General features: G+C 73.1%; 48 protein-coding genes and 1 tRNA gene (2 of these 49 only partly in view). 19 read left to right on the top strand and 30 right to left on the bottom strand.

Going from position 1 to position 56,645, the window contains the following annotated elements; translation table 11 throughout:
• Together KSED_RS02195 and KSED_RS02190 are read left to right on the top strand one after the other, a co-directional pair.
• Positions 1-14 carry the 3' portion of an alpha-ketoacid dehydrogenase subunit beta gene (locus tag KSED_RS02195; protein WP_012801944.1) on the top strand. It extends 1,021 nt beyond the left edge of the window, so the window shows 14 of its 1,035 coding nt (coding positions 1,022-1,035); its start codon lies off the left edge, out of view; its stop codon occupies positions 12-14.
• Positions 11-1,630, top strand: coding sequence for a dihydrolipoamide acetyltransferase family protein (locus KSED_RS02190; RefSeq protein WP_012801943.1), 1,620 nt, complete (start codon positions 11-13; stop codon positions 1,628-1,630). The genes KSED_RS02195 and KSED_RS02190 overlap by 4 nt, the downstream gene beginning before the upstream one ends.
• 195 nt (positions 1,631-1,825) lie before the next feature.
• On the opposite strand, the gene KSED_RS02185 is transcribed toward KSED_RS02190, so the two are convergent.
• The 3 genes from KSED_RS02185 to KSED_RS13380 all read right to left on the bottom strand — a co-directional run bounded on the left by KSED_RS02185 (position 1,826) and on the right by KSED_RS13380 (position 4,248).
• Entirely contained in the window at positions 1,826-2,038 is a 213-nt protein-coding gene (locus KSED_RS02185; RefSeq protein WP_012801942.1) for a hypothetical protein, read from the bottom strand.
• A 72-nt stretch (positions 2,039-2,110) separates the two neighbouring features.
• On the bottom strand, positions 2,111-2,845 hold the full coding sequence (locus KSED_RS02180) for a response regulator transcription factor (RefSeq protein ID WP_012801941.1): 735 nt from the start codon (positions 2,843-2,845) through the stop codon (positions 2,111-2,113).
• Positions 2,842-4,248 (bottom strand): sensor histidine kinase, encoded by a 1,407-nt coding sequence (locus KSED_RS13380; protein WP_143827326.1) that lies wholly within the window; start codon positions 4,246-4,248, stop codon positions 2,842-2,844. The genes KSED_RS02180 and KSED_RS13380 overlap by 4 nt, the downstream gene beginning before the upstream one ends.
• Positions 4,249-4,368: 120 nt before the next feature.
• Between KSED_RS13380 and KSED_RS13375 the strand changes: the two genes are divergently transcribed.
• Entirely contained in the window at positions 4,369-5,637 is a 1,269-nt protein-coding gene (locus KSED_RS13375; RefSeq protein WP_012801939.1) for a peptidoglycan-binding protein, read from the top strand.
• 31 nt (positions 5,638-5,668) lie between these two features.
• On the opposite strand, the gene KSED_RS02165 is transcribed toward KSED_RS13375, so the two are convergent.
• From KSED_RS02165 to KSED_RS02145, 5 genes are all read right to left on the bottom strand, one after another.
• Positions 5,669-6,868: a M20 metallopeptidase family protein gene (locus KSED_RS02165; RefSeq protein WP_012801938.1), complete on the bottom strand. Its 1,200-nt coding sequence runs from the start codon at positions 6,866-6,868 to the stop codon at positions 5,669-5,671.
• A 105-nt stretch (positions 6,869-6,973) separates the two neighbouring features.
• Positions 6,974-7,369: a hypothetical protein gene (locus KSED_RS02160; RefSeq protein WP_012801937.1), complete on the bottom strand. Its 396-nt coding sequence runs from the start codon at positions 7,367-7,369 to the stop codon at positions 6,974-6,976.
• A 296-nt stretch (positions 7,370-7,665) separates the two neighbouring features.
• Entirely contained in the window at positions 7,666-7,911 is a 246-nt protein-coding gene (locus KSED_RS14820; protein WP_012801936.1) for a hypothetical protein, read from the bottom strand.
• Between the two features lie 2 nt (positions 7,912-7,913).
• Positions 7,914-9,164, bottom strand: a complete 1,251-nt coding sequence (gene hutI / locus KSED_RS02150) for an imidazolonepropionase (protein ID WP_012801935.1) — start codon at positions 9,162-9,164, stop codon at positions 7,914-7,916.
• A 13-nt stretch (positions 9,165-9,177) separates the two neighbouring features.
• A complete protein-coding gene (locus tag KSED_RS02145) occupies positions 9,178-10,314 on the bottom strand; it encodes a hypothetical protein (protein WP_012801934.1) in 1,137 nt (378 codons plus the stop codon).
• Between the two features lie 145 nt (positions 10,315-10,459).
• Between KSED_RS02145 and KSED_RS02140 the strand changes: the two genes are divergently transcribed.
• On the top strand, positions 10,460-11,320 hold the full coding sequence (locus KSED_RS02140) for a DUF1028 domain-containing protein (protein ID WP_041291108.1): 861 nt from the start codon (positions 10,460-10,462) through the stop codon (positions 11,318-11,320).
• Between the two features lie 51 nt (positions 11,321-11,371).
• On the opposite strand, the gene KSED_RS02135 is transcribed toward KSED_RS02140, so the two are convergent.
• Together KSED_RS02135 and KSED_RS02130 are read right to left on the bottom strand one after the other, a co-directional pair.
• Positions 11,372-12,397 carry a Rossmann-fold NAD(P)-binding domain-containing protein gene (locus KSED_RS02135; protein WP_012801932.1) on the bottom strand — a complete coding sequence of 342 codons (1,026 nt, stop codon included), beginning with the start codon at positions 12,395-12,397 and terminating at the stop codon, positions 11,372-11,374.
• 110 nt (positions 12,398-12,507) lie between these two features.
• Positions 12,508-13,374, bottom strand: a complete 867-nt coding sequence (locus KSED_RS02130; RefSeq protein ID WP_012801931.1) for a LysR family transcriptional regulator — start codon at positions 13,372-13,374, stop codon at positions 12,508-12,510.
• Positions 13,375-13,553: 179 nt separating this feature from the next.
• Here KSED_RS02130 and hglS point away from each other — a divergent pair, with 179 nt between their 5' ends.
• The 5 genes from hglS to KSED_RS02105 all read left to right on the top strand — a co-directional run bounded on the left by hglS (position 13,554) and on the right by KSED_RS02105 (position 20,462).
• A complete protein-coding gene (hglS, locus tag KSED_RS02125) occupies positions 13,554-14,933 on the top strand; it encodes a 2-oxoadipate dioxygenase/decarboxylase (RefSeq protein WP_012801930.1) in 1,380 nt (459 codons plus the stop codon).
• A 77-nt stretch (positions 14,934-15,010) separates the two neighbouring features.
• Entirely contained in the window at positions 15,011-16,519 is a 1,509-nt protein-coding gene (amaB, locus tag KSED_RS02120; protein ID WP_012801929.1) for an L-piperidine-6-carboxylate dehydrogenase, read from the top strand.
• Positions 16,520-16,547: 28 nt separating this feature from the next.
• On the top strand, positions 16,548-17,693 hold the full coding sequence (locus tag KSED_RS02115; protein ID WP_012801928.1) for a Glu/Leu/Phe/Val family dehydrogenase: 1,146 nt from the start codon (positions 16,548-16,550) through the stop codon (positions 17,691-17,693).
• Positions 17,693-19,234: an alanine/glycine:cation symporter family protein gene (locus KSED_RS02110; RefSeq protein ID WP_012801927.1), complete on the top strand. Its 1,542-nt coding sequence runs from the start codon at positions 17,693-17,695 to the stop codon at positions 19,232-19,234. Before KSED_RS02115 ends, KSED_RS02110 begins: the two co-directional genes overlap by 1 nt.
• A gap of 67 nt (positions 19,235-19,301) precedes the next feature.
• Positions 19,302-20,462 (top strand): NAD(P)/FAD-dependent oxidoreductase, encoded by a 1,161-nt coding sequence (locus KSED_RS02105; protein ID WP_012801926.1) that lies wholly within the window; start codon positions 19,302-19,304, stop codon positions 20,460-20,462.
• A gap of 20 nt (positions 20,463-20,482) precedes the next feature.
• On the opposite strand, the gene KSED_RS02100 is transcribed toward KSED_RS02105, so the two are convergent.
• Positions 20,483-21,469 (bottom strand): ornithine cyclodeaminase family protein, encoded by a 987-nt coding sequence (locus tag KSED_RS02100; RefSeq protein WP_012801925.1) that lies wholly within the window; start codon positions 21,467-21,469, stop codon positions 20,483-20,485.
• The gene (locus tag KSED_RS02095) at positions 21,466-24,435 is read right to left on the bottom strand and encodes an FAD-binding and (Fe-S)-binding domain-containing protein (protein ID WP_012801924.1); all 2,970 of its coding nucleotides are present in this window, start codon (positions 24,433-24,435) and stop codon (positions 21,466-21,468) included. Before KSED_RS02095 ends, KSED_RS02100 begins: the two co-directional genes overlap by 4 nt.
• Before the next feature lie 283 nt (positions 24,436-24,718).
• On the opposite strand from KSED_RS02095, the gene KSED_RS02090 reads away from it, so the two are divergent.
• Genes KSED_RS02090 through KSED_RS02080 form a run of 3 tightly spaced genes read left to right on the top strand, consistent with a single transcriptional unit; the run spans position 24,719 to position 26,712 of the window.
• Positions 24,719-25,444, top strand: a complete 726-nt coding sequence (locus tag KSED_RS02090) for a hypothetical protein (RefSeq protein ID WP_012801923.1) — start codon at positions 24,719-24,721, stop codon at positions 25,442-25,444.
• 35 nt (positions 25,445-25,479) lie between these two features.
• Positions 25,480-26,022: a hypothetical protein gene (locus tag KSED_RS02085; RefSeq protein ID WP_115306680.1), complete on the top strand. Its 543-nt coding sequence runs from the start codon at positions 25,480-25,482 to the stop codon at positions 26,020-26,022.
• A 24-nt stretch (positions 26,023-26,046) separates the two neighbouring features.
• Complete coding sequence (locus KSED_RS02080) at positions 26,047-26,712, top strand: hypothetical protein (RefSeq protein WP_012801921.1); 666 nt, start codon at positions 26,047-26,049, stop codon at positions 26,710-26,712.
• Between the two features lie 74 nt (positions 26,713-26,786).
• Here KSED_RS02080 and hutU read toward each other — a convergent pair whose 3' ends face one another.
• Positions 26,787-28,499, bottom strand: coding sequence for a urocanate hydratase (gene hutU / locus KSED_RS02075; protein WP_012801920.1), 1,713 nt, complete (start codon positions 28,497-28,499; stop codon positions 26,787-26,789).
• 197 nt (positions 28,500-28,696) lie between these two features.
• Here hutU and KSED_RS02070 point away from each other — a divergent pair, with 197 nt between their 5' ends.
• Positions 28,697-29,842: a threonine aldolase family protein gene (locus KSED_RS02070; protein ID WP_012801919.1), complete on the top strand. Its 1,146-nt coding sequence runs from the start codon at positions 28,697-28,699 to the stop codon at positions 29,840-29,842.
• A 7-nt stretch (positions 29,843-29,849) separates the two neighbouring features.
• On the opposite strand, the gene KSED_RS02065 is transcribed toward KSED_RS02070, so the two are convergent.
• The 3 genes from KSED_RS02065 to KSED_RS02055 form a co-directional block, all read right to left on the bottom strand.
• Positions 29,850-31,742 (bottom strand): SelB domain-containing protein, encoded by a 1,893-nt coding sequence (locus tag KSED_RS02065; RefSeq protein WP_012801918.1) that lies wholly within the window; start codon positions 31,740-31,742, stop codon positions 29,850-29,852.
• Complete coding sequence (gene selA / locus KSED_RS02060) at positions 31,739-33,115, bottom strand: L-seryl-tRNA(Sec) selenium transferase (RefSeq protein ID WP_012801917.1); 1,377 nt, start codon at positions 33,113-33,115, stop codon at positions 31,739-31,741. Before selA ends, KSED_RS02065 begins: the two co-directional genes overlap by 4 nt.
• A 130-nt stretch (positions 33,116-33,245) precedes the next feature.
• A tRNA-Sec gene (locus tag KSED_RS02055) sits at positions 33,246-33,341 on the bottom strand.
• 99 nt (positions 33,342-33,440) lie between these two features.
• Here KSED_RS02055 and selD point away from each other — a divergent pair.
• Positions 33,441-34,448 (top strand): selenide, water dikinase SelD, encoded by a 1,008-nt coding sequence (gene selD, locus KSED_RS02050; RefSeq protein ID WP_041291101.1) that lies wholly within the window; start codon positions 33,441-33,443, stop codon positions 34,446-34,448.
• A gap of 40 nt (positions 34,449-34,488) precedes the next feature.
• Here selD and nrfD read toward each other — a convergent pair whose 3' ends face one another.
• The 5 genes from nrfD to putP all read right to left on the bottom strand — a co-directional run bounded on the left by nrfD (position 34,489) and on the right by putP (position 43,676).
• The gene (nrfD, locus tag KSED_RS02045) at positions 34,489-35,727 is read right to left on the bottom strand and encodes an NrfD/PsrC family molybdoenzyme membrane anchor subunit (RefSeq protein ID WP_012801915.1); all 1,239 of its coding nucleotides are present in this window, start codon (positions 35,725-35,727) and stop codon (positions 34,489-34,491) included.
• Positions 35,724-36,899 (bottom strand): 4Fe-4S dicluster domain-containing protein, encoded by a 1,176-nt coding sequence (locus KSED_RS02040; protein WP_012801914.1) that lies wholly within the window; start codon positions 36,897-36,899, stop codon positions 35,724-35,726. Before KSED_RS02040 ends, nrfD begins: the two co-directional genes overlap by 4 nt.
• On the bottom strand, positions 36,896-40,291 hold the full coding sequence (fdh, locus tag KSED_RS02035) for a formate dehydrogenase (protein WP_172465369.1): 3,396 nt from the start codon (positions 40,289-40,291) through the stop codon (positions 36,896-36,898). The genes KSED_RS02040 and fdh overlap by 4 nt, the downstream gene beginning before the upstream one ends.
• Positions 40,292-40,438: 147 nt before the next feature.
• A complete protein-coding gene (gene hutH, locus KSED_RS02025; RefSeq protein WP_012801911.1) occupies positions 40,439-42,073 on the bottom strand; it encodes a histidine ammonia-lyase in 1,635 nt (544 codons plus the stop codon).
• Between the two features lie 103 nt (positions 42,074-42,176).
• The gene (putP, locus tag KSED_RS02020; RefSeq protein WP_012801910.1) at positions 42,177-43,676 is read right to left on the bottom strand and encodes a sodium/proline symporter PutP; all 1,500 of its coding nucleotides are present in this window, start codon (positions 43,674-43,676) and stop codon (positions 42,177-42,179) included.
• A gap of 68 nt (positions 43,677-43,744) precedes the next feature.
• Between putP and KSED_RS02015 the strand changes: the two genes are divergently transcribed.
• The gene (locus KSED_RS02015) at positions 43,745-44,494 is read left to right on the top strand and encodes an IclR family transcriptional regulator (RefSeq protein ID WP_012801909.1); all 750 of its coding nucleotides are present in this window, start codon (positions 43,745-43,747) and stop codon (positions 44,492-44,494) included.
• Positions 44,495-44,592: 98 nt separating this feature from the next.
• Here the strand turns inward: KSED_RS02015 and KSED_RS02010 are convergent, their stop codons facing one another.
• From KSED_RS02010 to KSED_RS02000, 3 genes are all read right to left on the bottom strand, one after another.
• Positions 44,593-45,771, bottom strand: a complete 1,179-nt coding sequence (locus KSED_RS02010) for a S1 family peptidase (protein WP_012801908.1) — start codon at positions 45,769-45,771, stop codon at positions 44,593-44,595.
• Between the two features lie 246 nt (positions 45,772-46,017).
• Positions 46,018-47,331: a Dyp-type peroxidase gene (locus tag KSED_RS02005; RefSeq protein WP_198479775.1), complete on the bottom strand. Its 1,314-nt coding sequence runs from the start codon at positions 47,329-47,331 to the stop codon at positions 46,018-46,020.
• A gap of 8 nt (positions 47,332-47,339) precedes the next feature.
• Positions 47,340-47,921 carry a copper chaperone PCu(A)C gene (locus tag KSED_RS02000; RefSeq protein WP_012801906.1) on the bottom strand — a complete coding sequence of 194 codons (582 nt, stop codon included), beginning with the start codon at positions 47,919-47,921 and terminating at the stop codon, positions 47,340-47,342.
• A 159-nt stretch (positions 47,922-48,080) separates the two neighbouring features.
• On the opposite strand from KSED_RS02000, the gene KSED_RS01995 reads away from it, so the two are divergent.
• Positions 48,081-49,061 (top strand): NAD(P)H-quinone oxidoreductase, encoded by a 981-nt coding sequence (locus tag KSED_RS01995; protein ID WP_012801905.1) that lies wholly within the window; start codon positions 48,081-48,083, stop codon positions 49,059-49,061.
• Positions 49,062-49,101: 40 nt separating this feature from the next.
• On the opposite strand, the gene KSED_RS01990 is transcribed toward KSED_RS01995, so the two are convergent.
• Positions 49,102-49,305 carry a hypothetical protein gene (locus tag KSED_RS01990; protein WP_012801904.1) on the bottom strand — a complete coding sequence of 68 codons (204 nt, stop codon included), beginning with the start codon at positions 49,303-49,305 and terminating at the stop codon, positions 49,102-49,104.
• Positions 49,306-49,435: 130 nt separating this feature from the next.
• On the opposite strand from KSED_RS01990, the gene KSED_RS01985 reads away from it, so the two are divergent.
• Positions 49,436-50,419, top strand: a complete 984-nt coding sequence (locus KSED_RS01985) for a P1 family peptidase (RefSeq protein ID WP_041291097.1) — start codon at positions 49,436-49,438, stop codon at positions 50,417-50,419.
• Positions 50,420-50,421: 2 nt separating this feature from the next.
• On the opposite strand, the gene KSED_RS01980 is transcribed toward KSED_RS01985, so the two are convergent.
• From KSED_RS01980 to KSED_RS01960, 5 genes are all read right to left on the bottom strand, one after another.
• Complete coding sequence (locus tag KSED_RS01980; protein ID WP_012801902.1) at positions 50,422-51,081, bottom strand: LutC/YkgG family protein; 660 nt, start codon at positions 51,079-51,081, stop codon at positions 50,422-50,424.
• On the bottom strand, positions 51,078-52,559 hold the full coding sequence (locus KSED_RS01975) for a lactate utilization protein B (RefSeq protein ID WP_012801901.1): 1,482 nt from the start codon (positions 52,557-52,559) through the stop codon (positions 51,078-51,080). Before KSED_RS01975 ends, KSED_RS01980 begins: the two co-directional genes overlap by 4 nt.
• Positions 52,556-53,362, bottom strand: a complete 807-nt coding sequence (locus KSED_RS01970; RefSeq protein ID WP_081439734.1) for a (Fe-S)-binding protein — start codon at positions 53,360-53,362, stop codon at positions 52,556-52,558. Before KSED_RS01970 ends, KSED_RS01975 begins: the two co-directional genes overlap by 4 nt.
• Before the next feature lie 144 nt (positions 53,363-53,506).
• Positions 53,507-54,286, bottom strand: coding sequence for an ABC transporter ATP-binding protein (locus KSED_RS01965; protein WP_012801899.1), 780 nt, complete (start codon positions 54,284-54,286; stop codon positions 53,507-53,509).
• Positions 54,283-55,263, bottom strand: a complete 981-nt coding sequence (locus tag KSED_RS01960; protein ID WP_198479774.1) for an FtsX-like permease family protein — start codon at positions 55,261-55,263, stop codon at positions 54,283-54,285. The genes KSED_RS01965 and KSED_RS01960 overlap by 4 nt, the downstream gene beginning before the upstream one ends.
• Positions 55,264-55,442: 179 nt before the next feature.
• Here KSED_RS01960 and KSED_RS01955 point away from each other — a divergent pair, with 179 nt between their 5' ends.
• Entirely contained in the window at positions 55,443-56,642 is a 1,200-nt protein-coding gene (locus tag KSED_RS01955) for a sensor histidine kinase (RefSeq protein WP_169307767.1), read from the top strand.
• Positions 56,639-56,645, top strand: partial view of a response regulator gene (locus KSED_RS01950; protein ID WP_012801896.1) — the beginning only. It continues 665 nt past the right edge of the window; only the first 7 of its 672 coding nucleotides appear in the window; its start codon is at positions 56,639-56,641; its stop codon lies beyond the right edge, outside the window. Before KSED_RS01955 ends, KSED_RS01950 begins: the two co-directional genes overlap by 4 nt.

Below are 56,645 nucleotides of genomic sequence, written 5' to 3'. Positions count from 1 at the left end.
GGGGTGCCCGATGAGCGAGAACCAGCAGGTGTTCATGCTGCCGGACCTCGGCGAGGGGCTCACCGAGGCCGAGGTGGTCGAGTGGCTCGTCGCCGAGGGGGACGAGGTGGTGATCGACCAGAACGTGGTCACCGTCGAGACCGCCAAGGCCACCGTGGAGGTGCCGATCCCGTTCGCGGGCACCGTCTCGGTGCTGCACGGCCAGGTGGGTGACGTGATGGAGGTCGGCCGCCCGCTGATCTCGGTCGGCGGGGCGTCCGGTGGGGCAGCAGGCTCCGGCGCGGCCTCTGGGGCGGATGGCGGGGCCTCCGGCACCCAGGGCGCGGACGCCGACCCGGGCCACTCCGCATCGGACCCCCGCGCGGAGCACGAGCAGTACCGCCGCGAGGAGCGTGCCGGCGCCGAGGTGCCGCAGGGTGACGGCGAGACCACCGACGAGGGCTCCGGCGCCGTGCTCATCGGCTTCGGCACCGGACACGGGGGCGGCTCCCGCCGCCGTCGGACCCCCCGCGGGGCGGCCCGGAGCACCGGTGCGCCCGCGGGAACGCCGCAGGGCACGTCCGACAGCGCACCCTCGCGCTCCCCCGAGGCCACGTCCCCGCAGGCCGGGGCGAGTGCGACGACGGCCCACGGCACGGGGCAGCCCACCATCGCCCCCCGGGTCATCTCCCCGCTGGTGCGCCGGCTGGCCGCCGAGCGCGGCGTCGACCTGGCGTCGCTCACTCCCTCGCAGTCCGATGGGGTGATCCGTCGCGCCGACGTCGAGGCGGCCTCGCCTTCGACCCCGGGAGCCGGCGAGTCGTCGCAGCAGGGTGCGGACTCCCCCGAGACGGGCACGTCCCGGGCCCACACCGCCACGGGCGCGGGCACGGGCGCGGGCACCGGCGCAGGCGCATCTGGCACATCCGTGGCCGAGCAGCCGCAGCTCACCGACGAGCGCATCCCGCTCACCGGCCTGATGCGGATGATGTCCGAGCGCCTCACCACCTCCCGCAGCGAGATCCCCGACGCCACCACCTGGGTGGACGTCGACGCAACCGAGCTGCTGCGCACCAAGGACGCCCTCAAGGCCGCCCGCCCCGATGCGGGGATCGGCGTGCTCCCGCTCATGGCGCGCATCGTCGTGGCCGGTCTGACCCGCTTCCCGGCCCTCAACGCCGGCATCGAGATGCAGGACGGCACGGCCGTGGCCATCCAGCGCCACGCACGGGTCAACCTGGGTTTCGCGGCGCAGTCCCCGCGCGGCCTGGTGGTGCCGGTGGTCCACGACGCGCAGGACCTCTCCACCGCCGAGCTGGCGCTGGCCCTGCGCGAGCTCACCGCCCTGGCGCGCGACGGGCGCCTCACCCCCGCCCAGCTCACCGGCGGCACGTTCACGCTGAACAACTACGGCGTGTTCGGGGTGGACGGCTCGACGCCGATCATCAACCACCCCGAGGCCGCGATGCTGGGGGTCGGCCGCATCATCGACCGCCCCTGGGCCGTTGACGGGAAGGTGAAGGTCCGCAAGGTGACCCAGCTGGGCCTGACCTTCGACCACCGGGTCTGCGACGGCGGGACCGCCGGCGGGCTGCTGCGTTTCGTCGCCGACTGCGTGGAGAACCCGGCGGTGCTGCTCAGCGAGCTCTGAGCACCCTCCGGGCATGACAAGGGCCTTCCACGCGACCCCTCACAGATGCGCGGAAGGCCCTTGCGGTTCCCTCACTCCTGCATCAGGTTACGCAGCGCGAGCGGCCCTTCCCATCCCCCTCGGGCAGGGCCACTCGGCTGTCATCGGCCTGTCACTCCACCCGTGGGCGGAGACCGGTCGCAGGACCGGGAGCGGTCAGCGGCGGGCGTCCTCGCTCGTGCCCGAGCCACGCAGCATCCCGCGCAGCGCCTGGCGGCCCGGGATGAGGATGATCAGGCCCAGCACCAGGGACACCCAGCGGGCGATGTCCGGGTCCATGGTGAAGAACTCGATGAGGGCGTAGCGCAGGCCGGTGAAGACGAGCACTGCCAGCACGATGCTGATGATCCAGGACAGGACGGACTGCATGGGAGGTCGCTCTCGTTCGGAGGTGTGGTCGGACCCCGCAGCGGGGGGTCGGTCGCCCACCGTACCCGCAGGTCAGGCGCGGGACGCGCCTCCGCCGCTGGGGCGCTGCCCGCCGGCGGCACCGGCGATGCCGGCCTCGTAGGCGGTGATGACCAGCTGCACCCGGTCGCGGCAGCCCAGCTTGAACAGCAGGCGCCCGATGTGCGTCTTGATGGTGGCCTCGGCCACGAACAGCTCCTTGGCGATCTCGGTGTTGCTCAGGCCCGCGGCCACGGCCTCGAACACCTCGTACTCACGCTCGGTGAGCACCTCACGCAGGTACTCCTGCTGCTCGGCCGGGCTGGCGACGTCCGCGACCTCCGGGGTCAGGGTGGGCACGAAGCGCTCCAGCAGGCGCTTGGTGGTGGACGGCGCGACCACGGCGTCGCCAGAGGCCACGGCGCGGATGGCGGCCAGCAACTCCTCCGGCCCGGCGTCCTTGAGCAGGAAACCCGACGCACCGGCCTCCAGGGCGGCGTAGGCGTACTCGTCCATGTCGAAGGTGGTCAGCACCACCACCTTCGGCTCGGCCCCGCCGGGGTGCTTGTCGCGGCCCAGCAGCACGCGGGTGGCCTCGATGCCGTCCAGCCGCGGCATGCGGATGTCCATGAGCACCACGTCGGCGGCGATGGTCTTGAGCTGGTCCACGGCCGACTGCCCGTCGGGTGCCTCCCCCACCACGCTCATGTCGGGCTGGGCGTCCAGCACCATGCGGAAGCCGGCGCGCACGAGCGACTGGTCGTCGACCAGGAAGATGCGAGAGGTCATGGGATCTCCAACGGTTGGTGGGTGCTTGCGGGCCCGCCCGGTCCGCGCCGCGGGGGCGGGCCGGGGGTCGTGGCCTCAGTCTGCCTGCTACGTCGTCGCCGCGGGTCACCCGCCGCCAGCGGGAAGCGCGCCCGCACCAGGAACCCGCCCCCGCTGCGCATGCCGGTGAGCAGCTCGCCGTCTAGGGCGGCGACGCGCTCGTGCATGCCGAGGATGCCGTGCCCCCCGGCCGCCTGGCGGGAGGTGGGGCCCGCCCCGTCGTCGGCGACGCTGACCGACAGGTACCCGCCCTCCAGCCGCACCCGGATGCGCAGCACGGTGATCGGGCCGGCGTGCTTGATGACGTTGGTCGTCGCCTCCTGCACCACCCGGTAGGCCGCGGCCGACAGGCTGGGGTTCACCTGCACCTGGGGCACCCCGTCCTCGTGGGCCATGCCCATCGCCTCGGCCAGGCCGGGGTCGAGGATCGCCTGCACCGGTAGGTGGGAGTCCTCGAGCCGCGAGAGCAGCGCCGGCAGGTCCCCCAGGCCCTGGCCCGGCGTGTACTCGGCGCCCTTCCCGGGGTCGCGCAGCACGCCCACCAGGCGGCGGGTCTCCCCGAGGGCCTCGCGGGCGGTGGTGGCGATCTGCTCCAGTGCGTCCTGGGCCCCCTTGAGCGCTCCCTCCTGGGCGCGCTGCAGGTCCTCCCCCTCCAGGCCGTGGTCCGCGGCCGTGGTGCCGGCTCGCGCGGCGTAGCGCCCCCCATCGGCCTGGACGATCACCACCGACAGGGAGTGGGCGATGATGTCGTGCATCTCGCGTGCGATGGCGGCGCGCTCCGAGCGGACGGCGATCTGCGCACGCTGCTCGCGGTCCCGGGCGATCGCCGCCTTCTGGGCGCTCTCGCGGGCCAGCACGCCCCGGCGGTGCCGCACGAGGTCGCCCAGCACCCAGGGCACGAGCAGCCCGGTGCTGTAGATGAAGACCATGGCCACCGCGGCCACCGCGGTGGGGGCGAAGTCGACGGCCGCGAGCACCGAGGCCCCGAGCAGCAGTGCCAGCGCCGCCAGGCGGGTGCGCCGGCGCCCGTTGGCCGCGGCCTGGTAGACGGCCAGGGGGATGAGGAAGTTGCCGGCCACCACGATCTCGGTGAACGCCACCTGGGCCACGCCCAGCGCGGTCAGGGCCCCCAGCATCAGCGGGAGGCTGACGGTGCGCAGCACGTACGCCAGCACGTAGGCGCCCGACCACAGCAGCGCCCACCACGGCAGGGTCCACGCGGTGGCCAACGTGAACACCGTGACGATGACGATCGCCATCGCCGCGTCACCCATCACGGGGTGGCGGCGGGCGGCGTCCGTCAGCGTGTAGGCCCACTTGAGGAGCTCCAGGTCCTCGGCGCGAGCACGGGTCGATTCAGGCATCACGACAGAGGGTAGGTTCGCCCGGTCGTCGGGGGTATCCGCCTGCGGTCGGGGGCGGCGTTGCGCTAGCCTCCAAAGCACGAGTCAGCCCGCCTTGCCCACCACCCCAGGGGAACCACGATGGAACAGATCACGCGCCGCACCCTCCTGGTCGGGACGGGGGTCCTGGCCGCCGCCGGGGCCGCCGGCCTGGCCACTCCCGCCCAGGCCTGGGACATCTCCCGCCTGGGGCCCTACCCGCTGCGGCCCGGCCACCGCGGCGGGTACGTGCAGCGCCTGCAGTGGGCCCTGAACAAGGTGGGGAACGTGACCCCGAAGGTCGCGCTCGACGGCGTGTACGGGGCCATCACCACCCGCGCCGTGCGTGCCTTCCAGACCCGGCAGGGCCTGCTGGTCGACGGGATCGCGGGCACCGGCACCAAGCGCCGTCTCGACGCCCTCCTGGACGCCTACTACGACGGCGGCGGGAACAGCGGGACCCGCTACCGCTCCCGCGGGGTCAACCTCCGCTCGGGGCCGGGCATGAGCCACGCCGTGGTCGGCTGGCTGGCGGCCGGTGAGGTCGTCTCCGGCACCCGGTTGAGCAGCGGCTGGGTGAAGGTCGGCTCCCGCGGCTACGCGTGGCACACCTACCTGGTGCCCCTCAGCGGCGGTGGGGACGACCCGACACCGGGGTATCTGACGCCGGTGACCTCGATCCCCTCCCCCGGCAGCGGGCAGCCGATCAAGCTCGGTTGGACGGGGACGCGGGTGAAGCTGGTGCTGCGGCGCCTCGGCATCGACCAGGGGCAGCTCCTGCACCGGATGACCCCGGCCGCGGTCGACGCGGTGAAGCGCTTCCAGCGTGCCCACGGCCTGACGGCGGACGGCGTGGTCGGGCCGCGGACCTGGGCCGCGATGGGCTTCGCCCGCTCCACCTACTACATCGACGGGTGGGTCCAGCAGCCCAAGCTGGGCCTCTCGGCCACGAGGGCGCAGCGGGTGGAGCAGATGATCGCCTTCGCCCGCGCGCAGCAGGGCGCGGACTACACCTGGGGCGGTGCGGGCCCGTACCGCTACGGCTACGACTGCTCCGGCCTCGTGCTGCAGTCGATGTACTCGGCGGGGGTGCACCCGAGCCCGATCACCGTGCGCCTCCACGCCTCCCCCGGGCACCGCACCTCGCGGGCCCTGTACAACCACGACAAGCTGCCGCGTTTCGCGTTCTCGCAGCGGCGCCGGGGCGACCTGATCTGGTACACGAACAGCTCGGGCTGGATCCAGCACGTGGCGATCTACCTCGGCAACGGGTACGTCGTGGACTCGATGTACTCGGTGAAGGTGCGCCGGGACTCCTCCCGCCTGCACGGCTTCCACCGCAAGGGCACCGTCAGCCGGGTGTTCGGCTGAGCCGGCGGTCGCGGGGGGCCGCTCCGCCGCCTCAGCCGTCGGAGAGGAGCTGCGCGCCGGCGAGGTAGCCGGAGACCATGACCCGGGCCATGGTGCCCACCACCTCCGCCGGGGGCAGGAAGCGGGCGTCGTGGAGGCCGACGGTGCCGGCCTCGCCCTCGCGGCGGGTGCCGACGAAGGCCATGAGGCCGGGCATCCGGTCGGTGTAGAACGAGAAGTCGTCGGCGCCCATGGACCGCATCGGCTCCGCGGCCCGGATGCCGGACTCCAGCAGCCAGCGGTCTGTGAAGCCCACCAGGGCTTCGTCGTTGGCCAGCACCGGCATGCCGCGGGTGTGCACCACCTCGCAGGTGACGCCGAAGGCCTCGGCGGTGCGGGTGGCGTGCAGGCGGACTGCGTCCTGCACGCGCTGCCGGTCCTCGGCGTTGACCGTGCGCAGAGTGCCCAGGATCAGCCCGGTCTCCGGCAGCACGTTGTCGGCCGGGGGGCCGGCCGAGAGGTGTCCGACGGTGAGGGTGACCGGGTGCATCGGGTCGACGGTCTTGCGCACCACGTCCTGTAGCCCCAGGGCGGTGGTTGCCGTCGCCGCCATCACGTCGTTGCCGTGGTGGGGGTAGGCGCCGTGCCCGCCGGCCCCCTCGAAGCTGAGGCGGAAGCTGTCGGCGGCGGCGTTGACCACCCCGGCGCCGGTCGCGACGCTTCCCAGCGGCACGTCGGCGTGCACGTGGGCGCCCACCGAGACGCCGACCTGGTGGTCGTCGAGGAGTCCACTGCTCACCACGTCGAAGCCGCCGTGCGGGGCGGACTCCTCGCGCGGCTGGAGCAGGGGCACCAGGCCCACCGGGAGGTCAAGGCCTCGAGCGGCACGCACCACGGCCACCAGGGCTGCCATGTGCACGTCGTGGCCGCAGGCGTGCATGGCACCGTTGGTGGAGGCGAAGGGCGCGCCAGTGGCCTCCTCGATGGGGAGGGCGTCCATCTCCGCGCGGAGCATCACGGCCGGTCCCGTCTGTGGACCGATGCGGCCGATGCGCCCGGTGCCGGCGATGCGCTGCATCGGGATCTCCAGGGCGTCGGCCACGAGGTCGGCCGTGGACTCCTCGTCACCGGAGAGGCGCGGGTCGGCGTGGACCTCCTCGCGCACCGCACGGGCGACGGTGAGCTCGGCGGTCAGGTGGGAGAGCCAGGCCTCGCGCAGTGCGGCGAGGTCCGCGAGGGGGAGGGCAGCCATGGTGCGCAGGATACGTGCGGTGGGCTCACCGCATCGGGGGGCCCGGGGCGCCGGCGGGCGCGACCGGGAACGACGGGTGCCACGAGGGGGCGGGGCGCGCCGGCCTCAGAGGGGCAGGTCGGACAGGCCCACGACGGCGGCGGTGATGATGGCCAGCAGGCTGGAGCCGGGGACGTTCCAGGTGGGCTCGCCGTCGCTGACGGTGCGCAGCCAGCGCACGGCCACCAGGCAGCCGGCGGACAGGGCGAAGCCGATCCCCAGGGCGCTCACCCAGGCGCCGCCGTCGGTGGCGAGGTCCCACAGGCTGCGGTCGTTGGAGAAGCTGCGGACGATCAGCATGACCAGGGCGGCCTCCGCCCAGATGACCAGCAGCGGCCAGGTCCCCAGGGAACCGATGATGAGGGCCCGCTCGGTGCCGTTGTGGCGCACCGCGAACAGGACCGCCTGCACGATGATGGCGAGGATGGCCAGGACGATGATGGCCGAGGCAACGGTGGTCATGGGGCAAGGGTAGGTGGGGCGGCGCGGAAGGGCGGGGCGGGTGGGGCAACATCGCCGCCGAGCTCGCCCCGCGCGAGGCGAGCGTGGAGCTGGACTTCCGCATCGACGAGCGGCTGCGCGACCGGGACATGGGGATCACCGACATGCTGACCGGCGCGGGCATCCGCAAGAAGTACCCCGAGGAGGCCGAGCGCCGCGAGCGGATCGGCACGTTGATCGCCAGGATGGCGTCCCCGCTGCTCTTCCGAGAGCAGCCCTTCGTTGGACGTGCCGGTCAGGCGACGCCACTCCCTCTGTCAGGTCACGCCGCGGGCGAAGGCACGCACCAGCAGGAAGAACGGCCACAGCACCAGCTCCACGGCGATCTCCACCAACCAGAACACGAACACCACCAGGAGCGGGATGAACAGCAGGAACGCAAAGAAGCCCGAGAGGGGGTCGCTGCCCACCGGGGCATGGCCCATGACATCGGCCATGTTCTTCAACCAGCTCCCGGTCACCGGCGTCCACGGCAACCGCCACACCGACGCCGAGCGCGCCATCGTCACACCTCCAGGGCCCGCACCACCGGCACCCCCGGCCGGTAGGGAATGTGCAGCCAGCTCGGGCCGTCCACCCGCGCCAGGTCCGCCCGCGCCCCCACACGCAACACGCCCACGTCATCGCGCCGCAGCGAGCGTGCCCCACCCACCGTGGCCGCCTGCAGTGCCTCCGCGGGCGTCATACCCATCTCCCGCACCGCCATCGCGATCATGAACGGCATCGAGGACGAGTAGCAGGTGCCCGGGTTGCAGTCGCTCGCCAGCGCGACCACGGCCCCCGCGTCGATCAGCCTCCGCGCGTCGGGATAGGGGTGCTTGGTGGAGAACTCCACCCCCGGCAACAGACCCGCCACGGTGCCCTGGCCTCCGTCGGCCCACGAGCCGGCGAGGGCCTCCACGTCGGCCTCCGAGAGGTACGTGCAGTGGTCCACCGCCGCCGCCCCCAGCTCCACCGCCAGCTGCGCGCCGGGCCCCTCGCCCAGCTGGTTGCCGTGCACGCGCAGCGCCAGCCCCGCATCGCGCCCGGCCTCCAGCACGCGCCGCGACTCCTCGCCCGTGAACGCGTACGGGCTGTTCGGCTCGCAGAAGACGTCCACCCACCGCACGTGCGGCGCCACGGCCCGCAGCATCTCGCCACACACCAGCTCCACGTAGTCCCCGCGCGTCCCCGCTGGCCCGTCGCGGTACTCCGGCGGCACCACGTGGGCACCCAGGAAGGTCACCTCATCGGTCACCTCGCGCAGGCGCCGCGCCGCCTCGGCCTCGGTGGCCACGTCGAGCCCGTAGCCGGTCTTGACCTCCACCGTCGTGGTGCCCTGGGCACGCATCTCGGCGATGCGGGTGCGCACCAGCCCCGCGATGTCCACCGGCCGCGCGGCGCGCGTGGCCTCGATGGTGGTGGCGATCCCGCCGCCGTCGTAGGCCTGCCCGGCCATCCGGGCCGCGAACTCCGCCGACCGGTCCCCCGCGAACCACAGGTGGGAGTGTGAGTCCACGAACCCGGGGATGACAGCGCTGCCCTCCACCGAGACCGCCCAGTCGGCCTGCGGCGCGTCCGCCGCGCGCCCGATCCACTGGATGGTGCTCGGCTCGTCCGGCGCTTTGGAGCCCACCACCATCGCGGCGTCTCGGATGAGGCCCAGACCGGCGTGCAGGGCGTCGGCGCCCGTGGCACCGCCGACCGCATCGAGGCTGTCGGGGTGCATGGGGTCGTGGGTGACCAGTTCAGCGATGTCGGTGATCAGCATGGCCATGGATGCGAGTCTCTCAGGTGGCCGGGCGCTCCCCGTCGTCCTCCGGTGGGGTGGCCGGGTGGGCGCCCCGGTGGGCGTCGTCCCCTGCCTCCTCCAGCGCGGCGAGCCGCTGGCGCTCCCGCTGTCCGTGGGTCAGGCTGCGCACGGCGGTCTCGTCGTCGAAGCTGGTGCCCAGGGCGCCGGCCACCACCCCCATCGCGGCGGCGAACCACGCGATCTTCAGGTAATTGGCGAAGTCCGCCGGGTAGCCCAGCACGTCACCCATGAACCCCGGCGCGATGACGATGAGGGATGCGGCCAGGATCACCAGCACCAGCAGGGCGTAGAGGGCGACCACCGCCAGCGTCAGGGTCACCCCGGTGGACAGGTTGTAGAGCAGCACCAGCCCCGGCGGCCGGCCACCGCGCGGGGAGTCCCAAAGCCGGTGGCGCAGCACCAGCCACAGCACCATCATGATGACGGCCACGACCGCGGTCAGGGCCAGCCGGAAGACGCTCAAGGCGTCGGACATCTGCCAGATGGAGCTGTAGAAGACGCCGAAGGCGCCGGTTGCCATGGCGGCGGCGAAGGCCGATGAGAGGCGGGGCACAACCCGCCACGGCTCGTTGGACAGAACCATGCCCATCACCATGCGGGTGGCGCCGGTCCAGCGGTTGAAGGTCAGGGCGTAACTACCGTCGTCCCGTCGGCTCCACCGGGCCCCGCCCAGGTGCGGCGGGTAGCGCACCTCCTCGGACTCCCCACCGGGCACCTGGGCGATGCGCACGGCGCAGGCGGTGAGCACCCGCAGCAGGCGCTGCGTCCCCATCCGCATGCCCAGAGTGGGCAGCGAGAGGACCCCGACGCCGTACCCGGGGAAAGCGCCGGCCACCAGGGGCCGCCCGTCGACGTAGCGCGGCATCTCGGTGAGCAGCAGCAGCACGTCGACGGTGCCGTGGCGGGTCGAGAGCTCCGCGGCCGTCTCCAGGTCCAGAGCGTGGGCCTGGTCGACGCGCAGCAGGTCGGACTGCACCTGCACGCTGACGTCCTGCTTGTAGGTGTCCGCGAGCTCCTGCTCGAGGCGGTCGCGCACGGCGTGGGCGCGGCGGGTGGGCAGGCCGGGGTCGGCGATGAGCAGGACGCTCAGTTCAGGGGGGTCATCGGGGGTCATGGAGCTCCTGTGGGGGGTCTCACCAGGGACGGGGCGGCAGGAGCGCCGATGAGAGGGCGCTCCCGGTGGGGACCTCTCACCCTCGCACCTCACGGCGGTGGACGCACGTGTCGAGCCCGTGAGGGTGACCGACCACACTGTGGACATGACCTTCTCCGTGGTGGCCCGTTCCGGTGAGACCTTCGGTGTGGCGGTGGCCAGCAAGTTCCCCGCCGTGGGCGCGCTGGTGCCCGCCGCCCGCGTGGGCGTGGGTGCCGCCGCCACCCAGGCGATGGCACGCGTCGCCTACCGCGACGAGCTGCTGGATCTGGTGGCCGATGGGGTGACCCCCGCCGAGGCGGTGGCGCGCGCCACCGCGCGTGACACCGCCGCCTCCCACCGGCAGCTGGGCGTGGTCTCCGCGACCGGACAGGCGACCTTCACCGGCGCGGACTGCATCCCGTGGTGCGGTGGGCGGTCCGGGGGCGACGCGGACTCGGGCTACGCCATCCAGGGCAACATCCTGGCCTCCGAGGAGGTGGTGGCCGACATGGAGGCCGCCTGGCACGCGCACGCCGAGCTGCCGCTGCCGCGCCGGCTGGTCCGGGTGCTGCTCGCCGGGGACGCCGCCGGAGGCGACTCCCGCGGGCGGCAGGGGGCGGCGCTGTACGTGGTGCGCGCCGGTGGCGGCTACGACGCCTACGGGGTGGTGGCCGACCTGCGCGTCGACGACCACCCGCAGGCGCCCACCGAGCTGGCCCGCCTGATGGAGGTGGACGAGCTGGTCACCGGGGTGCCCGCTGAGGTGCTTCCCCTGGCGGGGGACGCCGCGGCCGAGGCCCGGGCCCACGAGGTCGCAGCGGGGCTCGGGCGCTGGGGCGTCGCCGTGGACGGTGGCGGGCTCGAGGCCCTCCACGACGCGCTGGAGCGCTGGGCGGCGGTGGAGAACCTGGAGATGCGGATGACGCGCGAGGGCATCGATCCCCGGGTGCTGCAGCACCTGGGGGCCGGGCCGGCGCAGGGCTGAGCCCCCCGCCGGTCACGACGGGGGGGGGGCTCAGCCCTGCGCAGGCGCCGCTCAGGCGGGCACGACGGGGCGGATGTTCTCGCTCCAGACCCGCGAGGCCACGGTCTCCGGGGTCACCTCGCGCAACACGGCCTCGGCCAGCACGCCCAGCGCGCGGGACTGGATGGTCCGCATCACGTAGCCGTCGATGGTGGCCTGGTCGAGCCCCGCGTAGAAGTCCGGGTCACGCCACTCCAGTGCGTCGCACAGCACGGCGCCGGAGTTGGCGATGTAGTCGGGCAGGTAGTGGATGCCACGCTCCTCCACGATGCGCTGCGCCTCCGGGGTGCGGAAGGGCGAGTTCGCCGAGGCCACGATCCACCGGGCCTGCAGGCTCTGCGCCAGCTCCTCGGTGAGCACGCCGGACAGCGAGCACAGCACCACGATGTCGTGTCCCCCGCCGAAGAGCTGTCCCTCGGTGACGTAGGTGGCCCCGACGTTCTCCACCGCCTCACGGCGCACGTCGAAGCCGGAGACCTCGAAGCCGGCGTTGCGGGCCAGCCGGGCCACCTGCCCGCCCACCTTGCCCAGCCCGTGGACCGCCACGCTGGGACGCTCCCCCGGCTGGACGGTGGTCATCATCGCGGCGAACACACCGCTGCCGGTGGAGGTGGAGGTGTCCACGGCCGGGTTGCCCAGGGAGTCCAGAACGCAGTTGTAGCGGGCGGCCACCTCGCGCATGTCGGCGCTGGTCGTGTTCAGGTCGCACCCGGTGTAGAGCGCGCCGTCGTGGCGGCGCAGCACGTCCGCGATGGCGTCGTGCACGACGCTGCGGTCGGCCAGGTCCACCGGGCCGTCGATGACGAGCTTCGTGCCGCAGAAGCCCGTGTCGTACAGGGCGTGCTTGCGGGTCATGCACTGCGCGAGCACCAGTGCCTCGGCCTCCGCCTGCTCGGTGGATCCGTACTGCAGCCACCGCGTCCCCCCGTTGCCGGGAAGCTCACGGCTGGCACGGGTCTCGTGCGCCACCGTCAGCGTGTGCTGGTCGGTGAACCGGTAGGTGGAGACGGTGTACTCCCCGAACTCCTGGGTGCTCACAAGATGATTCATTCCCACGCCCTCCGTTGACTGGAAGATTTCCCGAAGATCGTGTGACTGGCAGCACATCTTCCTGTTTCACCACACAGTGACACGGCCGGGGGTGGGTGTCAATGGATCTCGGCAAAGACGTCCTCCAGCGCCCCCAGCGCCGTCTGCACGCTCGCCCGTCGCCCCTGCGCCTCGGTGGTCAGGGCCACGATGGAGCGGCTCCCCGACTGCGGCGCCGGCCGCACGTCCAGCTCCCGCGGGTGCACCCGCAGCATCAGCGGGTTGACCAGGGCCCGCCCCACCCCGGCCTCCACCAGGGCCACCATCAGCGCGGTGTCGGTGACAACGTGCGCCACGTCCTGGTCCTCCCCCGCCCTGCCCAGTGCGGCCTTCACCGCGAGCCCGAAGGACTCGCTGGTCGGGGGTGCGATCCAGGTGCTCGCCCCGCCGGGCTCGGCAGAGCGCGCCTCCACGAACGGCTCGGCGTGGAGCTCCACCGCCACCACGCCCGGCGGCAACTGCACCGGCACCAGCTCGTAGTGCACGGACAGGGCGATGTCCACCACGCCGGAGCGCACCGCATCGACCCCGTGCTCCACGTCCACCTCCTCGAAGACGAGGTCCACCGGCGGCTGGGCCGCGGCCGCCCGGCGCAGTGCGGGCCGACAGGCCACCGACCCCGCGGTCTCGAAGATGCCCACGCGCACCGTCGCCCGGCCGGAGTGCAGCTCGGCCAGGGCCCGTCGGGCGGCCGCGTCCTCCTGCAGCAGGCGGCGGGCGTAGGGCAGGAAGCCGCGCCCCGCATCGGAGAGCACCACCCCCCGACCATCGCGGATGAACAGCTCGGCCCCCACCGTCCGGGCGAGCGCCGCCATCTGCTGGGAGACGGCACCCGGGGTGTACCCCCGCTCCACCGATGCGGCGTGCATGCTCCCCGCATCGGCCACCGCACAGAAGGTCTCCAGCTGCGTCAGGGTCCAGGACATCGGCGCTCCTTCGGGTGGACTCACGGATTCATCAGCCTTGCTCAACGGTCACGTGCAGGTGTTGTCGCTTGTGCTGATGATATGGCGCACATCACGGTGGCACCTACGACACCGGCCATCCGCCCGTCGGGGCGGACCCACCAACCCACCGGCCACCCCACCACCCAGGAGACACCACCGTGTCCGTGGCACAGCACGAGCTCCGAGCAGCCTTCGCCGCCCACATGTCCCGCATGTACGGACAGGAGGTGCCGGCCTACACCACGCTCGTCGAGGTCTCCGAGTCCGTGAACCGCGACCACCTGGAGCAGCTGGGCGACGCCGCCGAGCGTCTGGGCTCCATCGAGCGCGTCACCGCCGAGCGCCACGGTGCCATCCGCGTGGGCACCCCCGAGGAGCTCGGTCACGTGGCCCGCGTCTTCGCCGCGTTCGGCATGGAGCCGGTGGGCTTCTACGACCTGCGGGACTCGGCCTCCGCCGTCCCGGTGGTCTCCACCGCCTTCCGCCCGATCGACCGGGACGAGCTGGCGCGCAACCCCTTCCGCGTCTTCACCTCGATGCTGGTGGCCGAGGACCCGCGCTTCTTCGACGCCGACCTGCGCCGGGATCTCGCCGACTTCCTGGCCGCCCGCCGCCTGTTCGACGACGAGCTGCTCGAGCTGGCCGACCGCGCGGCACGCGACAAGGGCCTGCCGAAGGCCGAGGCCGATGAGCTGGTGGCGCGGGCCACCGCCGTCTTCGAACTCTCCGCCGAGCCGGTCGACGAGGCCTGGTACCGCCGGCTGGAGGAGGTCTCCTCCGTGGCCGCCGACATCGGGGGCGTGCCCACCACACACATCAACCACCTCACGCCGCGCGTGCTCGACATCGAGGAGCTCTACCGCCGCATGGAGGCCCGCGGCATCGAGATGATCGACGAGATCCAAGGCCCACCGTCCTGGGAGGGCCCGGACGTCCTGCTGCGCCAGACCTCCTTCCGCGCCCTGGACGAGCAGCGCACCTTCCGCAAGCCCGACGGCACCCTCGGCGAGGGCACGCTGCGGGTGCGCTTCGGCGAGGTGGAGCAGCGCGGCATCGCCCTGACCGAGAAGGGCCGCGAGATCTACGACGCCATGCTCGCCGAGGTGGACGAGATCCTCCAGCGCGATGGGGGCGACCGCCCCACCGTGGCCCGCACCGTCTGGGCCGAGCACCTGCCCGTCGACGAGTTGGGCCTGGCCGAGCGCGAGCTCGCCTACTTCACCTACGAGCTGGCGGCGGGCGTCTCCGAGCTCCCGACCGGCCAGCGCGCCTGCGAGCTCGTCGCCTCCGGGCACCTGGTGGCCACCCCGGTGGTCTACGAGGACTTCCTGCCCCGGTCCGCCGCCGGCATCTTCCAGTCCAACCTGACCTCGGCCGGCAGCAAGGACGAGGCGCAGTCCGGCGTGGACTTCGACATGTCCCGCTTGGCGGAGATCTGCGGCGTGCGGATCCACGACCCGTACGCCCTGTACGCCGCCGAGCAGCAGGACTCGCTGGACGCCGTCGAGCGTGCCACCGGCGTGGCCGTGCGCCCCTGAACCAGACCACCCGACCGACCCAGACCCAGACCCAGACCCAGACCACCTTGAACCCGATGTCCCAGGAGGGAACCGGAATGACCCACCCGATCCACGACCAGGTCCGCAGCGCGCTCGAGGCGTGCGGCGTCACCGTGCCCGAGGGCGCCGACCTGCACGCCCGCACCCCCATCACCGGCGAGCAGCTCATGGGCCTGCGCGCCACCACCGACGCGGAGTACGAGACCGCCCTGACCACCGCCGGCGAGGCCTTCACCGCCTGGCGCGACACCCCCGCCCCGGTGCGCGGCAACCTCGTGAAGCGATGGGGTGAGCTCCTCACCGAGTACAAGGACGACCTGGCCGCGCTGGTCACCGCCGAGGCCGGCAAGATCCCGTCCGAGGCCGCCGGTGAGGTGCAGGAGATGATCGACATCTGCGACCTCGCAGTGGGCCTGTCCCGCCAGCTGTTCGGCCGCACCATGCCCTCCGAGCGCCCCGGCCACCGCATGATGGAGACCTGGCACCCGCTGGGCCCCTGCGGCATCATCACCGCCTTCAACTTCCCGGTGGCCCCCTACGCGTGGAACACCGCCGTCGCCCTGGTCTGCGGCAACACCATCGTGTGGAAGCCCTCCGAGGCCACCATGCTCTCCGCGCTGGCCACCGACGCCCTGCTGGGCCGCGCCGCGAAGGACGTCGGCGCCCCCGAGGGCCTGCACCACGTGGTGATCGGCGACCGCACGCTGGGCGAGAAGATGTCCGACGACGAGCGCCTGCCGCTCATCTCGGCCACCGGCTCCACCCGCATGGGCTCCGAGGTCGGCCCGCGCGTGGCGGCCCGCTTCGGCCGCACCGTGCTGGAGCTCGGCGGCAACAATGCCGCCATCGTCGCCCCCTCGGCGGACCTCGACCTCGCGCTGCGGGGCGTGGCCTTCGCCGCGGTCGGCACCGCCGGCCAGCGCTGCACCACCATGCGCCGCCTCATCATCCACGAGGACATCGCCGAGGAGTTCACCGAGCGCCTCGTGCAGGCCTACGGCACGCTGACGATCGGCGACCCGAGCACCGGCGAGAGCCTGGTGGGCCCGCTGGTGCACGGCGGCGCGTACGAGGGCATGACCGCCGCCCTCGCGGCCGCCACGGCCGATGGCGGTGAGCTGCTCTGCGGCGGCGAGCGCGTGCACGCCGAGGAGTACCCCGAGGCGTACTACGTGCAGCCGGCCATCGTGCGGATGCCGGGGCAGACCGAGATCGTCCGCACCGAGACCTTCGCGCCGATCCTCTACGTGATGACCTACCGCGAGCTCGACGAGGCCATCGCGATGCACAACGACGTGCCGCAGGGCCTGTCCTCGGCCATCTTCACCACCGACGTCCGCGAGGCTGAGCGCTTCGTCTCCGACGCGGGCTCCGACTGCGGCATCGCCAACGTGAACATCGGCACCTCCGGCGCCGAGATCGGTGGCGCGTTCGGTGGCGAGAAGCACACCGGCGGCGGCCGCGAGTCCGGCTCCGACGCGTGGCGCGCCTACATGCGCCGCGCCACCAACACCGTCAACTACTCGAACGAGCTCCCCCTGGCCCAGGGCGTCGAGTTCCTCTGAGCCGACCGTAGAGACCGAGGAGATCCGCGTGTTCGAGCTCATGGACGAGTGGGGACCGGAGAAGGTCGTCACCGTCAACCACCAGCGCAGCGGCATGCAGGGCGTGCTCGTCATCGACAACACCTCGCGCGGCCCGGGCAAGGGCGGCACCCGCATGCGGGCCGACCTCACCGTGGCCGAGGTGGCCTCCCTGGCCCGGGTGATGACTTGGAAGTGGGCAGCCGTCGACCTGTACCAGGGCGGCGCGAAGGCCGGCATCCGGTTCGACCCGACCTCCCCCCGCAAGGAGGAGGCGCTGCGGGCCTTCGCACGCATGCTGCGCAATGAGGTGCCGAGCGAGTACGTGTTCGGGCTGGACATGGGGTTGAACGAGGCCGACGCGGCCATCCTCTGCGACGAGCTCGGCGACCGGGGTGCCGCCACCGGCACCCCGGCCGCCCTCGGCGGCGTGGCCTACGACGCCCTGGGCATCACCGGCCACGGGGTCGCCGAGGCCGTCGACGCCTCCGTGGCCCACTGCGGCATCGACGACGACCGCGTGGTCGTGCAGGGTTTCGGGGCAGTCGGCCACGCCACGGTGCGCCGGCTGTCGGAGCTGGGCTACCGCATCGTGGCCGTGTCCACCGCCGTGGGCGCCGTGCACGACCCCGACGGCCTGGACGTCACCGAGCTGCTGCTCCTGCGCGAGGCGCACGGCGACGCGCTGGTGGACCACGCGTCCGGCCAGCGGCTCGCCGCCGGACGGGAGCTCACCCTCGATGCCGGGATCCTCGTCCCGGCCGCCCAGCAGGGCGTGCTCGACGCCACCAACGCCGGCGACGTGCGGGCCCGCCTCGTGGTGGAGGGGGCCAACCTGCCCACCGACGCCGCGGCGCAGGAGCTCCTCGCCGCCCGGGGCGTGACGCTGGTGCCCGACTTCATCGCGAACGCCGGCGGCATCATCGCCGCCGCGTTCGGCATGCGGGACCGCTACTCCCCCTTCGGCGTCGCGACCGACCAGATCGTCCCCACCGTCACCGAGCGGATGCGGGCCAACACCCTCACCGTCCTCGAGGCGGCCACCACCACCGACACCACCCCCCACGCCGCCGCGGGCCAGCTGGCCCGCGACCGGGTCCGCCAGGCCATGGAGCTGCGCGGCCAGGTGCCCCCCACCCGTCAGGAGATCCGATAATGCTCACCCAGGCCGAGAAGTCCGGCATCGACGGCGCGATCGAGTCGTGGTTCGGCCCGGTCGTGGAATGGCTCTCCGGCATCGTCTTCGCCACCTTCCCACTGGGCAGCGCGGAGATGCCCTTCCTCATCGTGTGGCTGCTACTCGGCGGGTTCGTGCTGAGCGCCCTCATCGGGCCCCAGATCGTCTACGGCATGCGGCAGGTGCCCGGCATCGTGAAGGGCCGGTTCAACCGGCGCACCGACCCCGGTGAGATCACCAGCTACCAGGCGCTGGCCACCGAGCTCTCGGGCACGGTGGGGCTGGGCAACGTCGCCGGTGTGGCCGTGGCCATCACCGTCGGTGGCCCCGGCGCCACGCTGTGGATCATCCTCGCCGGCTTCCTCGGCATGTCCATCAAGGCCGCCGAGGCCACGCTGGGTGCCAAGTACCGCCGCATCAACGACGACGGCACCGTCTCCGGCGGGCCGATGTACTACCTCCAGCACGGCCTGGCCGAGCGCGGCATGCGCCCGCTGGGCGTCTTCCTGGCCGGCTTCTACGCCTTCGCCATGATGATCGGCGCGCTGGGGGCCGGCAACATCTTCCAGGCCAACCAGGTGGCCGTGCAGCTGACGAACCTGACCGGCGGCGAGGAGAGCATCCTGGCCGGCCGCGGGTGGATGATCGGCCTGGCCCTGGCGGTCCTGGCGGCCGTGGTCATCTTCGGCGGCATCCGCTCCATCGCCCGCTGGACCTCCCGCCTCACGCCGATCATGGCCATCCTGTACGTGCTGTGCGTGCTGGTGATCCTCGGCGCCAACGTCGGCTCCCTGCCCTCGGCCGTCGGGGCGATCTTCGACGGTGCCTTCACCGGTGAGGGCGTGCAGGGCGGCGTGGTGGGAGTCGCCATCATCGGGGTGCAGCGCGCGCTGTTCTCCAACGCCGCCGGTGTTGGCTCGGCCGCCATCGCGCACTCGCCCGTGCGCACCCGCCGCCCCGCGCAGGAGGGCCTGGTCGCCTCGCTCGAGCCGTTCATCGACTCGGTGGTCATCTGCACGATGACGGCGCTGGCCATCGTCGTGACCGGTCTGCACACCTCCTCCAGCGCCGATGGGGTGGCCCTCACCTCCGAGGCCTTCGGCACCGTGCACGCCCTGTTCCCCTGGCTGCTGACGGCGATCGTGCTGCTGCTGGCCTTCTCCACCCTGCTGAGCTACTCGTACTACGGCAAGAAGTCCGCCGGGTACCTTTTCGGCAACAGCCGGGCCGTGGAGCTGAGCTACGACGCGCTGTGGATCGTGATGATCGTGGTCGGTGCCGCCGTCTCGCTGGACACGGTCGTCGGCTTCTCCGACGCCATGTTCTTCCTGGTGACGTTGCCCAACTTCATCGGCCTGTACCTGCTCTCCGGCGTGCTGCGCCGCGAACTCAGCAAGCACACCCGGGACTACGCCAACGGGGACGTCCCCGAGGTGCCCGAGGCCGAGCGCAGCCAGCCCAACCAGGGCAGCACGGTCGTCCCCGGCCGGGCAACCGCCACCAACACCCCGGCGCGCTGACGCCCGCTGACCCCGTGCCCGGTGCTCCCGCGCCGGCACCCCTTTCTTCCCCGTCCAAGGAGTGACCATGTCGGACCAGAACTTCCCCACCCGCGCCCGGGTCGTCGTCATCGGCGGCGGCGTCATGGGCCTGAGCACCGCCTACCACCTGGCCAAGCAGGGTGTGCAGGACGTCGTGCTCGTGGAGCGCGGCGAGCTCGGCGCCGGCTCCACCTGCAAGGCCGCCGGCGGCGTGCGCGCCCAGTTCTCCGATGCGGTGAACATCGAGCTGGGCATGCGCAGCCTGGAGGTCTTCCGGAACTTCCCGGAGCTGTTCGACCAGGACATCGACCTGGACGAGTGCGGCTACCTGTTTCTGCTGGAGCGCGAGGAGGACCTGCGCACTTTCGAGCGCAACGTCGAGCTGCAGCGCTCGATGGGGTTGGAGAGCCGCATCACCAGCGTCGAGGAGGCCAAGGAGCTCTCCCCGTTGATCTCCACCGAGGGCCTCATCGCCGGTGTGTGGTCGCCGGAGGCCGGGCACTGCACGCCGGAGTCCGTGGTGCAGGGGTACGCGCGGGCCGCCCGCGCGCTGGGCGTGCGCATCATCCGCCACTGCGAGGTGACCGACGTGGTGCGCGAGGGCGACACCATCACCTCCGTGGAGACCGCCCAGGGGTCGATCGCCACCGACACCGTGGTCTGCTGCGCCGGCGCCTGGTCGCGGGCGCTGGGCGACATGGTGGGCGTGGACCTGCCGGTGGACCCGGTGCGCCGCGAGCTGCTGGTGACCGAGCCGATGCCGGACCTGCCCGCGAACGTGCCCTTCACCATCGACTTCTCCACCACCATGTACTTCCACCGCGAGGGGCCCGGCCTGCTGGTGGGCATGTCGAACCAGGACGAGGAGCCCGGCTTCTCGCTGGAGCACACCGACGAGTGGCTCGAGCAGGTGGTCGAGGCCGCCGGGCGCCGGGTGCCGGTGCTCGAGGAGGTGGGCATGGCCTCGCGCTGGGCCGGGCTGTACGAGGTGACGCCGGACCACAACGCGCTGATCGGTGAGGCCGAGGGCGTCTCACGGTTCCTGTACGCCACCGGGTTCTCGGGGCACGGGTTCCTGCAGGGGCCCGCCGTGGGCCAGGTGATGGCGGAGCTCTACCTCGGCCAGACGCCCTCGGTGGACGTGACCGCCCTGCACGGGCGGCGCTTCGAGGGCGCCGGCCTGCGACCGGAGTTCAACATCGTCTGAGGCCGGCCCGAGAACCGCGCTCAGAGGGTGACGGTGGTGCCGACCCCTGCGGCGCGGGCGCGGTCCAGGACCTCCTCGGCGATGGTGGCGTCCTGCACCGCGATGCCCACCGAGTTGTAGAACACCACGTCCTCGTCGCTCGCCCGCCCCGGGTGCGCCCCGGTCGCGATGCTGCCCAGCGGCACCAGCGCGGACTCGGCCAGCACCCCCGCGGCCACCGCATCGATGATGCAGCCCGCCTGCGCCGATGCGGTGGCCACCTCGTCGACCACCAGCAGCTCGGCCCGCCCCAGCAGGTCGGCACCCACCTCGCTGCGGTCGGGCGCGAACGACCCGACGCTGATGACCAGCGCGCCCGGGCGCACGTTCCCCGCATCGAGTAGGGGGGTGTGACTGGTGGTGCACAGCGCGATGACATCGCTCTCACCCGCCACGGCAGGCAGGTCGGTGCCCGGGACGATGGGCACCCCGAGCTCGTCCGCCAGCTCGGCCGCGAGCTCCTCGGCGGCCTCGGCGCGACGCCCGATGAGGTGGATCCGCTCGAGCTCCCGCACCCGGCTCAGCGCACGCAGGTGGGCCCGCGCCTGCACGCCGGTGCCCACGATGGTGAGCACAGCCGCATCGGCCCGCGCCAGCAGGTCCATGGCCACGGCGCTGCCGGCGGCGGTGCGCGGGGTGGTCAGGGCAGGGCCGTCCAGCAGCGCGACGGGCTGCCCGGTGTCGGGGTCCACCACCAGCACCACGCCCTGCACCGGGTCGAGGCCGTTGGCGGGGTTCTGCGGCTGGAAACCGATCACCTTCACCACGCCCGGCGCCTCGGTGGTGCTGCGTGCGGTGTAGGTGAGCAGGCTGGCGCCCTCGCGGCCGGGCACGGACACCTTCGGCGCCAGCTCGGCGCGCCCGGAGCCCAGCCCCTCGAAGGCGCGCACCTGCGAGGCGAAGACGGCATCGAGGTCCAGCAGGCCCTCGATCTCGGCGGCGGTCAGCACGAGCAGTTCGGTGGTCATGCGTCCTCCTGGTCGGGGGTGGTCGTCCGGTCGGTCGGGTCGATGCGGGAGGCCAGCAGCTCGGCCAGGTGCTGGCCCTGTGCCCCGCCCAGGTCCGAGGCCTGCAGGCGGCACGAGAACCCGTCGGTGAGCACCACGTCGTGCTCGCCGCGCCGCAGGGCCGGCAGCAGGTGCTGCTCGGCGACGGCCACGGACACCTCATAGTGGCCCTGCTCCACCCCGAAGTTCCCCGCGAGACCGCAGCAGCCGGCGAGCGCCTCCACCTTCGCCCCGGCCCGCTCGAGCAGGCGCTGGTCGGCGCCCCAGCCCATCACCGCGTGGTGGTGGCAGTGCGGCTGCGCCAGCACCCGTAGGCCGTCGAGGCCCGGCGGGGTCCAGTCGGTGCGGGCCAGCAGCTCGGCCAGGGTGAGCGTGTGCTCGGCCACCAGCTCGGCCTCCGGGGTGCCCAACAGCTCGGGGGCGTCCTTGCGCAGCACGCCGGTGCAGGACGGCTCGATGCCGATGATCGGCACCCCGGCCCGCGCGAACGGCAGCAGTTGCTCGACGGTCGTGGCCACCATGCGGCGGGCGGCGTCGAGCTGCCCGGTGGTGATCCACGTCAGCCCGCAGCAGGATTGCCGCGGCACCAGCTCCACGCCGTACCCCGCCGCCTCCAGCACGGTCACCGTGGCCCGCGCCGCCTCGGGCGTGAACGCGTTGCTGAAGGTGTCGACGAAGAGCACCACCCGGCCCGATGCGGGAGCGCCGCCGCCGCTGCCGGCGCGCCCTCGGCCGGGGGTCGCCCCCGGCGACGCGTCACCGCGGGGCACGCTCTCCGCATCGCGGGGCACGCTCCCCACCTCGCGCCGGAAGGTCCGCGGGGCGAAGGTCGGCAGCCCGCGGCGGGGGTCGATGCCGGCCACGCGCACCAGCGCAGGGACCACCCGGGCGAGCCGCATCATCCGGTTGGCCAGACCCGGCACGCGCGAGGCGAGCGCCACCCAACGCGGCAACCAGCCCAGCGAGTAGTGGGTGATCGGGCGCAGCCGCCCGCGGTAGGTCTGGTGCAGCACCTCGGACTTGTAGGTGGCCATGTCCACCCCGGTCGGGCAGTCCGAGGCGCACCCCTTGCACGAGAGGCACAGGTCCAGGCTCTCGTGCACCTCCGGGGAGTCGAAGTCCAGCGGGCTGTTGCCATTGACCACCTCCTGGAGCAGGCGCGCCCGGCCGCGGGTGGAGTGCGTCTCCTCGCGGGTGGCCAGGTAGGAGGGGCACATGACCGTGGGGGTCTTGTCGAGCACCCCGTCGGCCACGCACTTGCCCACCCCGGTGCAGCGGTGCACGGCGCGGCTGAAGCGGCCGTCGTCCTCGGGGTACATGAACGCCGGCAGGGGGAGGTCGTGGCGCACCCCGGTGATGCGGAGGTTCGCGTCCAACGGCTCGGGGTCCACCAGCACGCCGGGGTTGAGCAGGCCGGTGGGGTCGAAGGTGTGTTTCACGGCCCGGAACAGGCGCAGCGCCGCCGGGGAGTACATGTACGGCAGCAGCTCGCTGCGGGCGCGACCGTCACCGTGCTCGCCGGACATGGAGCCGCCGAACTCGGCCACCAGGCGGGCGGCGTCCTCCAGGAAGGCCCGGCTGCGTGCCACGCCGTCGGCGGCCTCGAGCGGCAGGTCCAGGCGCACGTGCATGCAGCCCTCGCCGAAGTGGCCGTACGGCGCGGCGGTCAGGCCGTGGTGGTCCAGCAGCGCGTCGAAGCGGCGCAGGTAGCCACCGAGCTGGTCCGGGGGCACCGCGGCGTCCTCCCACCCGGCGTGGGCGGGCTCGTTGGCGGCCGAGCGGCCGGCCAGTCCGGCGCCGTCGGACCGGATGCGCCACAAGGCGGTGGCCTCGGCGGGGTCGGGCACGGCGCGGGCGTCCAGGGCCTGCAGGTCCGATGGGGCGGCGCGCACCAGCCGCTCGGCGGCGGCCTGGACCTCGGCGGTGGTCTCGCCGGACAGCTCCACGAACAGCCAGGCGGCGCCGCGCGGCAGGGGAGGGACGGCATCGGGGCCGCGGCGGTCGCGCAGCACATCCACCAGCCGGGCGTCCAGCCCCTCGCAGGCGGTGGGGGCGTGCTCCAGGAGGGCGGGCACGGCATCGGCGGCGTCGTACTGGGTGGCGAAGCCGAGGACCACCAGGCGGGCGTGGGCGGGCTTGCCCACCAGGCGGACGGTGGCCTGCGTGAGGACGGCGAGGGTTCCCTCGGAGCCCACGAGGAGGCGGGCGAGGTCGGTGCCGTCGTCGGTGCCGTTCTCCGGCAGCAGGTGTTCCAGCGCGTACCCGGAAGCTTGGCGTCCGAAGCGGGCGAATTCGGTGCGGAGGGTGGCGAGGTCCCTGGCGGCGAGGCGGCGCAGGCGGTCGCGGAGCTCCTCGGTGGGGGCGTGGCCGGCCCTTGGGCCCGTGCGCAGCTCGGTGCCGTCGGCCAGGTATCCGGCCACCGCCAGGGTGTTGTCGGAGGTGCGGCCGTACGCGAGGCTCTTGGTGCCGCACGCGTTGTTGCCGATCATGCCGCCGATGGTGCAGCGGGTGGAGGTGGAGGGGTCGGGGCCGAAGAGCAGGCCGTGGGGGCGGGCGGCGTCCTGCAGGCGCGCCTGGACCACGCCGGGCTGGACGGTGGCGGTGCGGGCCTCCGGGTCGACGGCCAGGACCTGGTTCATGTGGCGCGAGAAGTCGAGCACGATGCCGGGGCCGATGGCGTTGCCGGCAATGGAGGTGCCCGCCCCCCGGGAGGTGACCGGCACGCCCTCGGCGCGGGCGACCTGTAGCGCCCGGGCGACCTCCTCGGCATCGTGGGGCATGACCACCACGCGCGGCGGCACCCGGTAGAGCGAGGCGTCACTGGAGTGGGTGCCCAGCGTGCCCGGGTCGTCGCGGACGTCGGTGAGGCCGGCGGCGCGGAGATGCTGGCTCAGGCGGTCGACTGCCCCGGTGCTGCGCGCCGCCACGTGCCCTCCCCTGCCGATGATGTGATCCGGGCTACACCGTGCACTGAATGACGCTGCCGTTCAAGCGACTCGCCGCCCCTACCCAAGATTCTGACCGGGGCGCCAGCTGAGGCGCGGCTGCTCGTCACCACCAACGGCGGCCAAGGACGCCTTGAGCACCCACCACGGCTCCGCGAACGGCCCCCGCGATCTGACGAGGTCCACCAGACCGGTCCTGCCCTACACTATCCCTACCGGCACTTTCGCGGGGCATCGCCTTCGGGCCGAGAATGAGGGGGACCACATGTCCACGTTCTTGCTTTTCAAGAAGTTTTTTCTGTGGGGCGCCCCAGCCCTGGCGGTGGCTGCAGCCCCCACCGCCTCCACCCTCCCAGCAGGCGGGGTTGCCGATTCCCCCGCAACGGTGACCACCGTCACCCCGCACTCGACCGATGAGGCCGGCCCTCTCGAGGCACAGCACCGCCTCGCCACCTTCAAGACCTGGATCATTGAGCATCCTGAGTTCGCCGCTGCGGGGTACATGGAACAGATCAACTGGGCGAATGAGTCGCGGGTCACGGCCCTGTGGGATGCCGACCGCTGGGCTGACAGTACAACCGTGCGCGAAGAGCTGACCCAAGAAGCACTTCGCCACTCAATCGAGTTGGACTTTCAGCAACGCACTCATGGCCTCAACGACCTTCGAGAGATCTCCGGCGAGATCCTTGACCAGACCGAGTCTCTCTCGCTCATCGGGTTCGACCTGGAGGCCGTCAGCACCCTGCGCGTGGACAACGGCCCGGTCGAGCTGATCGGGTCATTTGTCGAGCCTGCGCCCGCCGCGCAGCGCGGCGACCTGGCATCTCTCGCTGGGGCGAACGGCGCTCAGTCCGTCGAGGACGTCGAGCGCATCGTGAGGGAGGCGGTAGGAGTCGAGGTCAAGGTCGTTGAAGGGGGGGCTACGCCGGCGAGGTCACGTGCTGCCGACACCATCGGTCGGAGTTTCAATGCAACCCTGGTGACCTCGTGAAGACAATGAGCCGATCCACTCTCCCCAGCGTACTGATGGCGGTGCTCATCGGGGGCGGCCTACTTGCCGGCTGCGGCGACGAGGGGACGGGAAACAACAAGAGCCCATCCAACTCGGCAGAAGTCTCTTCCCCTAGCGGCCAGCCGCCTTCTTCTACCAGCAGCCAGCAATCCTCGACGTCGACCGAGCATGCGTGCTGGCCCGCCACCGAGGGGCAGGATCTCTGCGGAACCCTGACCAGCATCGAGGGCAAGACGGGCGACGGAAAGACCGTCGACCTCAAGGACGCCCTGGAGGTCAGCGTCACGCCGGGCCTCGTAGAAGACGGGTACTCGATGGTCGCCAGCGCTGATGGTTGTCAGCTGTGGACGACGCCCCTGACGGGCGATGTGGAAAAGTGGGTTCCTCACCCCGATCGACGAACGGATTCAGCGATGGGCTGCGACACCCCACCGAACCAGCCCGACTGGATGATACGAGTGCTGGATGAACCCTTCCGCGTAAAGGTCACCGACGCCGGGGTGATCTTCCAGGGCAAGAAGGACCGGATCACTTTCGCCACGCCCGCGAAAAAGTGAGTACAACGACAGGATTCACTTCTGATGAGGACCCGCACCGAGCCGCACTTCTTCCTGCAGGACAAGTACATGGGCAACGGGCTGGTGTACCGCAACGGCCACCTGGAGACCACCGACCGGCGGACCCTCAAAGGGGACCTGACCAACGCCAACGGGCTGCACGAACTCGGCATCCCGCTGGACATCATCGGCACCGTCGTCCACAACTCCTTCAAGGACACCATCGAGGCCTTGGGAGCAACCGGCGTCCGCTTCCACGAGCTTCCCCCGCCCTCGGAGAAGATGCAGGCCCTCAAACCCGGAGCATGGTGGGCACTGGAGATCACCGGAACCTCACCGACCTACTCCGACACCTTCCATGACGAACACGTGAGAACCGTGAAACTCCCCGCCGTGTGGACACTCGAGTCCTACTGCACCGACCCCGCCCCCGACGGCTGGGACGGCAGCGACTTCTACCACCCTGGCGACACGGGGTACAAGTACGTTACCCAACGCGTCGCCCACGCCCTTACCGCAGCCGGGATCGACGTCCTTCTCGAGGAGGTCGGACGCCACCCCCACCCCGTCTGGGACACCGAGGAATGCGACAACCAGGCCGAAGCATGGCGCCACCGCATGGGAGTCGACTTCGCAGACTGGCCCGACCCCGGCTGCTGCCCCGACCTCCTGCGCCCAACGACCACCTGATCGAGCCACCCAGCAGACGGAAACACCCGAGATGCGCACCGGTGCGCATCTCGGGTGTTCCATGGACGGGCCCCTCAGCCCTCGGCCACCTCGTCGGTGTAACTGGCGGCCTTGCGGCGGGCGGCGTCCATCATCGGCACGCGCACACCCCGCTCGTCGGCCACCTCGATGGCCCGGTCGTACCCGGCGTCCACGTGGCGCAGCACGCCCAGGCCCGGGTCGTTGGTGAGCAGCCGCTCCAGCTTCTGCTCCGCCAGGTCGGTGCCGTCGGCCAGCCCGACCTGCCCGGCGTGGATCGACCGCCCGATGCCCACACCACCACCGTGGTGGATCGAGGTCCACGACGCCCCGGAGCTCGCCGAGGTCAACGCATTCAACAGCGGCCAGTCGGCCACGGCATCGGTGCCGTCCTTCATCGCCTCGGTCTCCCGGTAGGGGCTGGCGACCGAGCCGGAGTCCAGGTGGTCCCGGCCGATGACGATGGGCGCCGACACCTTGCCCTCGCGCACGAGCTGGTTGAACAGCATCCCGGCCTTGTGGCGCTCGCCGTAGCCCAGCCAGCAGATGCGTGCGGGCAGGCCCTCGAACTCGACGAACTCGTCTGCCGCGTCCAGCCAGCGGTGCAGGTGCTCGTTCTCGGGGAACAGCTCCTTCAGCGCGGCGTCGGTGACCTTGATGTCCTCCGGGTCGCCGGACAGCGCCACCCAGCGGAACGGGCCGAGCCCCTCACAGAACAGCGGGCGGATGTAGGCCGGCACGAAACCGGGGAACTCGAAGGCGCGCTCGTACCCGCCCTTGCGGGCCTCATCACGGATGGAGTTGCCGTAGTCGAAGACCTCGGCCCCGGCGTCCTGGAACTCCACCATCGCCTTGACGTGGGCCGCCATCGACTCCTGGGCGCGGCGGGTGAACTCGACCGGGTCACGCTCGGCCTCGGCCTGCCAATCGGCCACGTCCACGCCCACCGGCAGGTAGCTCAGCGGGTCGTGGGCGCTGGTCTGGTCGGTCACCACATCGACCTGCAGGTCGCCAGCCTTGTGCCGCTCGAGCAGGGCGGGGAAGACCTCGGCCGCATTGCCCACGATGCCGACGCTCAGGCCCCGCCGCTCCTCCTTGGCCTGGTTGGCCCGCGCGATGGCGTCGTCCAGGTCCTCGGCGATCTCGTGCAGGTAGCGCTTGCCCACCCGGCGCTCCAGGCGGGTGCGGTCGACGTCCACGACGAGGCACACCCCATCGTTCAGGGTGACGGCCAGCGGCTGCGCGCCGCCCATGCCGCCACAGCCACCGGTGAGGGTGATGGTGCCCGCGAGAGTGCCGCCGAAGCGCTTGGCGCCGACCGCGGCGAAGGTCTCGTAGGTGCCCTGCAGGATGCCCTGGGTGGCGATGTAGATCCACGAGCCGGCCGTCATCTGGCCGTACATCATGAGCCCCTCGGCCTCGAGCTCGCGGAAGTGCTCCCAGGTGGCCCAGTCGCCCACCAGGTTGGAGTTGGCGATGAGGACGCGCGGGGCCCACTCGTGGGTGCGCAGGATGCCGACGGGCTTGCCGGACTGCACCAGCAGCGTCTCGTCGTCCTCCAGCTCCTTGAGGCTGGCCACGATGGCGTCGAACGCCTCCCAGGAGCGCGCCGCCCGGCCAGTGCCGCCGTAGACCACCAGGTCGTCGGGGCGCTCGGCCACCTCGGGGTCGAGGTTGTTCATGAGCATGCGCAAGGGGGCCTCGGTCTGCCAGCTCTTGCAGGACAGCTCGGTGCCGCGGGGTGCGCGGACGGGGCGGGCGCCTTCCATGGGGTCCTCCTGGGTCGGGTGCTTCGGGGTCCGCGGGCCGGCCGCGGGGTGCGATGTCGCCATTGGACCAGCGGATGCGGGGCGTCGTCACCGGCGCGCACGACCCCGCCGTCCCAGATCTGGGACAGGGTGCAGGCGGGGAGCGTGCGGGGGTGCGCACGCGGGCACTCGCCCGTCCCCGCCGTAGGCTCCACACCATGGCCACCGACCCCGCAGAGATGGACCTCACCGCCCGCCGCCGTGCCGCCGCCGCCGCGGCCACCCGTCACCTCACCGGCGGGCGCCCCTCCCCTGCGCAGGAGCTCCGCAGCTTGGCCGACCATCTGGACGGGCTCACCGCATCGGGCGCCCTGGAGGAGGGCAGCGCGGGGTGGGACTCCTACGGGGAGCACGGCACGGTCGCCCTGCTGGAGCGCCGGGTGGCCGAGCTGCTCGGCACCGACGACGCCGTCTTCTTCCCCAGCGGCGTGATGGCCCAGGAGGTGGCGCTCCGCGTGCACTGCGACGCGGCCGGCACCTCCCGGGTGGCGATGCCGAACCTCTCTCACCTGCTGGTCCACGAGGAGGACGGCCCGCGCCGGCTGCACGGCTTCGAGGTGGAGCACCTCACCACCGGCCCGCGGGTCGCCACCGCCGAGGACCTGGCCGCCATCCCCGGCCGCTTGGGCGCGGTCCTGGCCGAGCTCCCCCTGCGCGACGGCTCCTACCTGCTGCCCACCTGGGACGAGCTGACCGGCCTGGCATCCGCCTGCCGCGAGCGCGGGGTGGCCCTGCACCTCGACGGTGCCCGGCTGTGGGAGAGCCAGCCCTGGTTCGACCGCCCGCTGGCCGAGATCGCCGGCTTGGCCGACTCGGTCTACGTCTCGTTCTACAAGGGCCTGGCGGGGCTTGCCGGCGCCGCGCTCGCCGGCACCGAGGAGCTCTGCCGCGAGGCCCGCGTGTGGCGTCGCCGGCAGGGCGGCACCCTGTTCACCCTGATGCCGTACGCCGCCGCCGCGCTGCGGGGTCTGGACGAGCACCTGCCCCAGATGGCCCAGCGCCATGAGTACGCCGTCGCCTGGGCGCGCGCACTGGCCGAGCGCGGCCTGCGCACCGTGCCGTCCGAGCCGCATGCCGTCGCCTTCCGCGTCTACGCGCCGGACGACGCCGATGCGGTGAGCGAGCGGGCGCTGCAGGCGGTGGAGCGCGACCGCATCGGCCTGCCGATGGTGTGGCAGCCCGCCAACGTGCCGGGCTGGGCGTGGTGCGAGCTGACGGTGACGGCGCCGACGCTGGAGTTCGGCGTCGCGGAGGCCGCCGACCTCATCGCGGGACTCGTGGAGCCGGGCTCGACGGACCGCTGAGCGGCCCTCAGCGCACGACCTCCCGCGTCTGCGCGTCCACCCGGCGCGTCCAGCCGCGGGCGTCCAGGTGCTCCAGCAGCGGGATTGCCACCCGCCGCGTGGTGCCCAGCGCCTGCCGGGCCTGGCTGGTGGTGAACGGCTGCGGCAGGCCGACGAGCTCCCGCATCGCCCGTGCGGGGGCGTCGGGCAGCAGCACCACCTCGCCGGGCAGGCGAAGCACCCGCCCCAGCCGGACGGCGGCGGCCAGCTCCCGCGCGCCCACCCCGAGGTCGTCCAGGTCGCGCGCCTCGGGGGCGGCGAAGGGATCCTCCCGCAACCACGCCTCCACCTGCGCGATGCCGGGCTCCGCGGGGCCCAACCCGCCGGCCTGCAGATCGCGCACGCGGCCGTCCTGCAGGGTGAGCCCGGCCGCGGCGGCCAGCGCGGGCAGCAGGGTGGCGGCGTGCTGGGACGGCAGATCGATGGCGTGGGCGGCCTCCGCTGGCGTCAGCCCGGCGCTGAGCGGTTGGTCCTGGTGGTGGGTGCGCACGGTGGCGGCCAGCGCGTCACGCCAGGACTGCCAGGCCGCCGGGTCGACCACGAGATCAGCGATGCGGCGCTCCGACCCCTCAGCGGGGCCACCCGGCGGGTCCGTGCTGCCACTGGGGTCCGGCGAGGCGGCCCCCAGGCCCAGCCGTTCGAGGCGCGCCGCGGGCTCCACCCGGCGCCCGGCCAGACGCACGCGGCGCAGGCGCACCCCATCGGTGCCGGCCGCGGTCAGGGCCTCGCCCCGCTCCCGGGCTGCCCCTCGACGGCGCAGCGGCAACGGGTCGGCGTCGAGCACCACCGCGGCCCACAGGTGGCGGGAGCCCGGATCACGCAGGATCACCCGGTCGCCCACCCGCCACGGCAGGTCCACCGGGAGCGTCAGCCGGGCGTGACCGGCGCCCAGAGCGCGGCAGTGCACCTCGAGGTCCGCGGTGCCCACGTGCAGGGTGACTCGCTCCGGCGGAACGGCTGCCCCCGCACTGGGTGCCCCCGCGCTGGCCGCCCCTACACCGGCCCCGGTGGTCGCACCGCCATCCCCCGCCGGCCCGAGCGTCACGTCCACCACCCGCGCCGCCTCCCACGCACCCGGGGTGAGCAGCACGGCCCCGCGCCCCACCGCATCGCGCTGCACCCGTCGCAGGTTCACCGCCGCCCGCGAGACGGGGCCCACCTCCGCGCGCTCGACGTCCTGACTGTGCAGCCCGCGCACTTGCACCGACGCGCGATGGCCCTGCTCGTCCAGCAGCTCGAGCTCGTCTCCGACCCGCAGCGTGCCCGCCCCGAGGGTGCCGGTCACCACGGTGCCGCTGCCGCCGACGGTGAACGCCCGGTCGGCCCACAGGCGCACGGGTGCGGTGGCGTCCGGCTCCGGCAGCGACGCGACCAGGCCGTCGAGGGCGGCGCGCAGGTCGTCCATCCCCTGACCCGTCACCGCCGAGACGGCCACCTCGCCCAGCGGCTCGATGCCGGCAGCGGCCAACCGCTCGCGCGCGGCGGCGAGCGTGGGGGCCGGGTCCGCCAGGTCCGCCCGGGTGACCACCAGCAACAGGCGTCGGAGACCCAGCGCCTGCACGGCCGCGAGGTGCTCGGAGGACTGGGCCTGCCAGCCCTGGTCGGCCGCCACCACGAAGACCACCGCGGGCGCCGGCCCCAGCCCCGACAGCATGGTCCCAATGAACCGGCGGTGCCCCGGCACGTCGACGAAGGCCACCTCGGCCCCATCTGGCAGCGTGGTCCACGCGAAGCCGAGCTCGATGGTGAGGCCGCGCTCCTTCTCCTGCGCGAGCCGGTCGGGGTCGCGGCCGGTGAGGGCGCGGACGAGGGTGGACTTGCCGTGGTCCACGTGCCCGGCCGTGGCCAGGACGCGCCTCACGGGGTGGGCTCCGAACCGTCCGGTGGGATGGGCGCGGGCGTCGCTGGCCCTGCCGGGGCGGGCGTGGCACCCAGGGCGACGCGCACCGCATCGGCCAGGGCGGGCTCGTCGGCGGGCGCGATGCAGCGCAGGTCGACCAGCCCCCGTCCGCCCTCGATGCGGGCGAGCACCACGGCGGTGCCGGCCGGCGGCCGGCGCAGGCGGCTCACCGCATCGGGGGGTAGGACGAGCGCCCATCCCGGCAGGGGGACGCCCGGCGCGCCCCCTCCCCCGACGCGACCCTCGATGGGGGTGACCTCCAACCCGAGCTCGCGGGCGAGGCGGCGGGTGCGCGGTTCAAGCTCGGCCGCGGTGGCGTGGAGGGCGTCGGAGACGGGCGTGCTGGGGCTGCGCAGGGTGGCCTCCAGCGCGGCAGCGGTGAGCTTGTCAATGCGCAGGGCGCGGGCCAGCGGGTGGCGGCGGAGCCGGTGGACCAGGTCGGCGCGGCCCAGGACGAGGCCGGCCTGGGGGCCTCCGAGGAGCTTGTCTCCGCTGGCGGTCACCAAGTGGGCGCCGGCGGCCAGGGCTGTGGCGGCGTCGGGCTCGTCGGGGAGGGCGGGGTCGGGGGCCAGCAAGCCGCTGCCGATGTCGTGGACCACCGGGACGCCGAGGGTGGCGAGCTCGGTGGTGCTGACGGTGCGCGTGAAGCCGTCGACGCGGAAGTTGCTGGGGTGGACGGCCAGGATGCAGCCGGTGTCGGGGCCGACGGCATCGGCGTAGTCGGCCAGGTGGGTGCGGTTGGTGGTGCCGACCTCGCGCAGGCGGGCGCCGGTGGAGGCGATGAGGTCCGGCAGGCGGAAGCCGTCGCCGATCTCGACCATCTGGCCGCGGCTGACGACGACCTCGCGGCCGGCGGCCAGGGCGGTGGTGGCCAGTACCAGGGCGGCGGCGCCGTTGTTGACCGCCAGGGTGTCCTCGGCGGTGGGGACGGCGCGGTGCAGGGCCTCGCGGAGGCCGGCGGCGCGGGGGCCGCGTTCGCCGGTGGCGAGGTCGAGCTCGATGTCGACGGTGCCGGCGGCGTCCTGCAGGGCCTGCCGGGCCGTGGGGGCCAGGGGCGCGCGGCCGAGGTTGGTGTGGACGACGATGCCGGTGGCGTTGAGCACCGGCGTGAGGCTGCTGGCGCGCTGCGGGAGGGTTGCCAAGGCGGTGTCCACGACCTGGCCGGGGGCGATCTCGCCGGCGCGGGCCTGCTCCTGGGCGTGGCGCACCGCATCGAGGACGGTGCGGCGGTCGAGGCGGGCCAGGGTGGCGGCGATGCGGGGGTCGGCCAGCACCGCATCGGTACGGGGGATGCGGCGGCGCGGGTCGGGGTCTGCGGGCTGCCCGGCGGTCATGGGGCGACCCTACGTGGGGCCGGGCGGCTCAGCACCGCACCGGTGCGGGTTTCGGTTGTCGCGGCGGCTGCCCGCCGCGGCCGGCCCCCATCCGAATCCGCAGTCGCGCTCTCCCGGGGCGGCGGACGTGTGGCGGAGGCGGACGGGAATCGAACCCGCCAGGACGAGGTACTCGCCCTCACCGGTGTTGAAGACCGGGGGGCCCACCAGGAACCCAGACGCCTCCGCGGCACAGGGTAGGCGAAGGCGAAGCCGCCGGGTGGGGTGGGCCGGCGCCCACCGGGGTGGGTGGGCCGACGGCCACTCCTTCGCTTACCGTGACGCCATGACTGACTCCCTGCGCCTCACCCAGTTCGCGGCCGGCGGTGGCTGCGCCTGCAAGATCCCCGCCGAGGAGCTCGAGCAGGTGGTCGCCGGTCTGCGCGGGCAGGTCCCGGCCACCGACGCAGCCGTCCTGGTGGGCCTGGACGACGGGGACGATGCCGCCGTGGTGCAGGTGGCGCCCGGCGTGGCCTCGGTCTCCACCGCGGACTTCTTCACCCCCGTGGTCGACGACCCCCGCACCTGGGGGCGCATCGCCGCCGCCAACGCCCTCTCCGACGTCTACGCCATGGGCGGCACGCCGGTGATGGCCATCAACCTCGTCGGCTGGCCGCGCGCCGCCCTGCCGATGGAGCTGCTCACCGAGGTGCTCGCCGGCGGGCTCGAGATCGCCACCCAGGCCGGGTGCCCGGTGATCGGCGGCCACAGCATCGACAGCCCCGAGCCCATCTACGGCATGGCCGTCACCGGCACAGCCGACCCGGACCGCCTGCTGCGCAACGACGCCGCCGAGCCCGGGCTGCCCATCAGCCTCACCAAGCCGGTGGGCCTGGGCATCCTCAACAACCACCACAAGACCACCGGCGCCCTGCACCCGCATGCCATCGAGGTGATGACCCAGCTCAACGCCGCGGCCTCCCGCGCCGCCCTCCAGGCCGGGGTGCGTGCCGCCACCGACGTCACCGGCTTCGGCCTGTTGGGACACCTATTCAAGATGTGCCGCGCCTCGGCGGTCGCCGCCTGCATCGATGCGGGAGCGGTGCCCTGCGTGGACGGCGCCCGGGAGGCGCTGGCCGCCGGCCACGTGCCGGGCGGTTCCCGCCGCAATCTCGACTGGGTGCGGCCGCACCTGTCGGCAGAGGGCGTCGCGGAGGACGAGCTCCTGCTGCTGGCGGACGCGCAGACCTCCGGCGGGCTGCTCGTCATCGGCGAGGTCCCCGGCGCTCCGGTCATCGGCGAGACGGTGCCGGCCGGGTCCCTGGGCGAGGGCGTGATGGTGCAGGTTCGCTGAGCCCGCCGGTGTGCCCCGCATCGGCGCCGGTGGGGGCCGGTCAGGTGGTGATGGAGTCGCCGGTCTGCCCGGCCGCCCGACGGGCCTCGAGGCGGCGACGCTGCGGCTCCACGGTCCAGCGAGGATCCTTCGCGGACTCGATGCCGGCCTCCACCACCGCGAAGCGGGTGAGGGCCGATGCGGCAGCCAGGGCCAGACCACCGACGACCGCGCCGGCGCGGCTCCGGCCGGCCACCAGCGTCACCACGCCGCCGGCCACGGTCAGGGCCTTGGACAGCCGCATCTTGCGCCCCTCGGCACCGTGGTGCAGCGGCTCGAGCACGCCGACCTCGTCGAGCTGCTTCTCCAGCGCGTCGACGGCCAGGTAGTCCCCGAGGGCGCCGGCCACGGCCAGGCGACGGGCGGGCCCGGCCTCCGCCAGGCTCTCGCCACCCAGCATGCCGGCCAGCACCTGCTGCACCCCGCCGGAGGCCATGCCCGCCGAGGAGACGAACACGAACGGCAGGTGGCGCCGGCTCTCGAACCACACCGGCGTCGCGGTGTCGCTGAGCAGCACGGCCGTGTACGCGGCCAAGGGCGCGGAGAAGAGGGCCAGGCCGGCGCTGGCCACCGCATCGAACGGCCGGAGCACCGGGCCGAGCACGGGCAGCCCACCCGACGTGGGCGAGGCGCCGCGGGGCGCAGGCGCTGGCCGGCCGCCCAGCAGCCGGTCGGCCTCGATCGCGGCAGCCAGCCCGGCGAAGGATGAGTACCCGCTGAAGATCCACGTGCCCACGGACATCGGGGAGGTGAGCTTCACGGTGCGCAGCATGTTCAGGAAGCGCTCGGGCCGCCCCAGGTCCGCGATGAGGGCCACCCCGCTCACCCCGGCGGCCACGATGGCCGTCAGGCGCGCGTTGCGCCGCAACCCGTCCAGACCGGCCGCGTGGGCACCGGCCGCCAGCAGTCCGCTGCCGCCGGCGACCCCACCGGTGAACAGGTAGATCGAGATCTCGTGCTTCCACGGCACGGGCTTGACCACCGCGTGGCCGTAGTAGGAGGTGAACTCCGGCTCCGGCACCACCGGCTGCTCCCCGCGCCCGCGGCCCCGGCCGGTCAGCCAGTCACTGGCCCGGGAGCCGCGCCCCCCGGGGTCGCCCGTGCCGCGACCGGACCGGTCGCCCGACCCGTCACGGACGTCCCCGCCGTCACGGCCCTCGCCCCGCCGGCCACCGCTGCGGCGACGGCGCGGCCCCGCATACTCCTGGGGGAAGTAAGCGTCGAACTCGCTGGTGCTCATCGGCGACCCCCCAGGAAGGACAGGGCGGCCACCCCGACCAGGCCGACCGCGGCGGTCACCGCGCTGCGAAACATGGCCGGCAGCTCGGCCGTGGGCACGATGGGGTCCGGCGGCAGGCCGTACACCTCCGGCTCGTCGAGCAGCAGGAAGACCGACCCGGTGCCGCCCACCCCGTCGAACTCGTTGGCCCCGTACAGGCGCGCCTCCGGGAATCCGTTGCCGCGCAACAGGTCCACCCGCTCATGCGCGCGGCGGACCATCTCGTCGTGGTCACCGAACTGGATCGACGTGGTCGGGCAGGTCTGCGCACAGGCCGGCGTCTGGTCGTGGCTCAAGCGGTCGTAGCAGAGGGTGCACTTCTGGGCCACGCCGATGCGGGGCACCTCGCCACCGTCCACGTGCCCGCGGTCGCCGGTGGCGTCGGTCCGCCGCTCGATCACGCCGAACGGGCAGGCTCCCACGCAATAGCCGCAGCCGTTGCAGATGTCGGCCTGCACCACCACCGTGCCGAACTCGCTGCGGAAGAGCGCGCCGGTGGGGCACACGTCCAGGCAGCCCGCGTGGGTGCAGTGCTTGCAGACGTCCGAGGACATCAGCCACCGGAAGTCAGGGACCGTCCCCATCGCCCGCGCCTTCTCCGCCTCGGTCTGGGCCGTCAGCAGGTCGGTGATGGGGTTCATCGACTCCCCGGACGGGCCGGTCCCCCCGGACGGGGTGACTCCGCCCTGTCCGCCCTGGCCGCCCTGGCCGGCCTGGCCGCCCGAGGCGCACCCGCACCCGCCCCCCGCGCCGCACCCGGCAGCACCGTCCGCCGGCACGCTCGGCGCCTGACCCGCACCCACGTCCTGCCCACTGCCCACCCCCGGCAGGCCGAGGTCCACCAACCGGCGGCCGGACTCACGAGCGGCCGCCACCTCATCGGCCCCCTGCTCGATGAAGGCGACGTGGCGCCACGTGCTGGCCCCCAGCGAGTTGGTGTTGTCGTAGGAGTTGCCCGTGAACTCCATGGAGTCCAGCGGCAGCGCGTTCCACTCCTTGCACGCCACCTCGCACGCCTTGCACCCGATGCAGATCGACGTGTCGGTGAAGAAGCCCTTGCGCGGTTGCGGCTCCCACCCGGCGTCGGCCGCCGGGTCGGTGGGCCCGGAGAACTGGTCGCGCAGGCTGGTCATCGGTCTCCCTCGGCAGCTGTCTCGTCCTCGGCGGGGCCGCCCAGGCCGGACGCCCCCTGCCCGGCGGTCGGGTCCTCGTCGTAGGCCTCGGTGTGCACGTCGTCCGACTGCTCGGTGATGATCGTGGCCGAGGTGACGCCCACGCCCATCTCGGCGCCGGCACGCTTCCGGTACTCGTCCACGAGCCGCGCCAGGGCCGCACCCCGCGGACGCCGCCCGGGCACGATCTCGCAGGAGCCCACCTTGCTCTCCTGGATCTGCACGTTCGGGTCCAGCGCGACGCCCAGCAGGTCGTTGGCGGCATCGCCCTCGACGACGGCCTCGTCGCCGACACCCCAGTGGTACGGCAGCCCGATCTGGTGGATCCGCTTGCCACCGGAGCGCAGCGCGGACACCCGCTCGGTGACCAGCACCCGGGCCTCGATGGCGGAGCGCGGGCTGATGATGGTGGCCCACCCGCCGTTCTCCAGGCCCCGCTCGGCCGCGAGCTCCGGCGAGATCTCGCAGAACATCGACGGCTGCAGCTCCGAGAGGTACGGCAGCCACCGGCTCATGCCGCCGGCGGTGTGGTGCTCGGTGAGGCGGTAGGTGGTGAACACGCACGGGTACACGTCCGAGCCGGCCGCGTCGCCGCTGGGCGCGAACAGGTTGTCCTCCCGGGGCAGCACCACGCGGGTGGGGTTTCGCTGCTGTCCGTAGACCGGGTTCACCACCGGCGACTCCTGCGCCTCGTAGTGCGAGGGCAGGGGGCCGTCCACCATGCCCTTGGGCGCGTACAGCCAACCCTTGCCGTCCGCCTGCATGACGAAGGGGTCGTTCCCCGCGATCGCCGCCGCGCCCACGTCATCGGCACTCGGGCGGAACGCGGGGTCACGGTCCACCGGGAAGTCGGGCACGTCCGGGCCCGTCCAGCGCCCGGCCTCGGCGTCCCACCAGATGAGCTTCTTGCGCTCGCTCCAGGGACGCCCCTCGGGGTCGGCGGAGGCACGGTTGTACAGGATGCGGCGGTTCAGTGGCCACGCCCAGCCCCAATCGGCGGCGATCTCGTCCTGCTGGTCGCCCGGCACCCGGTTCGCGGAGTGGTTGACGCCGCCGGCCATCACGCCGGTGTAGATCCAGCAGCCGCCCTCGGTGGAACCGTCGGCCTGCATCTCCAGGTAGGAGTCCAGGGGCTGCCCGGCCTTCTCGCCGGTCAGGTGGCGCCCGTTGATCTCGGCGAGCACCGCCTCCCCGTCAACCTCGCCGTGCTCGTCACGCGGGTAGTCCCAGGTGAGGTCGAGCAGCGGGCGGTCGCGCTCGTCGGTGGAGTCCGCCAGACGCTCGCGCAGCACCACCCCGAGCTCGTGGAAGAAGTCCAGCTCGCTCTGGCACTGACCCGGCGGGCGCACCGCCTGGTGGCGCCACTGCAGCAGCCGCTGGGTTTGCGTGAACGTGCCGGCCTTCTCCACGTGGGTGGCCGCGGGCAGGAAGAAGACCTCGGTGTCGATGTCCTCGGTCTGCCACTCCCCCGAGGCGATCTCCGGGCCATCCTTCCAGAAGGTGGCGGTCTCGATGAGCTGGAAGTCGCGCACCACCAGCCACTTGAGGTTGGCCAGACCGTGCCGCTGCATACGCCCGTTGGCCGAGCCGATGGCGGGGTTCTGGCCCACCACGAAGTAGCCCTCGACGTCGCCGGCGATCTGTGAGACCACCGTCTGGTAGGTGCCGTGGGAGCCGTTGATCTTGGGCAGGTACTCGTAGGCGAAGTCGTTCTCGGGCGTCGCCGCGTCGCCCCACCACGCCTTGAGCAGGTTGACGGTGTAGGCGTCCGCGCTGGTCCAGTAGCCCTTCTGGCGGGGGCTGGCGATGCTGCCGAGGTAGTCCTGCAGCGACTCGTGGCGGCCCGCCGAGGGCATCGGCAGGTAGCCGGGCAGCAGGTTGAAGAGCGTCGGGATGTCGGTGCAGCCCTGGATGCTCGCGTGCCCCCGCAGGGCCATGATCCCGCCACCGGGGCGGCCCATATTTCCCATGAGCAGCTGCAGGATGCTGCCGGTGCGGATGAATTGCGCGCCCAAGCTGTGCTGGGTCCAGCCGACCGCGTAGGCGAAGCAGGTGGTGCGCTCCCGCCCCGAGTTCGAGACCAGGGCGTCGGCCACCTCGGCGAACTGCTCCGGGGAGATGCCGCAGACCTCCTCCACCAGCTCCGGGGTGTACCGGGCGTAGTGGCGCTTGAGCACCTGGAACACCGTGCGCGGGTGCTGCAGGGTCTCGTCGGTGCGGACCTTTGCGTGCTCCATGGGCGCGCCACCGGAGCCGAGCGTGTCGCCCTCGGCGGTCTCGGTGGCGTGCTCGCCGGAGTCGCCGCGCTCGCCCTCGGGGGCGTCGACCTCGTCGTCGCCGGCCCGCGCGTCGTAGGCCCAGCTGGTCATGTCGTACGAGCCGCTCTCGGGGTCGTACCCGGAGAAGAGCCCGTCGAGGTCCTCGGTGTCCTGGAAGTCCTCGTCCACCAGCGTGGCGGCGTTGGTGTAGTTGACGACGTACTCGTGGAAGTACAGGTCGTTGCTCAGGACGTGGTTGATCAGCGCACCCAGGAAGACGACGTCGGTGCCCACCCGGATCGGCACGTGAGTGTCCGCGATGGCGGACGTGCGCGTGAACCGCGGGTCCACGTGGATGACGCGTGCTCCGCGCTTCTTCGCCTCACCGACCCACTGGAAGCCCACCGGGTGGCACTCGGCCATGTTGGACCCTTGGATGATGATGCAGTCTGCGTTGGCCATGTCCTGAAGGGACTGGGTTGCGCCGCCGCGCCCGAACGAGGACCCCAGACCGGGGACCGTGGCGGAGTGTCAAATACGTGCTTGGTTCTCGATCTGCACCGCGCCGGCCGCGGTGAAGAGCTTCTTGATGAGGTAGTTCTCCTCGTTGTCCAGCGTCGCCCCACCCAGGGCAGCGATGCCCATGGTGCGACGCAGCCGGTTGCCCTTCTCGTCGAACTCCTGCCAGTGCTTGGCCCGGGTCTCCAAGAAGCGGTCGGCGATCATCTGCAGCGCGGTGTCCCGGTCGAGCGACTCCCACTCGGTGCCGCCGGGACGCCGGTACATCACCTCGGTGATGCGGGTGGGGCTGTTCACGAGCTGCTCACTGGCCGCGCCCTTCGGGCACAGGCGCCCGCGGCTGATGGGGCTGTCCGGATCGCCCTCGATCTGCACGACCTGCTCGTCCTTGACGAACACCTTCTGCCCACAGCCGACGGCGCAGTAGGGGCACACGCTCTGCACGACGCGGTCGGCGGTGGTGGTGCGGGCGGTCACCTCACGGGTGGCCTTGCTGGTGACGGACCTCCCCCGCCCCAGCAGGTCCCCCTGGCGCAGCTGGCGCACGACGGGCCAGTTCAGCGGTGTGATGCCCATGCTGGCTCCTTCGCCGTGGTCCGTGCGCCGCCGGGAGGTGACGCAGGCCTCAGCATGCCACCCGGGAGGCCCGTTCGCCAGAGGGACGCGCCCGGCTGGCCCCCGCACCGGCCCCACCGGCCGGGCGGCCTGCCACAGATCCCCCCCTCAGCGCAGCGGGCCGGTGACCCCCTCGGCCGCCGCCAGCGCGCGCCCGGAGGCGATGAGGTCGACGGTCGCCTCGATCTCCGGCGACAGGTAGCGGTCCTCACCGGGGCCCTGCACCGTCTCGCGCAGGGCGGCGATCACCGCACCGGTGGCCGGCGACGGCGTCAGGGCCTCCCCCGCACCGCCCTGGTCGCCCTCGCCGGCACAGCGCAGGTCGATGCCGCGGGCGGCGGTGAGCAGCTCGATGGCCAGCACCCGGCGCAACCCGTCCACCGAGCGGCGCAGCTTGCGGGCGGCCGACCACCCCATCGAGACGTGGTCCTCCTGCATCGCCGAGGACGGGATGGAGTCGACGCTCGCCGGCACCGCCAGGCGCTTCATCTCGCTGACGATCGCGGCCTGCGTGTACTGGGCGATCATGTGGCCGGAGTCCGTCCCCGGGTCGTCGGCGAGGAAGGCCTTCAGGCCGTTGTTGCGGGCCGGGTCGCAGAAGCGGTCGGTGCGGCGCTCGGCCATGCTCGCCGCATCGGCCGCCGGGATGGCCAGGAAGTCGAGCACGTAGGCCAGCGGCGCGCCGTGGAAGTTGCCGTTGGACTCCACCCGGCCGTCGTCGAGCACCGCCGGGTTGTCCACCGCGCTGGCGAGCTCGGCCGCGGCCACCTGCTCGGCGTGGGCCAGGGTGTCGCGCAGGCCGCCGAGCACCTGCGGGGTGCAGCGCAGCGAGTAGGCATCCTGCACCAGCGAGCAGTCCTCCTTGTGGGAGGCGACGATGCCGGAGCCGGCCAGCAGCGTGCGCAGGTTGGCCGCCGAGTCGGCCTGCCCGGCCTGCGGGCGCAGGGCGTGCAGCTCGGGGGCGAACACCGCATCAGTCCCGAGCAGGCCCTCGATGCTCATGGCGGCGGTCAGGTCGGCCACCCGGGAGAGGTGGCGCAGGTCGGCCAGCCCCATGAGGAGCATGCCGAGCATGCCGTCGGTGCCGTTGATGAGGGCCAGGCCCTCCTTCTCGCGCAGGACCACCGGCTCGATGCCGGCCGCGGCCAGCGCCTCGCCCGCGCGCACCAGCGGCGTGGAGGCCACCCCCGAGGCGTCCACCTCGGCGGCGGTGCCCACGTGCACCTCTCCCTCCCCCATCGCGGCCAGGGCGCAGTGCGCCAGCGGCGCGAGGTCACCCGAGCAGCCCAGCGAGCCGTACTCGCGCACGGCGGGGGTGATGCCAGCGTTGAGCAGCGCGGCGTAGGTGCGGGCGGTCTCCTCCGCGACGCCCGTGTGGCCCGTGGCCAGGGTGTGCAGGCGCAGCAGCATGGTGGCGCGCACGACCTCCCGCTCCACCTCCGGACCGCTCGATGCGGCGTGGCTGCGCACGAGGCCCACCTGCAGCCGGGAGCGCTTCTCGGTGGGGATGGAGGTGTTCGCCAGCGCGCCGAAACCGGTGGAGATGCCGTAGTGGGGCGTGCTGTCGTCGGCCAGCGCGTCCACCCGCTCGCGGGCGGTGCGGATGGCGGCCAGCGCCTCGTCGCCCAGCTCCACGGTGGCGTCGTGGCGGGCCACGGCGATGACCTCGGCGGGCGTCAGCGGGGCGGGCGTGACGACCACGGTCTCGGGAACGGAGGGCGCGGGGTTGGCGATCGGCGTCATACCGCACATTCCACAACGCGGGACGCCACCGGGGCCAGCGTGCGGCCACCGGTGGCGTCTCAGATGTGGGACAGGCGCGAGCCCCGCGCCTGTCCCCTGCGGATCAGGCCGGAACGGTCTCCTCCTGCGCCTCGGCCCGCCGGACGGCCTCGTCGAACTCGGCCCGCACCTCCGGGCCGGGCTGCCGGGTCAGCAGCGAGACCACGACGGTCACCAGGAGGTTCAGCGCGAAGCCGGGCACGATCTCGTAGAGGTCGAACAGCCCACCCTCGAGCTGGCCCCAGCCGAACGAGACCACCGCACCGGTGACCATGCCGGCTAGCGCGCCCAGGGTGGTGAGGCGCCGCCAGTACAGGGCGAGGATCACGATCGGCCCGAAGGAGGCACCGAAGCCTGCCCACGCGAAGGCCACGAGGTCCAGGATCGTGTCGCTCGGGTTGAGCGACAGGGCACCGGCCACCAGCGCGATCACCAGCACCGCGACCCGGCCCAGGTGGGCGCCGATGTTGCCGCGCAGCTCCTTGCCCGTGATCCCGAGGTAGATGTCCTCCACCAGCGCCGAGCTTGAGACGATGAGCTGGCTGGAGATGGTGGACATGATCGCCGCGAGGATGGCGGCCAGCATCAGGCCGGCGACGAACGGGTGGAACAGCAGGACACCCAGGTCGATGAAGACGGTCTCCGGGTCCGTGAGCTGCTCGCTCTCGCGCTGGAAGACGCCGATGCCCACCAGCGCGGTGGCCGCGGCGCCCAGGCAGGCCAGCGCCATCCAGCCCACGCCGATGCGGCGTGCCGACCGGGCCTGCCGCGGCGACCGCAGCGCCATGAAGCGGGTGATGATGTGCGGCTGGCCCGGGTAGCCCAGGCCCCACGCCACGGCCGAGATGAAGGCCATCGTGGTCAGGCCCCCGCCGAACAGGCTCAGGGCGTGCGCGTCGACCGAGCGGATCGCGTCCACCGTGTCACCGAGACCCCCCAGGTGCACCACACCGGCGATCGGCACGAGGATCAGGGCTGCCAGCATCATCAGGCCCTGCACCACGTCGGTGTAGGACACCGCGAGGAAGCCGCCGATCAGGGTGTAGAGGATGACGATGCCGGAGACGACCAGCATGCCGGTGGTGTAGCTGGTGTCGAAGCTGGCCTGGAAGAAGCGCCCTCCGGCGACCATGCCCGAGGACACGTAGAAGGTGAAGAAGACCAGGATGATGACACCGGCGGTGATGCGCAGCAGCCCGGCGTGGTCGTCGGTGCGGTTGCTGAAGAAGCTGGGCACGGTGATGGCGTCGTCGGCCACCTCCGTGTAGGTGCGCAGCCGCGGGGCGATGAACTTCCAGTTCAGCCAGGCGCCGGCCGTCAGGCCGATGGCGATCCAGAGCTCGACCAGGCCCGAGAGGTACAGGGCGCCGGGCAGCCCCATCAGGAGCCAGCCGGACATGTCGGAGGCGCCGGCGGACAGGGCGGAGGCCACCGGGCCCAGGCCGCGCCCTCCGAGCATGTAGTCCCCCTTGTCGCCGGTGCGGGTGAAGGACCAGACGCCGATGCCGACCATGGCGGCGAAGTACAGGACGATGGCGATCAGTTGCCAGGTGGGGTCGCTCACGAGTCCCCTTTCTGTGTGTGGTGGCGAGAAGGCAAACCCCCATTGTGGGGCGTGGCAGGCTCGTCCCCGTGCCCCACCCCACCCTGCTCGTGCTCCGCGCCCTGGCCCGCCACCGCGGGCCGGTCGCCGCGGGGCACCTGGCGCGGGAGACCGGCATCCCGCGGGCGTCCCTCTACCGGGCACTGGCCGACCTGCGCGAGACCGGCTTCGTCACCCACCTGCCCGAGGAGCAGCAGTGGATGCTGGGGCTGGCCGCCTTCGAGCTGGGCTTCGCCTACTCACGGCAGGAGTCGTTGCAGCGCCTCGGTCGACCCGTGGTGCGGCGGCTCGTGGACGAGGTGCAGCAGAACGCCCACCTGGCCGTGCTGCACGGCACCGACGTGCTGTACCTCGCCGAGGAGCGGGCCCCCCGGCGCCCGTCCCTGGTGACCGACGTGGGCGTGCGCATCCCCGCCCCGTGGACCGCCAGCGGCCTGGCCGTGCTGGCTGCCCTCCCCCGCGAGCAGGTGCGCGCCCTCTTCCCCGATGCGGGGAGCTTCGTCGCCTCCCGCGGCGACCACCCGCACCGGGCGCCCGACACCCCACAGGCCCTGCGGCGGGCGCTGGTGGCGGTTCGGGCCGACGGGATCGCCCGGGAGCGGGACACCGTGACGGCGGGCCTGGCCTCGGTGTCCGTCGCGGTGGCCGACGCCTCCGGCCACCCGGTGGCTGCCGTCGCGGTGACCTTCGAGCACGCCCGGACCGAGCCGGCGGAGGTCACCGCCCTGGAGGCCGCCGTGCGTGCAGCGGCCGAGGACGTGGAGCGCCGCCTGCGCTGAACGAGGCGCACCCCATCGGGCCGGACGGACACGCAGGACGCCCCCCTTCGGCGCTGATGGGGGGCGTCCTGCGTGCGGCGTTCAGCAGGTGCGGGTGATCACCAGTTGTTGACGGTGGTCAGCGTGACGCCGTAGTGCTCGGCAGCGTCCACCACGGGCTGGTAGAAGCTGTAGGAGCCAGCGGCCTCACCCTGGTTCCAGCCGCACTCGGCGCTGATCGGGCCACCGGAGGTCATGCCCTGGGCGACCGTGCCGGAGATGTAGGCGCCGCCGGAGTCACCACCCTCGGTGCAGACCGTCGCCTCGGCCAGGCCGGAGGTCACGGTGCCGCCGTAGTCCACGGTCTGGTCGTAGCCCTGGATCTCGCCACAGGTCCACCCGGTGGTGTTGCCGGCCTTGCAGATCTCGGTGCCGACCGGGGCCTTGCTCGCACCGGTGACGTCGATGCTGCCGGAGTGGCCGCGGGTGTCGACGAACGGCTGGCCAGTGTTGGCCTCGTCGATGTCCATCAGGCCCATGTCCACGGACGGCTGGCCGGTGGCGAACTCGCTCTCCACGCCCTTGCCGAGGTGCTCACCCTGCGCGTTGAGCACGTCGGGCATGCCCTCCACGCAGTGGCCCGCGGTCAGCATCACGTTGTCGCTGCCCTTCATGCCCGGGAAGCCGAGCGAGCAGTTGGTGCCGGGCTCGAGGTCCATGATCTGGCCGGGGATGACGTCGGCGTGGGTGGTCAGACCCTGCGCGTCGCCCCTCACCACCTGGACGCCGTCCATGGCGGCGAGCTTGTCGAGGGTGGCCTGCTCGGCGTCGGCACCCACGCGCACCTTGACGGTGCCCGACTTCAGGTCCGGGCCCACGCTCTGGATGCCGCCGTCGGCCTCCATGAGGGCGGCAGCGCGGTCGGCCACCTGGGTCAGCTCGGCCTGACCGGCGCCCTGCTTCACGGTGATGCCCCTCGCCTTCGCGGCCGTGGCCGTCGCGGCGTCGTTCGTGATGACGGTGAGCTCCGCGCCGTCGAAGTAGGCACCCTCGATGGCCTTGCCCTGGGCGTCCAGCTCGTCGAGGACGGCGGCCTTCTCGGCCTTCGCCTCCAGGTACTTCTCCGCCTCGTCCCAGGAGAGGTCCTGGCTCTGGGTCACGTACGCCGTGAGGGCGTCGTGCTGGGTGACGGCGGCCTCCCCACTCGAACCAGCAGGGGCGGCTCCGGCGGCCATGCCGGTCCCCAGGGACAGGGCAGCGACCCCAGCCAGGGCGGTCATCATCGAAGTGCGCTTCACGGTCGACTCCTCACAGTCGCAATCGTTGGCGTCCCATTCGGGATGCGGTGTCCCGTAATGGGACTGCACGACCATGCACACACCCCCGGCGCACTGGGAACCGTGTGGCCGGGTTCTTGCACAACGTGAGACAGAGCCCCGAGGTTCCCTTGACCACGTCTTGAGATGGACTGTCGCAGTGTGAATCAAGTCACCCGAGCTGGGCCGGTGTGGAGCACGAGGTACCAGGAGCGCCGGCGTCAGGACTCACCGTTCCAGCAGGTGGGACCCCAGGTAGGCCCGCCCCGCCCCCGAGGGCACCCCCGGCAGCACGTGGAACACCGCCGAGCCCACGTGCGTGAGCCACTCGTTCATCGCGTCGGACTCGCTGAGCCGCCGCAGAATGGGGAGGAACTGCTCGTCGACGTCCTGGCAGAAGGCCACGAACACCTGCCCGGCGTCCCCCGGGGCGTCGTCGTAGTTGTACGGCCGGCGCAGGAAGCGGTGGCGGGCGTGGCCGTCCTGGGCCCGCCGCACGTGGGCGTCCGCGGCGACAACCGGCTGCCCCGAGGCGTCGGTGGCGCCCAGGTCCACCGGGTCGGACTCCTGCTGGCCCGTCAGCGGCGCTCCCGACCGTAGCTGCCGTCCGATCGCGGCCTCCCGCTGCGCCCGCGCAGCCTGCTCCCAGCCCCCCATCGAGAAGCGCACCCGCCGCACCACCATCGCGGCCGACCCGTCCTCGCGGTGCACCAGCTGCTGGGCGTCGAGCGGGGGCGGGTTGCCGGTGCCGTCCACCTGGCCGAAGAGGTTCCGCATCGGTGCCCCGGGGCGCGAGGTGCCCACCGCGTGACGGTAACCCGCCTGCCGCCAGCGGACCATCGCGAGGTCGCGGACGTCCTCGGTCAGCTGCCGCGCGGCGTGGCGCACTGTCAGCGGGTCGTCGGCCCACACCTGGAGCAGCAGCTCACCGTCGCCCCAGGCCGGGTCGAGCTCGTCGAAGGACATCGGGGGCAGCGGGCGGAGCCAGGCCGGACGCTCCGCATCGAGGCCGGCCGCGAGGTAGGCACCCAGCCCCCACCCGACGGTCACCGTGAGCGAGGCCGGCAGCGCCGCCAGCTCCGGCTCGGTGTCCGTGAGGGTGCCACGGCCGGAGGTCAGGCGGTCGATGGAGTCGGTCCAGAGCCGCATCACCCGGCGCAGGGTCTCGCGGCCACCGTCGACCAGGTCGAGGGCCACCCAGAGCCCGTGCGCCGGCGGCGTGGTCAGCACGCCCGCCTGGGTGTGGCCGCGTGGGTCGATGACGGTGCGGCCCACCTCGGTGGCGCCGGCCTCGGGTGAGGGCGCGTCCGGGTCGGCCGGAAGCACCGAGCGTCGGCCGGGCTCCACCAGCTCGTCCAGCTGCGCGATGCCCGTCGCACCCGCCCCCGGGCCCGATGCGGTGCCCCCGCCCGCCGCCGTCGGGACCGGACCCGCCGTGGCCCGGGCCCCGAGGACGCCGAGCAGTCCCCCGCCGGCCGCTATCGCGGCACCACCCAACAGCTGGCGGCTGGTGGCCCCGGGGCCCTGCGGTGCGTCGTCCACGGGGGCCATCAGTGGCTGTGCGAGTGGCCGTCGCCACCCGCGTAGTCCTCGTCCCCGCCGTCGAAGGTGCGGGCCTGGGCGGTGAGCGCGTAGGTCTTGCCGTCGGCGTCCTCGAGGGTGATGACCACCTCGTCACCGGCGACGATCGGCTTCTTGACCCCCATCAGCATGATGTGGAGGCCGCCGGGCTCGAGCTCCAGGACCTCACCCCGGGGAACGGTCATGCCGCCCTCAACGGGCTGCATGGACCCACCGGCGACCTCGTGGAGCTCGACCGACTCCGCCACGTCCGTGGAACCGCTCACGAAGGTCACGTCCACCGGAAGCGGGTTCTGCAGGCGCCCGAAGACGGCCGTCATGTCCTTCTCGGTGGCCTTCACCCAGCCGTCGTACAGGCCGACCGCGCCCGGCGGGGGCGGGGACTGGGTCGACGGGTCCTGCGAACCCGAGGCCGGGCCCGAGCTGGTCGCCGCATCGGAACTGGTCACCGCATCCGAGCTGCTGCCCTCGCCGTCGGAGGCCCCGTCCTGTGAGCAGGCGGTGACGAACAGCAGCCCGGTGGCTGCCAGGGCGATGAGGCGACGGTACATGGTTTCCTCCACGGAGAGGGTGCGGGTGCGGCCACCTGCCGCACGAGGACGCCGAGGCTACCAAGTTCTACGACGCCGCGTAGTTGTTCTGTCACCCTTCCTCGCGCCGTGCCGCCGGCAACTCACTAGGGTCGGGGCACACCCCATCGAGGAGGCACTGTGCGCGCCATCGTGATCGACAACTCCGGCGAGAAGCCGGTCCTGACCCTGTCCGAGGTCGAGGACCCCACCCCCGGCGAGGGCGAGGTCCTCGTGGAGGTGGCGGCCGCCGGCGTCAACCGGGCCGACCTCGTCCAGGCGTCCGGGAAGTACCCGCCGCCCCCCGGCGAGAGCGAGCTGATCGGCCTCGAGGTGAGTGGCCGCATCGCCGCCCTGGGCGCCGGCGACACCGGTGACTGGCAGGTGGGCGACGAGGTGTGCGCCCTCCTGGCCGGCGGTGGGTACGCCGAGAAGGTGGCCGTGTCGGCCGGACAGCTGCTGCCGGTGCCGGCGGGGGTGGACCTGCAGACGGCCGCCTCGCTGCCCGAGGTCGCCTGCACCGTGTGGTCCAACCTCGTCGATGCGGGGCACCTGGCCGCCGGGGAGACCGTCCTGCTGCACGGTGGTTCGTCGGGCATCGGCACCATGGGCATCCAGGTGGCCAAGGCCCTGGGCGCCCGCGTCATCGTCACCGCCGGGTCGCAGGAGAAGCTGCAGCGTTGTGCCGAGTTGGGCGCCGACGTCCTGGTGAACTACCAGGAGACCGACTTCCTCGAGGCGGTCGGAGAGAACACCGAGGACGGGGTGGACGTCATCCTCGACCTCATCGGCGCCGACTACTTGGACCGCAACCTGCAGGCGCTGGCGAAGGACGGGCGGCTGGTCATCATCGGTCTCATGGGCGGGCGCGAGGGCGAGATCAACCTGGGCCTGATGCTGCAGCGCCGCCTGAGCGTGCAGGCCACCGCGCTGCGGGGACGGGACCGAGCGGACAAGGCCCGGATCGTGGCGGCGGTGCGGGAGAACGTCTGGCCCCGTGTGGAGTCCGGCGAGATCCGCCCCGTGGTGCAGGAGGTGCTGCCGTGGGAGAAGGCGCAGGAGGCGCACCAGCTGCTCAAGGAGTCGCAGCACGTGGGCAAGGTGGTGCTGCGGGTGGGGTGAGGCGATGTCGGGGGCGGCGCAGCCAACCCCGACACCGTGCTCAGTCCGCCCGGCGCCGCTGCCACAGCAGCGTTCCCATCATGACCGCCACACACAGCCCTGCGGTCAGCAGCGAAACCACCGTGACCTCCACGTAGTTCTGCTGCGTGTAGTCCGCGGTGCCCCCGACGTATGCGAACAGCCATGCCGCAACGATGTTCTCCCCGTGTGTGTGATGACGCCGTGTGTGGGGGCGCATCGCCATCAGGCCTCACCGTGTGTGTCAAGAGCCTCGCAGCACCCCAGCCCAGTGTTCGCCAGATGTTCACCCGGTGGGCCAGCGGACCGACGCACCACCCGAGGTCCAGGACACCCCACCCCCTACCCTGCGCCCCATGACCTCCCCCGGCAGCATCACCGATGTCCCCGGCCTGCGGGTCGGCCACGCCCAGCGCACCGACGACGGGTGGTGCACCGGCACCACCGTCGTGCTCCCCCCGCCCGGCACGGTGGGCGCGGTCGACGTCCGCGGCGGCGGGCCGGCCACGCACGAGACCGACGCCCTGGCCCCCGCATCGCTGGTCCCCACGGTCGATGCGGTGGTGCTCACCGGCGGCTCCGCCTTCGGCCTGGCCTCGGTCACCGGCGTGCAGCTCTGGTGCGAGGAGGCCGGACGCGGCTTCCCGACACCCGGTGGACTGGTGCCGATCGTGCCCGGCGCGGCGCTGTACGACCTAGCTCGGGGTGGCGGGAACCGGGACGATGCCGGGCACCCCACCCGCCCGGACGCGGCGATGGGGCGCGCCGCCGCCGAGGCTGCGGCAGCCAGCGCAGAGCACGCTGACGTCGCCCGCGGCCGGGTGGGCGCCGGCACCGGCGCCCGGGTGATGGGGGCGACCCGGCCCGGCGGGGTGGGCACCGCCTCGGCGCGGCTCGACGGCGCAGTGGTGGGGGCACTGGCCGTGGTGAACGCCCACGGCACCCCGCTCGGCATCGACCCCGCCGAGCTGTGCGACCCCGTCGAGGCGACCGGCGTGATCGGCAGCGCCCCCACCGCGCCCGGCGCCCCGGCCCAGGGCGCGCCCGGGACGGGCACGCCCGGCACGAACACGACGCTCGCCGTCGTCGCGACGGACCTGGCGCTCACCGTGGCCCAGACCGAGGCCCTGTGCCGCGCGGCACACGCCGGAATGGCCCGCGCCCTGGACCCGGTGCACAGCCTGGTGGACGGTGACGTGGTGTTCGGGCTGGCCACCGGGGAGCGGCCGCTGCCGGACGACCCGGCGGCCGCCACCGGGGTGCTGCTCGCCGCCCAGCAGGCGGCAGCCACGGCCTTGGCTGCCGCGATCGCCGACGGGGTCTCCCGCCGGCACGGCTGAGCTCAGTCGGTGACCAGCAGCACCATCAGGGTGCGGGGCCCGTGGACTCCCTCCACCCGCTCCAGCTCGATGTCGCTGGTCGCACTCGGACCGCTGATCCACGTCTGCGGCTGGGCAGCCTCCGCCTCGGGGTGCAGGCGAGCCACGGCCTGCGGCACATCGGCCACCACCTGCTCGGCGCGGACCACGCAGACGTGGGTGTCCGGCACCAAGCTCAACGCGCGGCGCCCCTGGTCCGGGCCATGGTCAAGCACGATCGTCCCGGTCGTGGCGATGCCGACTGCCGCGGCGGTGACCACCGCATCCACCCCGTCCAGCCCCGCGGTGTCGACCTCCTGCTCGGCGACCACCCGCATCGGCCCGTGGCGCACCTCGGACAGCCACCGGTCATCGAGGCCGGTGGGGACGACCACCGAGGAGCACCCGGCCACCTGCAGGGCGCCAGCCACAGCCCGCGGCAGGTCGGCGGAGGTGACGGACTGCACGGTGGCCCGGTAGTCGCGCACCATCTCGGTGAAGCGCTCCAGCACCCCCTCGGCAGGCAGCCCGGCACCCTGCATGGTGGTGGGCATGGTGCGGTGCCCGACCTGCGGGTCGGGGGCACCGTCCACGTCGGCGAGCGCGCCGCGCAGTCGGTCCAGGATCTCGCTGCGGGCGCTCATCGCTCGCCTTTCTCGGTCGTGTCGTCACCGTGCTCACGGGCCCACCACTGGCGGAAGGTCTCCGCGGGTGGCGCCGGAAGGTCCCGCGCCCCGGTCCACGCGCCGAGGCCGGGCAGCGCCCGGAACGGGCGGTCACCCCGCAGTCGACCCACGGTGGTGGCGGCCCGTTGAGCAGCCTCCAACCGGCGGTGGTCGGACATCACCCAGGTGGCCGCCTTCATCGCCGCCGCCTCGACCCGGTGCCCGCCGGCCTCCACCGAGCGCTCCCGACCCTCCACCAGCAGGGTGGGGATGTCGATGCGCACCGGGCAGGCGTCGAAGCAGGCGCCGCACAGGCTGGAGGCGTAGGGCAGGGAGGCGTCCACCTCGGAGGACACCCCGCGCAGCAGCGGGTTGAGCACGGCGCCGATGGGGCCGGGGTAGACCGAGCCGTAGGCGTGGCCACCGGTGCGCTCGTAGACCGGGCAGACGTTCAGGCAGGCCGAGCAGCGGATGCAGCGCAGCGCCTGCCGGCCGGTGGTGTCCGCCAGGGCATGGGACCGCCCGTTGTCCAGCAGCACCACGTGCACCTCCTGCGGCCCGTCGCCGGGGTGCACCCCGCTCCAGACGGTGGTGTACGGGTTCATCCGCTCGCCGGTGCTCGAACGCGGCAGCAGCTGCAGCATCGACTCCAGGTCCTCCCAGCGGGGCAGCACCTTCTCGATGCCGACCACCGAGACCAGGGTCTCGGGCAGGGTCAGGCACATCCGGCCGTTGCCCTCGGACTCCACCACCACCAGGCTGCCGGTCTCGGCCACGGCGAAGTTGGCCCCGGAGACCGCGACCTTGGCGCGCAGGAACTTCTCGCGCAGGTGCAACCGGGCCGCCTCGGCCAGGCGGGCGGGTTCGTCGGTGAGGTCCGCCGGCGCCGGGCGGCCCACCCGGCCCATCTCGGCGCGGAAGATGTCCCGCACCTCGCTGCGGTTGCGGTGGATCGCCGGCACCAGGATGTGGCTGGGCAGGTCACCGCCGAGTTGCACGATGAGCTCGGCCAGGTCGGTCTCCCAGGCGTGGATGCCCGCGCCCTCCAGGGCCTCGTTCAGCTCGATCTCCTGGGTGGCCATCGACTTGACCTTCACCACCTCCTCGGCTCCCTTGGCCCGGGCGATGTCGATGACGATGCGGTTCGCCTCGGCAGCGTCGCGGGCCCAGTGCACGGTGGCCCCACGGGCGGTCAGCCGCTCCTCGAGCTGCTCGAGATAGTGCGGCAGGTGGCGCAGCGCCTCGTCCTTGGTGGCCTCCCCGGCCAGTCGGAGCTGCTCCCACTGGTCGACCTCACCGACCACGGCGGCCCGCTTGGCGCGGATGGTGTGGGTGGCGTGGTGCAGGTTGCGCCGCTGCGTGCTCTTGCCCAGCGCCTCGCGGGCCGCTTCCGGGAAGGGAGGCATACCCAGGAAGGTGGGCGAGGTCTGCTGGACCGGTCCGGGAATGGTGGTCATGCCGGGTCCTCCTGGGTGGATGCGAGCACCTCGGCCAGGTGCAGGGTGCGCACGCCGGACCGCTGCCGGCCGAGCACTCCGCCGATCTGGGCCAGGCACGAGTTGTCCCCGGCCACCACGACCTCGGCGCCGGTGGCCGTCACCTGCCGGGCCTTCTCGGCCCCCATCGCCACCGAGACGTCGGAGTTCTTCACGGCGAAGGTGCCGCCGAAGCCGCAGCACTCCTGCGCCCCCGGCAGCTCGCGCAGGTCGATACCGCGCACCGCCCGGAGCAGCTGCAAGGGGCGGTCGCCGACGCGCAGCATCCGCAGTGAGTGGCAGGTGGGGTGGTAGGTCACCGAGTGCGGGAAGAAGGCCCCCACATCGGTGACCCCCAGCACGTCGACGAGGAACTCCGAGAGCTCGTGCACGCGCGGGGCCAGCGCGGCGGCATCGCGCTCCAGGCCGGTGTCCCCCACGGCGCGGGCGATGCCGGTGTGCTGGTGGCGCACCGAGCCCACGCAGGAGCCCGAGGGGGCCACCACCGCGTCGTAGTCACCGAAGGTGTCGATGAAGGAGCGCACCAGTCCGGCGGCCCGCGGCCCGTACCCGGTGTTGGTGAACATCTGGCCGCAGCAGGTCTGCTCCATCGGGAAGTCGACCTGCACCCCAAGACGCTCCAGCAGGCGGACCGTGGCCTTGGGCGCCTCGGGCCACATGGTGTCGTTGAAGCAGGTGGCGAACAGGGCCACCCGGCGGGGGCGGGAGGGGGGGAGGGAGGCGCCTGCAGCGCCCTCGATCTGTGCGGTCGTCACGGCATCCATCCTTCCAGCACGGTGGCCTGCAGGCCCACGATGAGGCAGACCATCACCAGCGTACCGATGCTCCAGGGCAGCACCTTGCGCAGGATCTCCGACTCCCGCCCGCGCGGCCTGGACGGACTTCACGCGGGACTGACCCGCGAGGGCTCAGACCGTCAACAGGGAGGCGCCCCGCGGTCGGGCCGTCCCCGCCGCAACCGGCTCGTGGGAGTCCGCCGTCTCCTCCCGCCGCCACTCACCTACGGCATCGGCCAGGACGGCGCGTCCCAAGTCCATCGTCAACACCCGATCCATCAGGCCGAGGTGTCGCTCGTCGTGGGTCACCACCAAGATGGCCACGTCGTGCTCCCGCGCGATCCGCGCCAACCGGGCGAAGACCTCACCGGCCCGCGCCGGGTCCAGCGCGGAGGTGGGCTCGTCCACCAGTAGCACCGCCGGGTCGCTCATGAGCGCCCGGGCCAGGGCCACCCGCTGCTGCTGGCCGCCGGAGAGCTGGTGCGGCCGGTGGCCGGCCGCCTCCTCCATGCCCAGCTCTGCCAGCAACGACCGGGCCTTGTCCTGCGCCTGCCGCAGGGCACCGCCCCGGGCCCCGCGCAGCCGGGCCACGAGCTCCAGCTGCTCCTGGGCCGTGAGGGCCGACAGCAGCTTGGCCTGCTGGAACACCAGCCCCACCAGCTCGCGCCGCACCGCATCGCGCCGGGAGGAGGACAGGTCGCCGCACTCGCGCCCGCCCAGACGGACGCTCCCCGCATCGGGGCGGCGCAGCAACCCGGCCACGGCCAGCAGGGTCGACTTGCCCGAGCCGCTGGGCCCAGTCAGCGCCACCGCCTCGCCGGCAGCCACCGACAGGTCCAACCCGTCGAGCACGTGGCGCACGCCCTCACCGTCGGGGAAGGTCACGGTCACATCAGTCAGTTCGAGGCTCATCGGGCTCCCTCCAGGGCCAGCGCGGGGTCGATCGTCAGGACACGGCGGACGGCGAGCGCAGCGCCCACCAGGCCCGCGGCCACCAGCAGCAACCACGGCACGACCGTGGTCATCGGGGTCAGGGCCCAGGGCACGGCGTCGGTGCTCAGCACCCACGCCCCCAGCCCGGTGGCGGCCAGGGCGCCGACGCCCCCACCGACCAGCAGGAGCAGCAGCCCCTGGGTGAGCACGTCACCCACCAGCGTGCGGCGGGTGGCACCCAGCGCCCGCATCACCGCGAGGTCACCGGTGCGCTGGATGGTCCACACGGTGAGGAAGGCGCTGACCACCACGGCGGAGACCACCAGCAACAGGCCCTGGATCAGCTGCAGCGAACCCTGCTCCGAGGAGTAGGAACCCACCGCGTCCAGCGCCTCGGACCGCGTGAGCGCCTGCCCACCGGCCACCTGGGCCTCACCCGGCTCGTCCGGCAGCACCAGCGCCGAGGCCCGGGAACCGGTCGCCATCGGCAGCTCGCGCCACACCTCCAGCGGCACCCAGACCACCGGCAGGTGGTTGAAGGACAGGTGCGCGTCGTCCGGGGACACCCCCTCCAGCGTCCCCGACTCACCCACCGTCGCCCCGGCCACGAGCTGCTCCGGAGCCAGGGCGCCGTCGGGGTCGACCCCGAAGACGGTGACCGTCTCGGTGCCCTCGTCCAGCTCGATGCGGGCGGTCGCGATGCCGAGGGCCTCCCCCTCGTGCCCCGCGACCTGCTCCTCGGTCAGCTGGCTGCGCGCGAGCTCCGGGGACTCCCCCTCGGCCGGCGCGGCCACCACCACCGCTTCCCCCGGCAGGGCGCGCAGGGCCGAGACGCTCTGCGCCCCCAACCCCGCGGTCAGCCCGCTGAGGGCCACCACCAGCAGCGCGACGAGGGCCACCACGAGGCCCATCACCGCGAACCGTCCTCGCGCGAACCATGCGTCGCGCAGTGCCACGAACATCTTTCCTCCCACCTGAGGACCCCCGGCACCGTCGGTGCTCCTGACGCGGGGTCCTCACCAGTGGATCGCGCGCGCCGGGGGTGCCACATCACCCACCTGATGGGGTGGGCCTCCACCGAACGATGGAGGCCGCGACGTCCCCTCGCAGACGCTGCAGGCCCTACCGTGTGGCCATGGACCGCCTCGCCCGCCTGCTCGCCGGCGCCCTGTTGCTGTCCCTCTTGGCACTGGCCACCTGGCGGTCCGGGGCCCAGGCCGGCGACGGGAGCAACCCCGACCTGCCGGGGTGGACCTTCCTGGTGGCCTCGTCCGTGTGGTGGCTCGCGTTCGCGGGCCTGCTGACCCCCCGGCTGCGCAACTCGACCCCCCGGCGGCCGTACACCGGCGCCGCGGTGTGGCTGGTGGCCCTGAGCGTCGGGTGGGCCGCCCTGATGACCACGCACGAGGCCTTCGCCTGGGTGGCCTTCCCGCTCTTCCTGCTCTGGCTGATGCACCTGCCGCTGGTGGCAGCGGTGCCTGCCGTGCTCGCGCTGACCGCGGTGGTGGGGGTGGTGGAGCTCGCCCAGGAGGACGGCCGATGGGGTGGGGTGCTGGGTCCCGCACTCGCGGCGGCCGCCTGCATCCTGGGCGCGTGGACCATGACCCGGCTGCGGCAGGAGTCCGAGGCGCGGGCGCGGTTGGTGGCCGAGCTGCGGTCCACCCGCCAGGAGCTGGCCGCGGCCCACACGGAGGCCGGCGCCCTGGCCGAGCGACACCGCATCGCCCGGGACCTGCACGACACGGTGGTGCAGTCGTTCACGTCGGTGCTGCTGCTGGCCCGGGCCGGTGGTCGGCCCGAGGAGGTGCTCCCCCGCATCGAGGAGGTGGCTGCCGACGGGCTGGCCGAGTCGCGGCGGGTGGTGCAGACGCTGCGGCGCGAGCCCGGCCGCACCTTGGCCGACGCGCTGCGCCGCGCGGCGGCCGGCGTGGTGGACCCGCCCACCAGCTTTACCCTGACCGGCACCCCGCGGGAGCTGCCCACCGCCACCGAGGTGGGGCTGCTGCGGATCGCGCAGGGGGCCCTGGGCAACGTGACCGAGCACGCCGGCGCCTCCCAGGCGTGGGTCGAGCTGGCCTTCACCCCCGATGCGGTGCGGCTGGAGGTCCGCGACGACGGCCGGGGCGGGGCACGGGTCGGCGCGGGCCCGGAGGCTGCCGTCGCCCCCGTCGCCCCCGGGGCGGCCCCGGGGGCGGCCCCGGGGGCGGCCCCGGGGGCGAATCGGGGCACGGGGCTGGCCGGCGCGCGCGACCGCGCCGAGGACCTCGGCGGCAGCTTCGCCCTGCGCTCGCCCGCCGGCCGGGGCACGCACGTCGTCGTGGAGGTGCCGGCGTGAGCA

The organism is Kytococcus sedentarius DSM 20547 (assembly GCF_000023925.1).
In the GTDB taxonomy this organism is placed as follows: domain Bacteria; phylum Actinomycetota; class Actinomycetes; order Actinomycetales; family Dermatophilaceae; genus Kytococcus; species Kytococcus sedentarius.
Note: the sequence above shows the minus strand (reverse complement) of the source record. Positions and strands in the feature narration are given on the sequence as shown.

What these genes read in the sequence shown, in the direction of transcription:
- KSED_RS02190 (WP_012801943.1), top strand. Translation starts at nt 11, where the DNA reads ATGAGCGAGAACCAGCAGGTGTTCATGCTGCCGGACCTCGGCGAGGGG.
- KSED_RS02185 (WP_012801942.1), bottom strand. Translation starts at nt 2,038, where the DNA reads ATGCAGTCCGTCCTGTCCTGGATCATCAGCATCGTGCTGGCAGTGCTC.
- KSED_RS02180 (WP_012801941.1), bottom strand. Translation starts at nt 2,845, where the DNA reads ATGACCTCTCGCATCTTCCTGGTCGACGACCAGTCGCTCGTGCGCGCC.
- KSED_RS13380 (WP_143827326.1), bottom strand. Translation starts at nt 4,248, where the DNA reads ATGCCTGAATCGACCCGTGCTCGCGCCGAGGACCTGGAGCTCCTCAAG.
- KSED_RS13375 (WP_012801939.1), top strand. Translation starts at nt 4,369, where the DNA reads ATGGAACAGATCACGCGCCGCACCCTCCTGGTCGGGACGGGGGTCCTG.
- KSED_RS02165 (WP_012801938.1), bottom strand. Translation starts at nt 6,868, where the DNA reads ATGGCTGCCCTCCCCCTCGCGGACCTCGCCGCACTGCGCGAGGCCTGG.
- KSED_RS02160 (WP_012801937.1), bottom strand. Translation starts at nt 7,369, where the DNA reads ATGACCACCGTTGCCTCGGCCATCATCGTCCTGGCCATCCTCGCCATC.
- KSED_RS14820 (WP_012801936.1), bottom strand. Translation starts at nt 7,911, where the DNA reads ATGGCGCGCTCGGCGTCGGTGTGGCGGTTGCCGTGGACGCCGGTGACC.
- hutI (WP_012801935.1), bottom strand. Translation starts at nt 9,164, where the DNA reads ATGGCCATGCTGATCACCGACATCGCTGAACTGGTCACCCACGACCCC.
- KSED_RS02145 (WP_012801934.1), bottom strand. Translation starts at nt 10,314, where the DNA reads ATGACCCCCGATGACCCCCCTGAACTGAGCGTCCTGCTCATCGCCGAC.
- KSED_RS02140 (WP_041291108.1), top strand. Translation starts at nt 10,460, where the DNA reads ATGACCTTCTCCGTGGTGGCCCGTTCCGGTGAGACCTTCGGTGTGGCG.
- KSED_RS02130 (WP_012801931.1), bottom strand. Translation starts at nt 13,374, where the DNA reads ATGTCCTGGACCCTGACGCAGCTGGAGACCTTCTGTGCGGTGGCCGAT.
- amaB (WP_012801929.1), top strand. Translation starts at nt 15,011, where the DNA reads ATGACCCACCCGATCCACGACCAGGTCCGCAGCGCGCTCGAGGCGTGC.
- KSED_RS02110 (WP_012801927.1), top strand. Translation starts at nt 17,693, where the DNA reads ATGCTCACCCAGGCCGAGAAGTCCGGCATCGACGGCGCGATCGAGTCG.
- KSED_RS02105 (WP_012801926.1), top strand. Translation starts at nt 19,302, where the DNA reads ATGTCGGACCAGAACTTCCCCACCCGCGCCCGGGTCGTCGTCATCGGC.
- KSED_RS02100 (WP_012801925.1), bottom strand. Translation starts at nt 21,469, where the DNA reads ATGACCACCGAACTGCTCGTGCTGACCGCCGCCGAGATCGAGGGCCTG.
- KSED_RS02090 (WP_012801923.1), top strand. Translation starts at nt 24,719, where the DNA reads ATGTCCACGTTCTTGCTTTTCAAGAAGTTTTTTCTGTGGGGCGCCCCA.
- KSED_RS02085 (WP_115306680.1), top strand. Translation starts at nt 25,480, where the DNA reads ATGGCGGTGCTCATCGGGGGCGGCCTACTTGCCGGCTGCGGCGACGAG.
- KSED_RS02080 (WP_012801921.1), top strand. Translation starts at nt 26,047, where the DNA reads ATGAGGACCCGCACCGAGCCGCACTTCTTCCTGCAGGACAAGTACATG.
- hutU (WP_012801920.1), bottom strand. Translation starts at nt 28,499, where the DNA reads ATGGAAGGCGCCCGCCCCGTCCGCGCACCCCGCGGCACCGAGCTGTCC.
- KSED_RS02070 (WP_012801919.1), top strand. Translation starts at nt 28,697, where the DNA reads ATGGCCACCGACCCCGCAGAGATGGACCTCACCGCCCGCCGCCGTGCC.
- selA (WP_012801917.1), bottom strand. Translation starts at nt 33,115, where the DNA reads ATGACCGCCGGGCAGCCCGCAGACCCCGACCCGCGCCGCCGCATCCCC.
- selD (WP_041291101.1), top strand. Translation starts at nt 33,441, where the DNA reads ATGACTGACTCCCTGCGCCTCACCCAGTTCGCGGCCGGCGGTGGCTGC.
- nrfD (WP_012801915.1), bottom strand. Translation starts at nt 35,727, where the DNA reads ATGAGCACCAGCGAGTTCGACGCTTACTTCCCCCAGGAGTATGCGGGG.
- KSED_RS02040 (WP_012801914.1), bottom strand. Translation starts at nt 36,899, where the DNA reads ATGACCAGCCTGCGCGACCAGTTCTCCGGGCCCACCGACCCGGCGGCC.
- hutH (WP_012801911.1), bottom strand. Translation starts at nt 42,073, where the DNA reads ATGACGCCGATCGCCAACCCCGCGCCCTCCGTTCCCGAGACCGTGGTC.
- KSED_RS02000 (WP_012801906.1), bottom strand. Translation starts at nt 47,921, where the DNA reads ATGTACCGTCGCCTCATCGCCCTGGCAGCCACCGGGCTGCTGTTCGTC.
- KSED_RS01990 (WP_012801904.1), bottom strand. Translation starts at nt 49,305, where the DNA reads ATGGCGATGCGCCCCCACACACGGCGTCATCACACACACGGGGAGAAC.
- KSED_RS01985 (WP_041291097.1), top strand. Translation starts at nt 49,436, where the DNA reads ATGACCTCCCCCGGCAGCATCACCGATGTCCCCGGCCTGCGGGTCGGC.
- KSED_RS01980 (WP_012801902.1), bottom strand. Translation starts at nt 51,081, where the DNA reads ATGAGCGCCCGCAGCGAGATCCTGGACCGACTGCGCGGCGCGCTCGCC.
- KSED_RS01975 (WP_012801901.1), bottom strand. Translation starts at nt 52,559, where the DNA reads ATGACCACCATTCCCGGACCGGTCCAGCAGACCTCGCCCACCTTCCTG.
- KSED_RS01970 (WP_081439734.1), bottom strand. Translation starts at nt 53,362, where the DNA reads ATGGATGCCGTGACGACCGCACAGATCGAGGGCGCTGCAGGCGCCTCC.
- KSED_RS01965 (WP_012801899.1), bottom strand. Translation starts at nt 54,286, where the DNA reads ATGAGCCTCGAACTGACTGATGTGACCGTGACCTTCCCCGACGGTGAG.
- KSED_RS01955 (WP_169307767.1), top strand. Translation starts at nt 55,443, where the DNA reads ATGGACCGCCTCGCCCGCCTGCTCGCCGGCGCCCTGTTGCTGTCCCTC.